General features: G+C 53.5%; 55 protein-coding genes (2 of these 55 cut by a window edge). 25 read left to right on the plus strand and 30 right to left on the minus strand.

The features are described from left to right. A protein-coding gene (locus ACKPCT_RS07605) for a CDP-alcohol phosphatidyltransferase family protein (protein WP_175527891.1) crosses the window boundary here: on the minus strand, window positions 1–440 show its 5' portion. 439 nt of this gene lie to the left of the window's left edge; the window shows 440 of its 879 coding nt (coding positions 1–440); it begins with the start codon at window positions 438–440; the stop codon falls past the left edge of the window. A gap of 89 nt (window positions 441–529) precedes the next feature. Next, a complete protein-coding gene (locus tag ACKPCT_RS07610) occupies window positions 530–1,231 on the minus strand; it encodes a phosphatidylserine decarboxylase (RefSeq protein ID WP_090068736.1) in 702 nt (233 codons plus the stop codon). Between ACKPCT_RS07610 and ACKPCT_RS07615 the strand changes: the two genes are divergently transcribed. Continuing rightward, window positions 1,221–1,436 (plus strand): hypothetical protein, encoded by a 216-nt coding sequence (locus ACKPCT_RS07615; RefSeq protein WP_319568853.1) that lies wholly within the window; start codon window positions 1,221–1,223, stop codon window positions 1,434–1,436. The genes ACKPCT_RS07610 and ACKPCT_RS07615 overlap by 11 nt on opposite strands. A 24-nt stretch (window positions 1,437–1,460) precedes the next feature. Here the strand turns inward: ACKPCT_RS07615 and ACKPCT_RS07620 are convergent, their stop codons facing one another. The 5 genes from ACKPCT_RS07620 to rpiA all read right to left on the minus strand — a co-directional run bounded on the left by ACKPCT_RS07620 (window position 1,461) and on the right by rpiA (window position 5,698). After that, a complete protein-coding gene (locus ACKPCT_RS07620; RefSeq protein ID WP_139229189.1) occupies window positions 1,461–2,108 on the minus strand; it encodes a gamma-glutamylcyclotransferase family protein in 648 nt (215 codons plus the stop codon). A 63-nt stretch (window positions 2,109–2,171) separates the two neighbouring features. Next, a complete protein-coding gene (locus tag ACKPCT_RS07625) occupies window positions 2,172–2,747 on the minus strand; it encodes a GNAT family N-acetyltransferase (protein WP_319568854.1) in 576 nt (191 codons plus the stop codon). Between the two features lies 1 nt (window position 2,748). After that, a complete protein-coding gene (gene gor / locus ACKPCT_RS07630; RefSeq protein WP_319568855.1) occupies window positions 2,749–4,122 on the minus strand; it encodes a glutathione-disulfide reductase in 1,374 nt (457 codons plus the stop codon). A 281-nt stretch (window positions 4,123–4,403) separates the two neighbouring features. Next, on the minus strand, window positions 4,404–4,952 hold the full coding sequence (locus tag ACKPCT_RS07635) for a DUF2059 domain-containing protein (RefSeq protein WP_090068725.1): 549 nt from the start codon (window positions 4,950–4,952) through the stop codon (window positions 4,404–4,406). A gap of 47 nt (window positions 4,953–4,999) precedes the next feature. Then, window positions 5,000–5,698 carry a ribose-5-phosphate isomerase RpiA gene (gene rpiA / locus ACKPCT_RS07640; protein ID WP_407062694.1) on the minus strand — a complete coding sequence of 233 codons (699 nt, stop codon included), beginning with the start codon at window positions 5,696–5,698 and terminating at the stop codon, window positions 5,000–5,002. Between the two features lie 321 nt (window positions 5,699–6,019). Here rpiA and gph point away from each other — a divergent pair, with 321 nt between their 5' ends. Then, window positions 6,020–6,697, plus strand: a complete 678-nt coding sequence (gene gph, locus ACKPCT_RS07645; protein WP_319568856.1) for a phosphoglycolate phosphatase — start codon at window positions 6,020–6,022, stop codon at window positions 6,695–6,697. 29 nt (window positions 6,698–6,726) lie between these two features. On the opposite strand, the gene ACKPCT_RS07650 is transcribed toward gph, so the two are convergent. From ACKPCT_RS07650 to ACKPCT_RS07660, 3 genes are all read right to left on the minus strand, one after another. Then, window positions 6,727–7,377, minus strand: a complete 651-nt coding sequence (locus ACKPCT_RS07650) for a GntR family transcriptional regulator (protein WP_090068719.1) — start codon at window positions 7,375–7,377, stop codon at window positions 6,727–6,729. Between the two features lie 274 nt (window positions 7,378–7,651). Further along, complete coding sequence (gene fumC / locus ACKPCT_RS07655; RefSeq protein ID WP_319568857.1) at window positions 7,652–9,043, minus strand: class II fumarate hydratase; 1,392 nt, start codon at window positions 9,041–9,043, stop codon at window positions 7,652–7,654. A gap of 248 nt (window positions 9,044–9,291) precedes the next feature. Next, window positions 9,292–9,666, minus strand: a complete 375-nt coding sequence (locus tag ACKPCT_RS07660) for a DsrE family protein (RefSeq protein WP_090068715.1) — start codon at window positions 9,664–9,666, stop codon at window positions 9,292–9,294. 360 nt (window positions 9,667–10,026) lie between these two features. Here ACKPCT_RS07660 and ACKPCT_RS07665 point away from each other — a divergent pair, with 360 nt between their 5' ends. The 3 genes from ACKPCT_RS07665 to ACKPCT_RS07675 all read left to right on the plus strand — a co-directional run bounded on the left by ACKPCT_RS07665 (window position 10,027) and on the right by ACKPCT_RS07675 (window position 13,151). After that, window positions 10,027–11,640, plus strand: coding sequence for a fumarate hydratase (locus ACKPCT_RS07665; protein ID WP_090068713.1), 1,614 nt, complete (start codon window positions 10,027–10,029; stop codon window positions 11,638–11,640). A 117-nt stretch (window positions 11,641–11,757) separates the two neighbouring features. After that, entirely contained in the window at window positions 11,758–12,183 is a 426-nt protein-coding gene (gene nudI, locus ACKPCT_RS07670) for a nucleoside triphosphatase NudI (RefSeq protein ID WP_319568858.1), read from the plus strand. Between the two features lie 368 nt (window positions 12,184–12,551). Then, window positions 12,552–13,151, plus strand: coding sequence for a L,D-transpeptidase (locus ACKPCT_RS07675; protein ID WP_090068710.1), 600 nt, complete (start codon window positions 12,552–12,554; stop codon window positions 13,149–13,151). A 125-nt stretch (window positions 13,152–13,276) separates the two neighbouring features. Here ACKPCT_RS07675 and ACKPCT_RS07680 read toward each other — a convergent pair whose 3' ends face one another. Continuing rightward, a complete protein-coding gene (locus tag ACKPCT_RS07680; RefSeq protein ID WP_090068985.1) occupies window positions 13,277–13,633 on the minus strand; it encodes a gamma-butyrobetaine hydroxylase-like domain-containing protein in 357 nt (118 codons plus the stop codon). Between the two features lie 214 nt (window positions 13,634–13,847). On the opposite strand from ACKPCT_RS07680, the gene moaA reads away from it, so the two are divergent. Both moaA and ACKPCT_RS07690 read left to right on the plus strand, forming a co-directional pair. Continuing rightward, window positions 13,848–14,876: a GTP 3',8-cyclase MoaA gene (gene moaA, locus ACKPCT_RS07685; RefSeq protein ID WP_319568859.1), complete on the plus strand. Its 1,029-nt coding sequence runs from the start codon at window positions 13,848–13,850 to the stop codon at window positions 14,874–14,876. Between the two features lie 60 nt (window positions 14,877–14,936). Further along, a complete protein-coding gene (locus ACKPCT_RS07690) occupies window positions 14,937–15,944 on the plus strand; it encodes a DMT family transporter (protein WP_175527890.1) in 1,008 nt (335 codons plus the stop codon). Between the two features lie 136 nt (window positions 15,945–16,080). Here ACKPCT_RS07690 and apbC read toward each other — a convergent pair whose 3' ends face one another. Then, a complete protein-coding gene (gene apbC / locus ACKPCT_RS07695) occupies window positions 16,081–17,211 on the minus strand; it encodes an iron-sulfur cluster carrier protein ApbC (RefSeq protein ID WP_319568860.1) in 1,131 nt (376 codons plus the stop codon). A gap of 289 nt (window positions 17,212–17,500) precedes the next feature. Here apbC and mobA point away from each other — a divergent pair, with 289 nt between their 5' ends. From mobA to ACKPCT_RS07735, 8 genes are all read left to right on the plus strand, one after another. Further along, window positions 17,501–18,127, plus strand: a complete 627-nt coding sequence (gene mobA / locus ACKPCT_RS07700) for a molybdenum cofactor guanylyltransferase MobA (RefSeq protein WP_319568861.1) — start codon at window positions 17,501–17,503, stop codon at window positions 18,125–18,127. Window positions 18,128–18,186: 59 nt separating this feature from the next. After that, entirely contained in the window at window positions 18,187–18,711 is a 525-nt protein-coding gene (gene mobB, locus ACKPCT_RS07705; RefSeq protein WP_319568862.1) for a molybdopterin-guanine dinucleotide biosynthesis protein B, read from the plus strand. Between the two features lie 268 nt (window positions 18,712–18,979). Continuing rightward, on the plus strand, window positions 18,980–19,756 hold the full coding sequence (locus ACKPCT_RS07710; RefSeq protein ID WP_090068700.1) for a transporter substrate-binding domain-containing protein: 777 nt from the start codon (window positions 18,980–18,982) through the stop codon (window positions 19,754–19,756). 457 nt (window positions 19,757–20,213) lie between these two features. After that, entirely contained in the window at window positions 20,214–21,011 is a 798-nt protein-coding gene (locus ACKPCT_RS07715; protein ID WP_319568863.1) for an ABC transporter substrate-binding protein, read from the plus strand. Between the two features lie 67 nt (window positions 21,012–21,078). Beyond that, window positions 21,079–21,783 carry an ABC transporter permease gene (locus tag ACKPCT_RS07720; protein ID WP_210186631.1) on the plus strand — a complete coding sequence of 235 codons (705 nt, stop codon included), beginning with the start codon at window positions 21,079–21,081 and terminating at the stop codon, window positions 21,781–21,783. Next, window positions 21,783–22,640 (plus strand): ABC transporter permease, encoded by an 858-nt coding sequence (locus tag ACKPCT_RS07725; RefSeq protein ID WP_407062693.1) that lies wholly within the window; start codon window positions 21,783–21,785, stop codon window positions 22,638–22,640. Before ACKPCT_RS07720 ends, ACKPCT_RS07725 begins: the two co-directional genes overlap by 1 nt. A gap of 231 nt (window positions 22,641–22,871) precedes the next feature. Continuing rightward, window positions 22,872–24,944, plus strand: a complete 2,073-nt coding sequence (glyS, locus tag ACKPCT_RS07730; protein ID WP_319568864.1) for a glycine--tRNA ligase subunit beta — start codon at window positions 22,872–22,874, stop codon at window positions 24,942–24,944. A gap of 90 nt (window positions 24,945–25,034) precedes the next feature. Then, complete coding sequence (locus ACKPCT_RS07735) at window positions 25,035–25,907, plus strand: NAD(P)-dependent oxidoreductase (RefSeq protein ID WP_319568865.1); 873 nt, start codon at window positions 25,035–25,037, stop codon at window positions 25,905–25,907. A 135-nt stretch (window positions 25,908–26,042) separates the two neighbouring features. Here the strand turns inward: ACKPCT_RS07735 and ACKPCT_RS07740 are convergent, their stop codons facing one another. Then, a complete protein-coding gene (locus tag ACKPCT_RS07740; RefSeq protein WP_090068688.1) occupies window positions 26,043–26,522 on the minus strand; it encodes an Lrp/AsnC family transcriptional regulator in 480 nt (159 codons plus the stop codon). 208 nt (window positions 26,523–26,730) lie between these two features. After that, the gene (locus tag ACKPCT_RS07745) at window positions 26,731–27,357 is read right to left on the minus strand and encodes a uracil-DNA glycosylase family protein (RefSeq protein ID WP_319568866.1); all 627 of its coding nucleotides are present in this window, start codon (window positions 27,355–27,357) and stop codon (window positions 26,731–26,733) included. A gap of 218 nt (window positions 27,358–27,575) precedes the next feature. Between ACKPCT_RS07745 and ACKPCT_RS07750 the strand changes: the two genes are divergently transcribed. Next, window positions 27,576–29,105, plus strand: coding sequence for a sensor histidine kinase (locus tag ACKPCT_RS07750; RefSeq protein ID WP_090068686.1), 1,530 nt, complete (start codon window positions 27,576–27,578; stop codon window positions 29,103–29,105). A gap of 12 nt (window positions 29,106–29,117) precedes the next feature. Here the strand turns inward: ACKPCT_RS07750 and ACKPCT_RS07755 are convergent, their stop codons facing one another. Further along, complete coding sequence (locus ACKPCT_RS07755; protein ID WP_319568867.1) at window positions 29,118–29,972, minus strand: EamA family transporter; 855 nt, start codon at window positions 29,970–29,972, stop codon at window positions 29,118–29,120. A gap of 296 nt (window positions 29,973–30,268) precedes the next feature. Then, window positions 30,269–31,282 (minus strand): nicotinate-nucleotide--dimethylbenzimidazole phosphoribosyltransferase, encoded by a 1,014-nt coding sequence (gene cobT / locus ACKPCT_RS07760; protein ID WP_319568868.1) that lies wholly within the window; start codon window positions 31,280–31,282, stop codon window positions 30,269–30,271. A gap of 258 nt (window positions 31,283–31,540) precedes the next feature. Here cobT and cobS point away from each other — a divergent pair, with 258 nt between their 5' ends. Beyond that, window positions 31,541–32,404 carry an adenosylcobinamide-GDP ribazoletransferase gene (gene cobS / locus ACKPCT_RS07765; protein WP_090068680.1) on the plus strand — a complete coding sequence of 288 codons (864 nt, stop codon included), beginning with the start codon at window positions 31,541–31,543 and terminating at the stop codon, window positions 32,402–32,404. Between the two features lie 93 nt (window positions 32,405–32,497). Continuing rightward, window positions 32,498–33,184 carry a retropepsin-like aspartic protease family protein gene (locus tag ACKPCT_RS07770; protein WP_319568869.1) on the plus strand — a complete coding sequence of 229 codons (687 nt, stop codon included), beginning with the start codon at window positions 32,498–32,500 and terminating at the stop codon, window positions 33,182–33,184. A gap of 23 nt (window positions 33,185–33,207) precedes the next feature. Here the strand turns inward: ACKPCT_RS07770 and dusA are convergent, their stop codons facing one another. The 4 genes from dusA to betI all read right to left on the minus strand — a co-directional run bounded on the left by dusA (window position 33,208) and on the right by betI (window position 38,163). Next, on the minus strand, window positions 33,208–34,197 hold the full coding sequence (gene dusA / locus ACKPCT_RS07775) for a tRNA dihydrouridine(20/20a) synthase DusA (protein ID WP_319568870.1): 990 nt from the start codon (window positions 34,195–34,197) through the stop codon (window positions 33,208–33,210). 197 nt (window positions 34,198–34,394) lie between these two features. After that, window positions 34,395–36,050 carry a choline dehydrogenase gene (betA, locus tag ACKPCT_RS07780; RefSeq protein ID WP_319568871.1) on the minus strand — a complete coding sequence of 552 codons (1,656 nt, stop codon included), beginning with the start codon at window positions 36,048–36,050 and terminating at the stop codon, window positions 34,395–34,397. Beyond that, on the minus strand, window positions 36,050–37,504 hold the full coding sequence (gene betB / locus ACKPCT_RS07785; RefSeq protein WP_319569400.1) for a betaine-aldehyde dehydrogenase: 1,455 nt from the start codon (window positions 37,502–37,504) through the stop codon (window positions 36,050–36,052). The genes betA and betB overlap by 1 nt, the downstream gene beginning before the upstream one ends. A gap of 11 nt (window positions 37,505–37,515) precedes the next feature. Next, window positions 37,516–38,163, minus strand: a complete 648-nt coding sequence (gene betI, locus ACKPCT_RS07790) for a transcriptional regulator BetI (RefSeq protein WP_090068670.1) — start codon at window positions 38,161–38,163, stop codon at window positions 37,516–37,518. A 111-nt stretch (window positions 38,164–38,274) separates the two neighbouring features. Here betI and choX point away from each other — a divergent pair, with 111 nt between their 5' ends. From choX to ACKPCT_RS07810, 4 genes are all read left to right on the plus strand, one after another. Further along, the gene (choX, locus tag ACKPCT_RS07795; protein WP_319568872.1) at window positions 38,275–39,195 is read left to right on the plus strand and encodes a choline ABC transporter substrate-binding protein; all 921 of its coding nucleotides are present in this window, start codon (window positions 38,275–38,277) and stop codon (window positions 39,193–39,195) included. Window positions 39,196–39,288: 93 nt separating this feature from the next. Then, window positions 39,289–40,125, plus strand: a complete 837-nt coding sequence (choW, locus tag ACKPCT_RS07800; protein ID WP_090068666.1) for a choline ABC transporter permease subunit — start codon at window positions 39,289–39,291, stop codon at window positions 40,123–40,125. Then, on the plus strand, window positions 40,122–41,159 hold the full coding sequence (gene choV, locus ACKPCT_RS07805; RefSeq protein WP_090068663.1) for a choline ABC transporter ATP-binding protein: 1,038 nt from the start codon (window positions 40,122–40,124) through the stop codon (window positions 41,157–41,159). The genes choW and choV overlap by 4 nt, the downstream gene beginning before the upstream one ends. 22 nt (window positions 41,160–41,181) lie before the next feature. Next, a complete protein-coding gene (locus ACKPCT_RS07810) occupies window positions 41,182–42,060 on the plus strand; it encodes an alpha/beta hydrolase (protein WP_319568873.1) in 879 nt (292 codons plus the stop codon). A gap of 19 nt (window positions 42,061–42,079) precedes the next feature. Here the strand turns inward: ACKPCT_RS07810 and ACKPCT_RS07815 are convergent, their stop codons facing one another. Further along, a complete protein-coding gene (locus tag ACKPCT_RS07815) occupies window positions 42,080–43,045 on the minus strand; it encodes a GlxA family transcriptional regulator (protein WP_319568874.1) in 966 nt (321 codons plus the stop codon). Window positions 43,046–43,544: 499 nt separating this feature from the next. Between ACKPCT_RS07815 and ACKPCT_RS07820 the strand changes: the two genes are divergently transcribed. Further along, on the plus strand, window positions 43,545–45,134 hold the full coding sequence (locus tag ACKPCT_RS07820; RefSeq protein WP_319568875.1) for an ABC transporter substrate-binding protein: 1,590 nt from the start codon (window positions 43,545–43,547) through the stop codon (window positions 45,132–45,134). A 76-nt stretch (window positions 45,135–45,210) separates the two neighbouring features. Here the strand turns inward: ACKPCT_RS07820 and ACKPCT_RS07825 are convergent, their stop codons facing one another. The 3 genes from ACKPCT_RS07825 to ACKPCT_RS07835 are packed head-to-tail and all read right to left on the minus strand — an operon-like array spanning window position 45,211 to window position 48,680. Further along, window positions 45,211–46,680: a cobyric acid synthase gene (locus ACKPCT_RS07825; RefSeq protein ID WP_319568876.1), complete on the minus strand. Its 1,470-nt coding sequence runs from the start codon at window positions 46,678–46,680 to the stop codon at window positions 45,211–45,213. Between the two features lie 42 nt (window positions 46,681–46,722). Next, on the minus strand, window positions 46,723–47,550 hold the full coding sequence (locus tag ACKPCT_RS07830; protein WP_319568877.1) for a precorrin-6A/cobalt-precorrin-6A reductase: 828 nt from the start codon (window positions 47,548–47,550) through the stop codon (window positions 46,723–46,725). Further along, window positions 47,547–48,680, minus strand: coding sequence for a cobalt-precorrin-5B (C(1))-methyltransferase (locus tag ACKPCT_RS07835; RefSeq protein WP_319568878.1), 1,134 nt, complete (start codon window positions 48,678–48,680; stop codon window positions 47,547–47,549). The genes ACKPCT_RS07830 and ACKPCT_RS07835 overlap by 4 nt, the downstream gene beginning before the upstream one ends. Window positions 48,681–48,745: 65 nt before the next feature. On the opposite strand from ACKPCT_RS07835, the gene cobA reads away from it, so the two are divergent. Further along, window positions 48,746–49,603, plus strand: coding sequence for a uroporphyrinogen-III C-methyltransferase (gene cobA / locus ACKPCT_RS07840; protein ID WP_319568879.1), 858 nt, complete (start codon window positions 48,746–48,748; stop codon window positions 49,601–49,603). A gap of 21 nt (window positions 49,604–49,624) precedes the next feature. Beyond that, entirely contained in the window at window positions 49,625–50,959 is a 1,335-nt protein-coding gene (locus ACKPCT_RS07845) for a cobyrinate a,c-diamide synthase (protein ID WP_319568880.1), read from the plus strand. A gap of 32 nt (window positions 50,960–50,991) precedes the next feature. On the opposite strand, the gene cobM is transcribed toward ACKPCT_RS07845, so the two are convergent. From cobM to ACKPCT_RS07875, 6 genes are all read right to left on the minus strand, one after another. Continuing rightward, window positions 50,992–51,768, minus strand: a complete 777-nt coding sequence (gene cobM, locus ACKPCT_RS07850; RefSeq protein ID WP_319516696.1) for a precorrin-4 C(11)-methyltransferase — start codon at window positions 51,766–51,768, stop codon at window positions 50,992–50,994. Further along, the gene (gene cobJ / locus ACKPCT_RS07855) at window positions 51,765–53,615 is read right to left on the minus strand and encodes a precorrin-3B C(17)-methyltransferase (protein WP_319568881.1); all 1,851 of its coding nucleotides are present in this window, start codon (window positions 53,613–53,615) and stop codon (window positions 51,765–51,767) included. Before cobJ ends, cobM begins: the two co-directional genes overlap by 4 nt. Beyond that, window positions 53,615–54,334, minus strand: a complete 720-nt coding sequence (gene cobI, locus ACKPCT_RS07860) for a precorrin-2 C(20)-methyltransferase (protein WP_319568882.1) — start codon at window positions 54,332–54,334, stop codon at window positions 53,615–53,617. Before cobI ends, cobJ begins: the two co-directional genes overlap by 1 nt. Then, on the minus strand, window positions 54,327–55,589 hold the full coding sequence (gene cbiE, locus ACKPCT_RS07865) for a precorrin-6y C5,15-methyltransferase (decarboxylating) subunit CbiE (RefSeq protein WP_319568883.1): 1,263 nt from the start codon (window positions 55,587–55,589) through the stop codon (window positions 54,327–54,329). The genes cobI and cbiE overlap by 8 nt, the downstream gene beginning before the upstream one ends. A gap of 14 nt (window positions 55,590–55,603) precedes the next feature. Next, window positions 55,604–56,284: a precorrin-8X methylmutase gene (locus ACKPCT_RS07870; protein ID WP_319568884.1), complete on the minus strand. Its 681-nt coding sequence runs from the start codon at window positions 56,282–56,284 to the stop codon at window positions 55,604–55,606. 62 nt (window positions 56,285–56,346) lie between these two features. After that, window positions 56,347–57,336: the 3' portion of a sirohydrochlorin chelatase gene (locus ACKPCT_RS07875; RefSeq protein WP_319568885.1), read on the minus strand. The gene runs 219 nt beyond the window's last position; 990 of the gene's 1,209 nt are visible here — the last part of the coding sequence; the start codon falls outside the window, past its right edge; the stop codon is at window positions 56,347–56,349.

The following is a 57,336-nucleotide window of genomic DNA, read 5'->3' on the forward strand; positions in this document are numbered from 1 at the left end:
TCATCCAGAGCGACGTTGAAACGCGCAAGCCTTAAAACCATGGCTATGGCAAAGAGCAAAGATCCGATCCAGCCGATGGACTGGAAGGCATGAAGGATCCAAACATGCAGGATGAGAGCCGGTGCGACACCGAAATTGACGAAATCTGTCAGAGAATCCAACTCGGCACCGAAGCGGGACTGCCCCTTGAGCATGCGAGCCACGCGCCCATCGATACCATCAAGAAAGGCTGCGGCCGCAATTGACACCAGCGCGGTTTCAAAGCGCCCGTCAATTGCCATGCGAATACCCGTCAGGCCCGCGCATAGCGCCATAAGGGTAACAAGGTTAGGAGCGATCAAGCGAAAAGGAACGGCCTTGAAGCCCTGTTTAGGCCGATTTTCATCCGGATCAAACGCTTGAAACGGATTGTTGATGCCGTGATCTTGATCGTCTGCCATTAGCTTCTCGCGTTATGCCTCTTGTTGTGAGTACCTTGCTCTTTGGCTTGTTGAGCGTCATGCCGTGTTAGAAATTCAGTCTGCGAGCCTTATTGCTCTCTATGGGCGCCGATGCTCTCTTGCACGCCTTCCATATTGGCGAGAATGGTTTCACCGGCAATCATTGTTTGCCCTTCCACAACAATCGGCACGATGTGAGAAGGCAAATAAACATCCACGCGGCTGCCAAAACGGATAAGACCGAAGCGTTCTCCTGTAGGCAGGTTTTCGCCCTCCTCGGACCAGCAAACAATACGACGTGCCACAAGCCCTGCAATCTGGGTCACTCCGACCGGACCATATTCCGTATCAAGAATCAAGCTGTTACGCTCGTTGTCTTCGCTGGCCTTGTCGAGTTCTGCATTGAGAAACTTGCCCGGCTTGTAAGCCACCTTCATGACCTTGCCCTTGATGGGAGCCCGGTTCACATGAACATTGAACACATTCATGAAAACGGAAACACGCATCATCGGCTCGTTGCTCAACCCCAATTCCTTGGGAGGTGTGGCAAGGCCAACTCCGGAAACAATGCCATCTGCCGGGGAAATGACGAGCCCCTTTTTGAGAGGCGTCACACGCGCAGGATCGCGGAAGAAATAGCAGCACCAGAGGGTCAAAAACAGGCCGATCCAGAACAAGGCAGACACGAACCATCCAAGAATGACCGTTGCCACGGCGAAGATCGCAATGAACTTGTGCCCCTCAGGGTGAATGGGAACCACGCTCTTGCGGATGGAATCGATGATCGTCACTGGCTTTTACCTTTCTTTTCCGGCAAATGCCGCTCGGCTGGAAAACTGGCCCAGACCAAAGCAATTGCGTCAAAGGGTGCATATCGTCAAAGAGCTTTCAAAGCCCGATTTAGAAACAGCTTTTAACGTACCTTTCCAGCCACGCCAAGTCACCATACGCTTTCTGTGCAAGTTCAGTGCCTCAAAATCCGGATTACTCGATTAGAGACAGAGCCGCATCCCTTTCCAGTCAGACAATCTGCTCCATGCCGACCATTGGCGCACCACTGATAGACACATAGCGATCAATCATCGCTTCTTCCTCGGGTTGCAATGTTACACTGCGCGGATAGATAGGACGATGGCGGTCTGCAAGAACCGGAATATGCCAGCCCTCGGTTTCTTCAACGAATCTTTTAATACCTGCCTCGCCGAATTTATCGAAAAAGCCTTGCATCACGGCATCGATGTAGGACTGCAAAATCGGGAATTTCGGATCGGATGCATTGGTCAGCGCCGGTTGGCCAACATAGATGTAATAATCGACGAGATCGGTCAGAGCCAGTTCACTCTGCATATCATATGTCTTGATCCGGACGCGGGTATAGTGCGCTTCACGCAGATCCACCTGCGGGAGATGCTCTTTGCGATCAAAGACAAGCAACCCGTCGCAATAGGCGTCCGCACAAGGCGTCACAGATAGGGCCACGGCCCCGTGCAGCCCGAGAGCCTTGCGTTCCGGGCTTGCTTCCCAGACGGACCAGTGGCGCTTATAGCCCTTCAGCCTTACAGCAACGCCGAAGCTTTCAGCATTTCTTGTTTTGTCATTGACGAGAGAGCCATAGCCGAAATAGGCCACCCATTCTTCGGGGTTGTCGAGGACATCTTGCAAAGTCACGATTTTCTTCCAGATTGCGGACAATGAAGCAGGATTGGCGGCTCCCCGGCGGCATAGCGCCAGTCACAGCCTCTGCATCATCCATATTTTCATGAGTCTTCTTTTCAAGACAGGATCATATTTCACGCGCCGTTTTGTTTCAACAAAGCCCTGTTTTTTGTAGAAGGCAAAGGCGCGATGATTTTGGGCGAGGACTTCCAATGTGAGAAAGCGGCGCCCTTGGTCTAGCATCGTGCTGCGCGCCTCATCCATAAGTGCCTGCGCAACCCCTTTACCCTGCCAGACAGGTGACACCCAGAGATCTGAAAGATAGCCCTTGTGGTTATCATAGCCACAAAACCCGAGGACCGCGCCGTCCAACTCTGCGACGATGATTCGCTCCCCGGCCTCCACAGCACCGGAAGCAAAAGAACAGAGGTAGAGCCGGAAGGCTTCTTGCAATGCTATAAACTGATCGTGGGAGAAAGCCTCCAGACACCCCCTTATGGTGCTCTGCCAGGCTTCAAGGCCGCACAGGGTGGCGGCCTCGACATCGTGGGGCAAGATGGGTCTTATCGAAAGCGGCAACGCATCCAGAGCTTGTTCCCCCTGACTTGCGCCTTTCGCTTTCTTATCGTTTCCCATCTCACCGCTGGCCACTTTATTTGCGTAGGCGGCGGGTCGGCTCTTTCATGGTGACCAGCTCTTCCGCAGCTGTCGGATGGACAGCAACGGTTGCATCGAAGTCCGCCTTGGTGGCGCCCATCTTGATGGCAATACCGAGCAATTGGGACATCTCACCAGCATCCGGCCCAAGTATGTGACAGCCAACCACCTTATCACTATCGGCCGCGACAATGACCTTCATGAGCATTTTCTCATCATTGCCAGCAAGAGTGTTTTTCATGGGCCGGAATTTGGCTACATAGACATCCAGATTGCCATAGACCTTCACGGCTTCGGCTTCTGTCAGACCGACCGTGCCAATTTCTGGCTGAGTGAAGACCGCCGTTGCGATATTGTCGTAGTCCGTGGTGGTTGGATTGTCATTAAAGAGGGTCTCGGCCAAAGCGGCACCCTCGCGAATGGCCACCGGCGTGAGATTGACCCGATCGGTCACATCCCCCACTGCGAAGATGTGATCAATGTTGGTCCGGTTATACTCGTCAACCTTGACCGCACCGTTGCTGGCAAGGTCTACGCCGACAGTTTCAAGACCAAGGCCGGTGGTATAAGGCGAACGCCCGATGGCGCAAAGAACCTGATCGGCCTGAAGGGTTCGGCCGGAGGTTGTTGTTACCGTCAGGCCTTCATCATGGCGCTCGACAGAAGCGAGATTGTCATGTGTCAGAATTTGAACGCCGCGATTTTCCATTTCTTCATGCAAGGTCGCGCGGACGTCATCATCAAAGCCGCGCAAGATTTCCTCGCCACGGTAAAGTACAGTTGTCTCGGCGCCGAGACCATTAAAAATACCGGCAAATTCAAGCGCGATATAGCCCGCACCGACAACAACAATCCGCTCGGGCATTTTATCAAGATTGAACACCTCATTGGAGGTGATGAGATTTTCCACGCCAGAAAGATCCATCGGCATATTCGGGCGACCACCTGTTGCAACCAGAATATATTTGGCCGTCACGTGACGTTCTTCACCAGCCAGCCAAATGCGGTGCGGAGCCTGAATTTCGGCACGTGACTGGATGACTTCCACATCATGGCGCTCGAGATTCTTGATATAGAGACCATTGAGGCGCGTGATCTCGGCATCCTTGCGCTCGATGAGCGTTTTCCAGTCGAAGGATGTTTCCCCAACGGTCCAGCCAAAGCCTGCGGCATCTTCAAATTCATGAGCGAATTTGGACGCATAAACCATCAGTTTTTTGGGAACACACCCCCGAATAACGCACGTCCCTCCGACCCGATATTCCTCGGCGACCGCAACCTTCGCACCATAGGTAGCAGCCATACGGGCGGCACGTACGCCACCGGAGCCCGCCCCAATCACAAACAGATCATAATCAAATTCACTCATTTCCATGCCTCATAACAAAATGGCCACCCTGCGCGTTTGGTGCGGATATGGGTGGCAGCTTTTCTCTACCCGGTGCGATATAGTCATCTGGTTTTGAAGATAAGCAGACACGCCAAGATTGAAAGAGTGAATTTGAAAATAATTCGCATTTCACCGCATCAAAAAAATGTTGATCATGCGTGATGCCATCGCCGTCCCCTCACGATGCGAGAGAAAACAAAAAAGGCGCAAACCCAACGGATTTGCACCTTTTGATTTCAAGGGCCGAATTTCCGAACATCCTATTCGGAGAATTTATAGCCTTTCTTGTTCAGTTCTTCCTTGGCAGATTTGACGATAATATTCGTCAGGATTGCCGAAAATTCCTGAACACCGCGTACGGATTCACCGAGAATACGTGGCTGATAGTTCGCAAATTTCTGTCCAGCTGGCGTTTTAAAGAAGGCCAGAACTTCATTCAGTTCGTCTTCTTTCAAATAACGTGTCCATGCAACAGCGATGGACCGCACCAATTGAGGGCGTTGATCTTCATACTGCTTGGAAATCTCGTCGACCGTTGCAATGACGTCCTTTTCAGCAGACGGATTTTCGCGGATCAGCCAACGTTTGGAATTCAGCACGATTTGCTTCAGGGTGTCTTCGAACGGAGGAACTGTACCGGTCTGTTCGACGACGTCGATTGCGGCCTGCATATGGGTATCAACCACCTGTGTTGACTGTTCCGTTGTGCTTTCAGCCTGCGCGTTGGCATCCTGGGCGAAAGCCGAAGCAGACATGCCTGCGCAAATCACAGCAGCAGAGAGCATGGTAGCAAGGGCAGTTTTTTTCATGTTTCAGTCCTTTTGCGAAAATCCTATGATAATCAAATTCGTGTGCTTTAACTAACGGGGTCTATGATCGACACACCGTCTTCGCCAGCAACAACTGCTTTAGAGGCTATACCAACGAACAATCCGGTTTCTACCACACCCGGGATCGCACGCAATGCCGTGTCCAGTCCCTCTACATCGGAAATACGGCCAAATGTTGCATCAATAATGAAATGCTGACCATCTGTGACGAAATTCGTGCCGTCTGCGGCTTTCCGCTGGGTCAGTGAGCCCTGCATGCCAAACCGCTTACAGACATCTTCCAGCGCAATCATGGTAGAACCAAGCCCGAATGGCATGACTTCGATAGGCAGCGGAAAGACGCCAAGCGCATCGACAATCTTGGTTTTGTCGGCGATGACGATCATGTTTTTGGAAGCCGAAGCAACGATCTTCTCACGCAGGAGAGCTCCGCCGCCGCCTTTGATGAGGCGCATCTTCGGGTCGATTTCATCGGCGCCATCAACCGTAAGATCTAGCTGCGGGGTTTCTTCCAGCGTGGTGAGTGGTACGCCGTTTTTCTTGCACAATTCAGCGGTGCGTTCAGATGTGGGCACTCCGATGATTTTCATACCGGCAGCCACTTTCTCCCCCAAAAGCTCAACAAAGTGAAGAGCGGTCGAGCCGGTACCGATACCAAGCTTCATGCCATCTTCAACAAATTCCAATGCAGCAGCCGCTGCCTGTCTTTTCAGCTGTTCACTCATGATTTTACTGTCTTATCTCTAAGGTAATCGGGCCCACTGCCATAAATCTCCCAAACAGCGGCTTGGCTCCACCCGGGGTAGTTGAGCAAGTGGCCCTGCCCAATGAATATTTTACCCTGCCCCGCTCATATCATGCCGCCAGCATCACGCCAAGTGCCCCAAAGGGGCTTGCAGCTATGTCATGGAAGGGATTTGAAGTCTATTCTAGTCTCGCTCGCATTTTTTGACTATTTGATTCGATCCGACAGATCCAATATGTCACTTGAAATTAAGGCGGAATATCCGGCCGCCGACGTCAACCTGTTGTACGAAAGATAGATAATGACTGATAGCCGTTTTTCCTGCGTTTTGTTTGATCTCGATGGGACACTTGTCGACACGGCTCCTGATCTCACGGGAGCCCTCAATCATGTTCTTTCCCAGCATAATCTGGCGCCCTTCTCTGTTCAAAAGGTAAGGAACACCGTTGGTTTTGGCGCAAGGATTACCATCGAACGCAGCTTTGCCCATTATGGAAAGACGCTCTCAGAGGACGCTCTGGATTTGGCGCATGCACAGTTCCTTGCCCATTACAGCGAGAATATCTGCAAGAACAGCACCCTTTTTCCCGGCGTTGACACTGTGCTGGAAGACTTCAAGAGCAATGGCATACGCATGAGCGTGTGCACCAACAAAACCGAAAATCTGTCTTTGGATCTGCTGGAACAGATCGGAGTTTCCCACTATTTCAGTTCCATTTGTGGCTCTGACACCGTGCCCAACAAGAAACCGCATCCCGATCACATTTTTTCTGCCATCAACCGCGCTGGAGGCATTACCGAGGAATCCATCCTGATTGGTGATAGCATGGCAGATGTGGAAGCAGCGCGCGCGGCAGGAATCCCTGTCATAGTCATGCGCTATGGCTACACGGCAATCCCGTCAGACGAGCTGGGAGCAGATCTGGTGCTGGACGCCTTTTCCCAAATCCCGCAGGCTTTGCGGGACTTGTCTCATTAAGAGCGTCTGGTTGACCGGATCGCCTTCTCCTACTCCCGCATAGCCGCAACCGTGGCAATGATCTGTCCCTTCACATTGTTTATGTGATCGGACAACAATCGGCCAGCAAGATAGGTGTCTTTCATGTGGGCAGCATCTATCATAGCTTGGTGCTGTTGATGCGCCCGCTCCTGAGCATCCTTTGAGAGCGTTAGCTGAAGGCGTACATATCGATCAGCATTGTCATGCACGCGCTTAAGAAGCTTGAGCGTGGTGGGCTTGTTGGCGGCCCTGTAAAGGGAACTGTGAAACTGCCAATTGAGCGGCCCCCACTCCTTGACAGGCGCATGACGCATGGCATCAAGTGCCTCTTGCGCCTCGGCAAAGTCTTCCTGGGTGATCGCGGGGATCGAATGCTCGAACAGCCACACTTCAAGCATGGTTCTGATCTCAAACAATTCCTCAATCTCGGAAGGTTCAAGCCGCGTCACCTCAGCTCCCTTGTGGGAGACAAGCGTTATCAACCCTTCGGCTTCAAGCAGCCTGAGTGCTTCACGCACAGGAATACGGCTGACACCCAATTCATGCGCCACAGCTTCCTGTCGGACCTGAGCACCTTCTTTGATGTCGCCATTGAGAATGCGATTTCTAAGTTCGTCAGCCACAATGCTGGTTGTGGTTCGTCTTTCTATTCGAGCCATTTGGCTGGTTCCAAATCGAGGTTACGGCGCATTTTCATGGATTGGCCGTTTTCTGAATAGGTCTCTTTTCAAAACGCTATCATGAGAGTTTCGATCTGGTCGAGCAAAAATGACATAAAATATCCAATTAGGGCCAAGCCCGGCCAACTCCTCCCGATAAAAGCAGTCGGTTCGGCGACCGACTGCACAAATATCGGGAGTTTGATTGATTTTTCAGCATATTGCAGAGGAAACGGAGACGAGTTTCCACATGCCTTTAGGGCTCTGCACGCACTTATTGTGGTGCGATCATCTTTTCAGGACGCACCCATTTGTCATAATCGTCTTCTGAAACAAAGCCCAGATTCACAGCCTCCTCCTTGAGGGTCGTGCCATTCTTATGCGCCGTTTTGGCGATCTTGGTGGCGTTATCATAGCCGATATGGGGGGCAAGTGCGGTTACAAGCATCAAGGACCGCTGCATTAAAGCGCCGATCTGGTCTTCATTCGCAGTGATCCCGACCACACATTTGTCAGTGAAACTATGGGCCGCGTCGGCAAGCAACCGGATCGACTGGATTGTGTTGTAGGCGATGATCGGTTTGAAAACGTTTAGCTCAAAATGCCCCTGCGAGCCAGCCATTGCGACGGCGGCGTTGTTCCCCATCACCTGAGTACAAACCATGGTCATAGCCTCACACTGGGTCGGGTTGACTTTGCCTGGCATGATGGATGACCCCGGCTCATTTTCCGGCAGGGAAATCTCGCCCAGACCTGACCTTGGACCAGAACCAAGCAGTCGAATATCACTCGCAATCTTGAACAGGCTGGCAGCGAGCGTGTTCAGCATGGCGTGAGCTTCCACCATGGCGTCATGGGTGGCCAATGCTTCAAACTTGTTTGGTGCGGTGACAAAGGGAAGCCCGGTAAAATTAGCGACTTCTTCTGCAAACTTCTCCGCAAAACCAATTTTGGCATTCAGCCCAGTGCCAACGGCTGTGCCCCCTTGGGCGAGAGCGTGAAGCGCTGGCAAGGCGCTGGAAACACGGCGAATGCCATTTTCCACCATCGCCGAATAGCCGGAGAATTCCTGCCCGAGCGTAAGGGGCGTTGCGTCTTGCAAATGGGTTCGCCCAATTTTGATAATGTCCTTGAAGGCATCGGATTTCTCGGCCAATGCTGCGTGGAGCTTTTCCAGAGCCGGTATCAGGCTGTTGCTGATTTCCTCAGCGGTCGCAATATGCATCGCCGTGGGGAACGTATCGTTGGATGATTGGCTTCGGTTGCAGTGGTCGTTGGGATGTACAGGCGTTTTCGAGCCCAGTTCTCCACCCAGAATTTCAATGGCGCGGTTGGAGATCACTTCATTGGCATTCATGTTGGATTGAGTGCCCGAGCCTGTTTGCCATACGGACAGCGGGAAGTGATCGTTCAATTTGCCCTCGGCCACTTCTTCAGCGGCACTGATGATGGCGCTCCCTATTTTGGGTTCCATGTTGTCGAGTGCGAGATTGGCTCGAGCTGCCGAAAGCTTGATAATACCAAGAGCGCGCACGATGGGCGCTGGCATGGTTTCTTCGCCGATCGGAAAGTTGATCAGGGAACGCGCGGTTTGCGCTCCATAATATTTATCTGAAGGGACTTCGAGTGGGCCAAATGAATCGGTTTCCACGCGCACATTGCTCATAATTCTCTCCCGTCCTTAATATTGGACATGATTGTAAAATGGCTTCAAGAAGTGAGGCCAGTTGGTTGTCTTTCGACCCATTCAGGCGGTCCAGTCAAAAGAGTGCGGTCCCTGTCCTACATTTGTGGTTGGTGAGCGTAACGTCAAGTGTCTGAACTCCCAATTACGGTGCTGACTAAACAGATAAAGGCCATCTCAAGGGAGATGGCCTTCTTTAAAAGACAGTCAAAATTATTGCGATGGTTGCATCAAGTGAGCTGCAGGCTTCCCTTTGCACCCATCAGCATGGGAACCACTTCTTCTGCCGTTATTACCTGCATGCGTTCGTCGATCTCATCCTCGGATACGCCGTTGTGAACCATACAGGCCTTGCAGACCAGAATTTGCCCACCCTCTTTGAGAAACGCTTCCTGCAGGGGCTGTGCTGGCTGGAACGGCGCACCGATATCGATGCCTTCAAGAGCCCCCTTCTTGGCCAGATGCACGGCATCCACCATCAGCATGATGGTAGCGCTATGACCTTGAGCAAGGGCCTGCACGCCCATGGTATAAGCCACCGTGATTTTGTTGGGGTCGTCTGCGTTATTGAAGAGCGTGCTGACGTAATCTGTTTGCTTGGCCATTCTCTTTCCTCACTGATTAAATTGGAAATGATCATAAAATGCGATTTGGACCGGTTGGGAATCCGCGTCATGGAAATCTAGTATATTATTTATTTCTTATATTCGAATTTTTCAAGAAAACAATTTGCCACAGGTCGGACACGGTCTTGTGTGGAAAGATCTGCACAAAATTTGACGCAGGATTTGCCATAAGAAGGACTTGAAATTTGCCCTCAAGCCCTGCACTCATTGATTTGCGGAATTTCCTTTGCATCAGGGTGACACCGATCAAAGACAGCTCTCCCAATTGATGCAATCAGATCTCCATATTTTGGAAGCGGGTGGGCCACCCGTTATCGGAACTGCAAACAAGGACCGAAAATGAGCACTAAAGCATATAAGCTCTTTCCTATGGGAAAGGATGAAACCACTTATCGCAAACTGACCTCCGACTATGTTTCGGTTGAGTCTTTCAAGGGCAAGGACGTCCTTGTGGTCCAAGAAGAAGGCATCCGCCTTCTAAGCGAAACGGCATTCATCGATATCGCCCATCTGCTACGCCCGGATCACCTGGCACAATTGCAGAAGATTCTGGAAGATGACGAAGCAACCCAGAATGACAAATTCGTTGCGCTTGACCTGCTCAAGAATGCCTGCATTTCTTCCGCGGGCGTTTTGCCAATGTGTCAGGACACCGGTACAGGCATCGTTGTCGGCAAGAAAGGCAAGAATGTCTGGGTGGAAGGCGATGAAGAAGGCGCACTGAGCCAGGGCGTGTTCGACGCCTACGACAAGAAGAACCTGCGCTACAGCCAGCTTGCACCGCTGACCATGTTCGAAGAAAAGAACACGGCCAACAACCTGCCAGCACAGATCGACATCTTCTCTGAAGGGGAAGACGCCTACAAATTCCTGTTCATGGCGAAAGGTGGCGGCTCGGCCAACAAGACCTTCCTGTATCAGGGAACCCCTTCCCTGCTGACCAAAGATCGTCTGCTTGCCTTCCTTGAAGAAAAGATCAAGACGCTCGGCACGGCTGCCTGCCCGCCATACCATCTGGCCATCACCATCGGCGGCCTGTCTGCAGAGCTGAACCTGAAAACCACCAAGCTCGCTTCTGCTCACTATTATGATGAGCTTCCGACCGAAGGATCCGAGATGGCAAACGCCTTCCGCGATCTGGAAATGGAAGAAGAAATCCTGAAGCTCGCACGCGGCACCGGCATCGGCGCACAGTTTGGCGGCAAATATTTCTGCCATGACGTGCGTGTCATCCGCTTGCCTCGCCATGGTGCATCCCTGCCGATTTCCATCGGCGTTTCCTGCTCGGCTGACCGCCAGTGCAAAGGCAAGATCACCAAAGACGGCATCTTCATCGAAGAGCTGGAAACCAATCCGGCACAGTATCTGCCAGAAGTTGATGAGGAAGCTTTGGGTGGCGAAGTCGTCAAGGTTGACCTCAACCAGCCAATGGCAGAGCAGTTGGCTGTTCTGACCAAATATCCGGTCAAGACCCGCCTCAGCCTGAGTGGGCCGCTCATTGTCGCCCGAGACCTTGCTCATGCCAAGATCCGCGCACGCCTTGAAGCTGGCGAGCCGATGCCTGAATATCTGAAAAACCATCCGGTTTATTATGCAGGCCCGGCCAAGACCCCGTCCAACTATGCCTCCGGTTCCTTCGGCCCAACCACGGCTGGCCGTATGGACAGCTTCGTTGATCAATTCCAGTCCTTCGGCGGCTCGATGATCATGTTGGCAAAAGGCAACCGTTCCAAGGCTGTCACCAACGCATGTAAAGAACATGGTGGCTTCTATCTTGGTTCCATTGGCGGACCGGCTGCACGCTTGGCTAAGGACTGCATCAAGAAAGTTGAATGCATCGAATATCCTGAACTCGGCATGGAAGCTGTCTGGCGCATTGAAGTGGAAGACTTCCCGGCCTTCATCGTGGTCGATGACAAGGGCAATGACTTCTTTGCAGAGCTCGATCTGTAAGTAGAGCTGTCGTTACCCTGTCAGTTGACACTATCAAATCACGCGGGTCCGGCCTATCATGGTCGGGCCCGTTCCTTTTTCCTCTTCCCAGTGACATTTAGTGAAAGGATTTTCGCCATGCGCAAGAGAACCATTCTATGCCCACTCATCGAAAATGATGGCGCCTATTTGCTCTGTAAGATGCCGTCTCATCGCGGAGTCTTTCCGGGCCAATGGGCTCTTTCGGGAGGAGGATTGGAAGAGGGAGAAACAATCGAGGAAGGCCTGCGCCGGGAGATTCGCGAAGAACTGGGCGAGGCTCTCACAATAGACAGCGTCAAACCATGGACCTTCCGCGATGATACGCGCGTAAAAACCTATCCTGACGGCTCAACCGAAGAGATCTACATGATCTATCTGATATTTGATTGCCACGCGACCAACCGGGATGTCGCATTCAATGAAGAATTTGAAGCCATCGCCTGGGTAACGCCCGAGGAGTTATCAAGTTATGACTTGAACGAGGCCACCCAGATAACTCTAAAGGCTAAAGGTTTGATTTGATCCCTTGAATCACAGCGAGCGGATACGGGGGCTTTCCACGACGAATCAATCAATTTTCTACTTCTGATATACGCCATTACCCCGCTCTTCGTTTGATACACTAAAGGGAAATGACTATCGCAAGAAAGAACACCTTTTGGCACCGGAGACCTCTTGAACTGTTGCAAAAGCACCACAAGAAGGGCGTGCTTTTAAAAAATAAACAAAATTGTGATAGCAACAAATTCAAAAAGTCTTGCGTGGTCACTTCATATTTAGAAAATAGCCGTAACGCTTTCTTGGCAACAATTTCGTTTGGCTTTGCTCAGCCGGGGCAGTTTAATTGGCTGTTGACGCGAAGCTTGGCATTTTAAATTCGGGACAAAATAATGAGAAAACTGATCACTCTTGGTGCTAGTCTTCTGTTCGGCCTCGCTGTAGCCGTCACAAGTGCTAACGCTTCCAAATATTTCGACATGGAATCGCAGACTTGGAAAGACGTCAATGGCTATGCCCATGGCGGCAAGTCTCCCATCAAGCGCAAGACCGTCAAATATTCAGGCCCTTTTGCCAAATCGGCTGAAGGAACCATTGTCATCAATACCAAAGAACGTCGCCTCTATTATATCATGGGCAACGGCAAAGCCATGAAATACGGAATCGGCGTTGGTCGCCCGGGCTTCCAGTGGACTGGTACCCACCGCGTGAGCCGCAAGGCTGAGTGGCCAGGCTGGACCCCTCCACCTGCAATGCGCAAGCGTGTTCCGAACCTGCCAGCTCACATGAAAGGCGGCCCGAACAACCCTCTGGGTGCGCGCGCCATGTATATCGGCTCCACGATTTACCGTATTCACGGGTCTAACGAACCATGGAGCATCGGGCAGGCCGTTTCGTCTGGCTGCATCCGACTTGCCAACGAAGATGTGATTGACCTTTATGAGCGCGTTAAAGTCGGCGCCAAGGTGCATGTCATTCAGGCAAACCAGTAATACAGGCAATAATGCCTTTTGGTTGAAACATTTCAAAGCCGGTCCTTTAAAGGGCCGGCTTTTTGTTTAGGGTACTTGTTGTTTGTTATGCAGCATTCCTAGAGGCAAGAGATACTCCTCTTTTGCTAGCCGCGATCAAGCCCTTGTGCTTCAAGCGCTTGCAGATACTCGGCCCAGATCGCGTCCATCGCTTCTCCTGATTCCTTGAAGTAATCCCAAGTGAAATAGCCAGAATCATGCAAATCGGTAAAAAACAGCCGCACAGCATAATTTCCAACAGGTTCAACCTTCATGATTTCAACATCGCGCTTGCCGCCAATGGTCTTTTTCTGCGAAGGGTGATGGCCCTGCACTTCAGCGCTTGGCGAAGTAACCCGCAGGAATTCAGCCGAAAACTCGTAGGCACTTTCGTCATCGAAAGCCACTATCAGGCTTTTTTTGTCCTTCTTCAGGCGGATTTCCGTAGGCCAGGCCTTTGTCATGGTGGCGTTCCTTTTATTTCGTTCAATCAGAGCATGCGCAATAAGCCAGTGCGGGGCAAGACCGGGCCTGTCCATCGTCACTTGTTTGTGAAACGCGCTTTGAAGATTGGCAATTGATGGTTTCTGCGATTGACTTGTAAGGGCGGGTTGTATCAACATCCGGTTTTCTCAATTCATGATGAGACAAGTCATAATTAAATGCAAGGAAGAGCCAATGCGCTTTAGTGACGCTGAAGGACAGACAGGAGCCCCGTTGATCGACCCCTTTGGCCGGACAATTACCTATCTGCGCCTGTCCGTTACGGACCGTTGCGATTTTCGATGCGTCTATTGCATGGCCGAGAATATGCATTTTCTGCCCAAGGCCGAAATCCTGACATTGGAAGAGCTGGATCGGCTCAGCACCGTTTTCATAGACCATGGCGTCAAGCGGCTGCGGCTCACAGGCGGCGAACCTCTTGTGCGCAAGGGCATCATGACGCTTGTCTCGTCCCTGTCGCGTCATCTGGAAACTGGCGCGCTTGAGGAATTGACCCTGACCACCAACGCCTCTCAGCTTTCCCGTTTTGCCAAGGATCTGGCGGCCGCTGGCGTTCGCAGGATCAATGTATCCCTTGATAGTCTTAGAGAAGACCGCTTTCGCGCCATCACCCGCTGGGGTCGATTTCAGCAAGTCATGGACGGCATTGACGCCGCTCTGGCGGAAGGGATCAAGATCAAGCTCAATGTCGTCGCCCTAAAAGGGGTCAATGATGATGAATTTGACGACATGATCCACTTTTGCCATGAGCGCAATATGGACATCACCTTTATAGAAACCATGCCGATGGGCGAAATTGATCAGGATAGAACCGATCAATATCTGCCGCTTTCCAAAGTTAAACAGGATCTTTCGCAGCGCTGGACCCTATCGCCCTCGCCGCACAAAACCGGAGGACCGGCAAGCTATGTGACTGTTGGCGAGACCGGAGGCCGCATTGGCTTTATCACCCCGCTGAGCCATAATTTCTGCGAGAGCTGCAACCGCGTGAGGATCACCTGCACGGGCACCCTCTTCATGTGTCTTGGTCAGGACGATGCCGCCGACCTGTGCGCTCCGTTGAGGGCTTCTGAAAGCAATGCGGGGATTATCAACGCAATCCATCATGCCATTGAGCGAAAGCCAAAGGGCCATGATTTTGTTATTGACAGACTTAACAATCGCCCCTCTATTGGCAGGCACATGTCAGTAACCGGCGGCTAGAAGCTTCAAGGGCTCTCTTCAGCGCCCTTCATGCCGGTTTTCATCACGAAAGTCTCACACATGGCAATTGGTCAGAAAAGTGGTGCTGTCAGCAGCACCAAAGGGGCACCTCAGCGCGACGATAGGGGCAACCTCTATGGCATCCTCGTCATGCAGGTTTCGGTCTTTTGCTTCGGCACAAACGATACCTTCAACAAGCTTGTGGGCGACAGCTTGACGACCGGTCAAATGCTCTTTTTCAGGGGTATTTTCGCCACCATTCTTGTGCTGATTTTCTGCGCTTTCCTGCGCCAGTTGCGCTATATGCATCAATTCGCAGATCCGATTTTGCTGCTACGCGGCGTGTGTGAGACATTCTCGGCAATCGGCTGCCTTGTGGCGCTCAAATATATGCCTCTAGCCAATGTCTATGCCGTTTTGCAGGCTATTCCCCTTGCCACCACAGCAGCCGCAGCGCTGTTTCTTGGAGAAACGGTTGGCATTCGGCGCTGGCTTGCCGTGTTGGTTGGCTTTATTGGCGTACTGGCCATCGTACGCCCGGGTCTTGAGAGTTTTAACGCCTTCTCGCTCTTTGCCGTTGGCGCGGTGCTGTTTGCCGCCACCCGAGATCTCATCACTCGCCAGATCAAGCCGCATATCTCGCTCTGGATTGTGACCTTCACAACCATGCTCGTATCCACGATCGGCGGCGGTATCCTGGCGCTCATTCAGTTTTACGTCGGGGGTGATGCCGGTTGGCTGCCGCCAAATCCTGAAAATCTGTTCTATCTGTTCATGGCCGCAGCCTTTCTCACGCTTGGCCAATATTATGTTTCCATCGCCATGCAGAATGGGGAGGTGTCTGTTGTTTCCTCCTTCCGCTATGTCTCCATGCCGATTGCACTGATTTATGGCTATCTCATTTGGGGCGACATTCCCGATATGCTCACATGGTTCGGCATCATTCTTATTCTGGGGTCGGGCATCTATACGATTCAACGCGAACGGCAGGTATCGCGCATGCGGCGAAACCAAGAAAAAGACGAGGCGAAAGATCACCTCGTCGCTACGCGGACAGAATTTGAATAGGGGCTTTGGAGCTTCTGGCGGAGCGGCTTGTAACGGGGCCATCACGCAGCACGAAGACCACTCTTTCCAACCACGGCAGATTTGAAGCCGCGCATCATCTCACGTTATGAAACAACGCGCGGGCTTGCTATTCGACTTATTCGACGACAATGGCTGGTGCAGGCTTGGATGCTCCGGCCAGCCCCTTCATCATGTCGTTGGCTATGGAAAGATAGATCGCAGTATGATCGCTTTCGGGTTCGGAGACGATCACCGGATCGCCAGCGTCGGAACGCTCGCGAATATCCATGTGCAACGGGATCTCTCCAAGGAACGGAACGCCGATTTCCCTGGCGGTTGAACGAGCGCCACCATGGCCGAAGATGTCATGACGCGAACCGCAGGTCGGACAAGCAAAATAGCTCATATTCTCCACGATCCCGAGAATGGGAATATTCACCTTCTGAAACATGGCAATTCCCTTGCGGGCATCGATGAGGGCCAGATCCTGCGGAGTGGAAACGATGACGGAACCACTTAGCGGCACCTGCTGGGCCATGGTCAGCTGAATGTCACCAGTTCCAGGAGGCATGTCAACGACGAGCACATCGAGCTCTCCTTCCATGTCCCAATTCACATCGCGGATCATCTGAGTAAGGGCCGAGACGGCCATCGGCCCGCGCCAAACCATTGGGGTGTCCGGATCAACCAGAAGTCCGATAGACATGGCCATCAGGCCGTAAGCCTTGATCGGATACATACGGCGCGAATTTGGAACAGCCGTTGGCTTTTCAGATATTTTCAGAAGCCGCGGAATGGACGGCCCATAAATGTCGGCATCCAGAATGCCGACCTTCAGGCCATTGGCCTGTAGCGCCAAAGCAAGATTGACTGCCGTTGTGGATTTGCCAACTCCGCCCTTTGCCGAGGAAACGGCAATGATCTGTTTCACGCCAGCGATATCAATTTTACCCCCCCCTTGTGGTGGCTTTTTGGGCGTTGGGCGTTGGGGAGCAGCCGTTGCGTTTCCCTGCCCTGCGCCCGGAGCACGTTCGGCGGTCAACACCACCATGGCTTTCTTGACACCATCCAGCGAAGCGACTACGGCCTCAGCCCGTTCACGCAACGGCTCAAAGCTATCAGCCTGCTCGGCTGGCACCGAGATAGAGAACATCACGGCCCCGTCCTTGATGATGATATCAGACACCATGCCCGCCGACACGATATCCTGCGCATTCGGCGCCGGTTTCAATTGTTTCAGTATTTCAAGGATTTTGTCTTCGGTCACCGATTGATCACTCTTGTTTTTCCAAAACACAACACATTATCTCGTCTGGTTTGAAATTGTCAGTTCCCCATTGCTGGAACGGTTTGGACCATCCGTCAAGGGCGATAACCGACAACTGCGCGAATAAGTCGCCTGAAAAGCTCATATTTTTAGGCATACGGTTTTATGAGCGCACAAGCGCACCCTCTTTGGTTCGCATTCATGAGGATTTGACTTCTCTTCGCAGTTGCAAATCATGTAGACTTCTTACCGCTATTGATGCTTCAGATTCCATGAAACGCTTGAAACAATGAAGACTCAACACCAGTCAACTGTGGCCGTTATTCTTGCCGGCGGTCAATCGCAGCGCATGCAAGGGGCCAACAAAGCCCTTTTGTCCCTCAATGGCAAATCACTCATTCAAAACACAGTTGATCGCCTTACAGGACAAGCGGATCACATTCTCATCAGCGCTCCGAAAGGGTCCGCCGCATTTCCTCGTGGGTATGAGGTCGTTTCTGACCCTGTCGAAGGATTTGTCGGACCTTTGGCCGGAATTCTTGCGGCCATGCGATGGGCACAGACAGAAGGCGCAGGAGATCTTGTATTGAGCGTTGCCGTGGATACGCCCTTTTTCCCCGACGAACTACTCACCCGTTTCCTCACTCTTCTGCCCGAACAAGGAACAAGACCGGTGATTGCCCGCACAGATAACGGACTGCACCCCACATTCGGCCTGTGGCCTGTCTCTAGCGCCGATGCACTGGAGACATTTCTCTTGGCAGGAAATAGGAAAATGAGACTATGGGCAGAGCAACAACATTGCGTCTATTGTGATTTTGCCCCGCTGCCAATCGGCTCCCACATGATAGACCCATTCTTCAACATCAATCATCCAGACGATTTGAAACATGCAGAGACAATAAGGAGCGCATAGACGCGCTTTTCTCTTCATTTCAGGTCGCTTCGGACATTCTTTTCAAGGACACTGCCCAGATGGACACTCATGGTCACAAGATTTTCGGCGTTACCGGCTGGAAAAATTCAGGCAAAACCACGCTCGCTATCGCTCTCATCAAGACCCTGACTGAACGAGGGTTCAAGATTTCATCGGTCAAGCATGCCCATCACAAATGTGACATCGACAAGGAAGGCACGGACAGTTTCCGTCATCGAGAAGCTGGGTCAGGCGAAGTCGCTCTCGTCGCAGCAGGCACCCGCTGGGCAATCATGCATGAATGCAAGGATGAGCAGGAGCCTCTCTTGAGCGACGTTCTGGCCCGCCTTGAACCTTGTGATCTCGTGTTGGTTGAGGGCTATAAAACAGAGCCTTTTCCCAAAATTGAAGTAAGGCGTACCGAGTCGATGAAGACCGACCCGATTGCGCCGGAAGATCATTTCATCACCGCTGTTGCGAGCGACACGCCCCAGACTCTTGGCGCGCCAGAGGGCTTGCCTCTGTTTGCTCTTGATGATGTCGAGGGCATTGCTGATTTTATTATCAACATGATGGACCTATAGCTCCGTTGTCTAAGTGACATTTTGCATCAAAACCGGCAATCCGACACCATATTCGCCTGCCAATTGGCATTTCGCCGAAATTCCTTTCTGGATACCCGCGCAACAGAAATTTTTAATTGTTCTCGCAGCCTGATTGGACGAAGACTACGCCCATGCGAGACTGGCATTCCATGGCCTTTCAATTTGGGCGGGGGAGCCTTGAAGCCCTTAAGGTCAATCCGTTCGACCGTCTCGCCGATTTTTTCGACTTCGAAATGGGACAATCAACATGAAACTCACTGCAAAGTTTGCAATTGCCGCCGCGGCTGCCATGATGGCCTGTGGCGCCGCCTCAGCTGCTGAAAAGGTCCGCATCGGTATTGATGGCGCCTACCCTCCATTCAACCAGCTTTCATCTGCTGGCGAATTGTCCGGCTTTGACGTTGATATCTCCAACGCCCTTTGTGCCGAGATGAAAGCTGATTGCGAATTTGTCATTCAGGATTGGGACGGCATGATTCCCGCTCTCATCTCCGGAAAAATCGACGCTGTTGTCGCGTCCATGTCTATCACACCGGACCGCCTGAAGAAGGTCGATTTCTCCAAGAAATACTACAACACCCCTCCGGGAATTGCAGTTCTGAAAGACAGCGGTCTTGAAGGCAAGGATGTTGGCGAACTGGAAGGTCTCACCATTGGTGCGCAAGTATCCACGACCCATGCTGACTATGCCGAGCAGAAAATTCCGGATATCGATCTGAAACTCTACCCCACGCCAGATGAGTATAAGATGGAGCTGCAATCTGGTCGTGTCGATGCTGTAATCGATGACAGTGTCGTGCTTTCCGATTGGGTCAAATCCGAAGATGGCGACTGCTGCAAAATCCTGATGCAGTTGACGCCGGATCCGAAGATCAACGGCGAAGGCGCCGGTATTGCCGTCAAGAAGGGCAACACGGATCTGGCCGACAAATTCACGGATGCCATCGCTGCAATTCGCAAAAATGGAAAATACAAAGAAATCAATGATAAATACTTTGATTTCGACGTGTATGGTGGCGAATAAGCCAATATCGCATTTGCCGGGAGCCTACTTCTCCCGGCAAATTGCTGCCTTACTCCTACAGACTATCAAACTGACGGCCATACTGCTGCCTGATCCTTTTTTCCCCGCTCTGTAATTGCCCATTTTTTATACTATCCCGCAACTTACGCTTTATAGCCATCCGTGCAGAACCATTTCTGTTTGAAGAATAACCAGACCTATACAACACATCGTTTCGTAAAAGATCGCGCAAACGCACCAATATTCCGGAGACGTCTAATATTTGGGCAAAATTTGGTTATCAAACCGTTTTCCCCGGATTGCCTGTTGTCAAATCCAGCAAAATAATGGGAATATGCGCCCCAAGCGGCAAGTCACCGCCCAATCCAGAGAGGCCTATATATAGGCTCGATATTGTATGACCCATCGGGAATGCCGACGGTCTTATCTTTATACAATATGCAAGAGGGAAAATATTATGCGTCTATTGAACAAAATTGCTATTGCAGCGACCGCATTCATGATGGTTGCTGGTGGCGCGCAGGCTGCAGACAAGGTTCTCATCGGTACCGAAGGTGCCTATCCTCCGTTCAACGAACTGACCGCTGATGGCAAGCTGATCGGCTTCGACATCGACATGGCCAATGCGCTTTGCGATGAAATGAAGGTTGATTGCGAATTCGTCGTACAGGATTGGGATGGCATGATCCCTGCTCTGATCGCTGGTAAATTCGATGCGGTGATCGCTTCCATGTCCATCACCCCGGATCGCCTGAAAAAGGTCGACTTCTCCGAAAAATACTACAACACCCCGGGTGCACTGGCTGTGCCTAAAGATTCCGAGCTGGCTGCAATCGATCCTGCCGATCTGCCTGCGGCTGCTGAAGAACTCAAGGGTTTGGTGATCGGTGCACAGTCTTCCACGACGCACTCCAACTTTGCAGAACAGAAACTGCCAGACACCGAGCTGAAGCTTTACCCGACGTCTGATGAATATAAACTCGATCTGGAAGCTGGCCGCCTCGACGGTGTGACCGACGACGTTGTCGTGCTGGACGAATGGGTAAAATCCGAAGATGGCGCTTGCTGCAAGATCCTCGGCACCTTCCCTGCCATTCCGGAAATCTATGGTCAGGGCGCAGGCATTGCCGTTCGCAAGGGCGAAACCGACCTTGCAGACAAGTTTTCCGCTGCCATCAAGGCGATCCGCGCCAATGGCAAATACAAGGAAATCAACGACAAATATTTCGATTTCGACGTGTATGGCGGCGAATAATCGATACGGTTAAAATCAAGCCCGGCAGCAATCCTGCCGGGCTCTTCATTTAAGCTGGCAGCAAATTATGGATTATCTGACACTCCTATCCTACGGAGACACAGGTTGGGGCGATGAGATTGCGCATGGCGTACTCTATACAGTATCCCTTGGCGTGTGCACCTTGCCTCTAGGCCTGTTTATGGGCTTTTTTCTCGCGTTGGGCATCAATTCCAAGGAACCCAGCATTCAGAGAGCGGCGAAGATCTTCACGATTATCTTTCGCGCCCTACCGGAACTTCTGACGTTGTTTATCGTCTATTATGGTGGTCAGATTCTCTTAAACCTGCTGTTCCAAAAAGTGCTGGGCACCAGCATTGAGGTCAATTCCTTCATCGCCGGTATCATTGCGCTGGCCTTTGTCTTCTCTTCCTATGCCAGTGAGGTTTTTCTTTCCGCCTTCAAAGGCATTCCGCAAGGTCAGTATGAAGGTGCTTTCGCTTTGGGCCTGCCCTGGTTCAAGACCATGCGTCTTGTCATTGTGCCGCAGCTCATCAAGCTGGCTCTGCCCGGGCTTTCCAACCTCTGGCTGGTTTTGCTCAAAGATACGTCTCTTGTCTCCGTCATCGGCCTTACCGACACCATGTATGCCACTGGGCTCGCAGCGCGCAACACAAAGGAAGCCTTCCTGTTTTTCGCACTCGCCTGCGTCATGTATCTGGTTTTGACCTTCATCTCCTCTATGGTACTTCAGTCCATCGAAAAACGCGGTCGTCGTGGGGAGTTGAGCTGATGACCATGCAAACAAACTATGTAGCAGATGCCATTCTGGATGCCCGCCCACGGCCAGATAGCATCAAGAACAAATTCTTTACTGGTAGCAAGATCACCGGGTATTTTCTGCTCGGTATCTGGATCGTCTTTTTCGTTAGCATCATCTGGTTTTTATATGACAGTTATGATGCTGACTATATGGCGCGCTATGCCCCCAAATATCTCTACGGCTTCTTGACCACAATTGAACTGGTAGCCCTTTCTGTTGTCTTTGGCGGATTGCTGTCGTTGCCGGTGGCCTTCGGACGCATGTCGAAGGTTAAGCTCTTCAACCGAATTGCCTTTGGCTACATCTATTTCTTCCGCGGCACACCGCTGCTGGCGCAGCTGTTCCTGCTCTATTACGGCTTTGGACAGTTCCGCCATTTCTGGCAGGATATGCATCTGTGGTGGCTCTTCCGCGATAGCTGGTCGATCGCCCTTTTGTCATTTACGCTGAATACGGCGGCCTATCAGGCGGAAATCCTGCGTGGCGCCATCATGAATGTACCCAAAGGCCAAATCGAAGGGGCGCAGAGCCTTGGTTTGCCAAAGTTTGTCACCTTCTTCAAAATCGTGCTGCCTCAGGCGCTGATCGTCGCACTACGGCCTTACGGCAACGAATTCATCCTGATGATCAAAGGCTCCGCTGTGGTTTCCATCATCTCGGTATACGATCTGATGGGCGAAACCCGCCGCGCCTTCTCCCAAACCTACGATTTTCAGGCCTATATTTATGCGGCGATTTTCTATCTCGTTTGCGTCGAGATCATTCGTCGGCTCTGGGATGTCATTGAAAAACGCCTGACGCGTCATTTGCGGCGTGACAACAGCTGATAGACGCGCACTCATCCAAGGCCCGCTCGATTTAGCGGGCCTTTTCCTTTTTGGGCAAATCGCCAATGTTTGCCCTATTACACCCCATATAAGGCTCTTTGAAGCTGGCTACCTTGTGCGCTTTGCCCCACTGTTTAGCGAAACAGTCATTTTATCAGTGACAAAGCCGCCCCGTCTTGCTAGTCAAAATCCCAAAGACCTTACCCATTATCGATGTAAATAGAGAAGACTATGCCAGACCTTCTGCTTGAGCTTTTTTCCGAAGAAATCCCGGCCCGCATGCAGCGCCGGGCTGCTGAAGATTTGAAAAAACTAATCACCGGGGGTCTGGTGGATGCCGGTTTGACCTATGAGGGTGCCCGCGAATTTGCAACCCCTCGCCGCCTTGCTTTGTCCATCACAGGGCTCACGGCCTCCTCTCCTGATATTTCAGAAGAGCGCAAGGGCCCACGTGTGGGGGCTCCAGAAAAAGCCCTTCAAGGCTTTCTGCGCGGTGCGGGCCTTTCTTCGATTGAAGAAGCCACGGTTCAGACCGATCCGAAAAAAGGCGACTTCTATGTAGCCATCATCAATAAGCCGGGCCGCAAGGCTGAAGACATTATCGCCGAACTCGTTCCAGATGTCGTGCGAAAATTCCCTTGGCCGAAAAGTCAAAAATGGGGTCAGGCTGGCGAAGGTGCCCTGCGCTGGGTTCGCCCACTGCATTCCATTCTGTGCACGCTTTCGGTTGAAGGCGAAGGCTCTGAAGTGGTTCCCTTCACTGTCGAAGGCATTGAAAGCTCTGACAAGACGCAAGGTCATCGCTTCCACGGTAAAGATGCGTTTGCGGTCAAACGCTTTGAAGACTATGTGGCTGGCCTCAAAGAGCGCAAGGTCGTGCTTGATCTTGATGAACGCAAAGAGATCATCCTCAACGACGCCAAAACCCTCGCTTTTGCGCAAGGATTGGAGCTGGTTGAAGATATGGGGCTGCTTGAAGAAGTCGGCGGCCTCGTGGAATGGCCGGTCGTTTTGATGGGCGAGTTCGAACAGGCGTTCCTCGACATGCCGGACGAAGTCATCCAGACCTCGATCCGCGAGCATCAGAAGTGCTTTGTTCTGAAAGATGCCAAAACCGGCAAGCTGGCCAACAAGTTCGTTCTGGTTTCCAACTTGATTGCTCCGGATGATGGCAAGACCATCGTTGCCGGCAACCAGAAAGTCGTGCGCGCGCGCTTGTCCGACGCCAAGTTCTTCTGGGAAACCGACCTCAAGACCGGCCTAGAAACCCGCCTCTATAAACTCGACTCCATGGTGTTCCATGAAAAGCTAGGCACTCAGAGCGAACGCGTCGAGCGTCTTATTGCTCTGTCCGAAGCACTGGCTCCGACCGTTGGCGCCGACAAGGCTCTGGCTGCACGGGCTGCCAAGCTGGCCAAGGCAGACCTTGTTACCGACATGGTGTTCGAATTCACCGAGCTGCAAGGGCTTATGGGCCGCTATTATGCGCTGGCTCTGAATGAGGACCCCAAGGTCGCTGATGCGATCGAAATGCACTACAAGCCGCAGGGTCCGAGTGATGTTGTCCCGACAGAACCTGTTTCTATCTCCGTTGCCCTGGCTGACAAACTGGATCTGCTGACCGGCTTCTGGGCTATCGATGAAAAGCCGACCGGATCGAAAGACCCGTTTGCTCTGCGTCGTGCTGCACTGGGTGTCATCCGCATTTTGGTGGATAATGACATTCGCCTGCCACTGCAGGCCATCTTTGCCACGGCACGCCCGGGCTTTGAACAGGGCGATGATCTATTGTCTTTCTTTGCCGATCGCCTCAGCGTGTATCTGAGAGACAAAGGCGCACGTCATGATCTGCTCGACGCCGTGTTTGCTCTTGGTGGTCAGGATGACATCGTCATGATCGCCAAACGCGTTGAAGCGCTGGGTTCGTTCCTCGCCAGCGATGATGGTGCCAACTTGCTGGCGGGGTATCGCCGTGCAGCGAACATCTTGCGGGCTGAAGAAAAGAAATCAGGCACAAGCTTTGAAGGCGTTATCGAGGGGGCTCATCTGCATGAGCCGGAAGAAGTCGCCCTCGCCTCAGCCATTGAAAAGGCTAGGATTGCTGCCGCAGACGCTGTAGAGGCAGAAGACTTTGCAGGCGCCATGTCAGCCCTCGCCACCTTGCGGGCACCAGTGGACGCCTTCTTTGAGAAGGTGCTCGTCAACGACGAACGCGCCGAGGTTCGCGAGAACCGCCTCAAAATGCTGACGCAGATCCGCGCAACAACGCGTACTGTCGCCGATTTTTCAAAAATCGCTGGCTAACAAATGTTTTTCGAACAGGGCGGCTCATCAGGCCGCCCTTTTTCTTTTTATGACTAGCATGTTCCGCTCTAACGATATGAGGATTTTGATATGGCCAAAGTTACTTTTCTCGGTCTTGGTGTCATGGGCTATCCAATGGCTGCTCACCTTATGCATAAGGGTGGTCATGATGTCACTGTCTATAACCGCACAGCTGCTAAAGCCGAAAAATGGGTCGCAGAGCATGGTGGTTCAATGGCAACGACACCAGCGGCGGCCGCCGAAGGCGCCGACTTCGTGTTCTGCTGTGTCGGCAATGATGATGATTTGCGCGAAGTGACCATCGGCGAAGACGGAGCCCTTTCCACCATGAAGGAAGGCGCCATCTTTGTTGACAACACCACCGCCAGCGCCAAAGTGGCGCGCGAGCTCTATGAAGTTGCCAAAGCGCAGAATGTTGGATTCATTGACGCTCCGGTTTCCGGCGGACAGGCTGGCGCAGAGAATGGCGTGCTCACTGTCATGTGTGGCGGTGATGAGGATATCTTTGCCAAGGCGAGACCGGTTATCGAATCCTTTGCCAAGATGGTCGGTCTGATGGGCCCATCGGGAGCGGGCCAGCTAACCAAGATGGTCAACCAGATCTGCATTGCGGGCCTTGTGCAAGCCCTTTCGGAAGGCGTTCACTTCGCCAAGGAAGCCGGGCTTGATGTGGAAGCTGTCGTTGACGTTATCTCAAAAGGCGCTGCCGGGTCATGGCAGATGGAAAACCGCGCTTCCACCATGGCGAAAGGCGAGTTCGAGTTCGGCTTTGCCGTTGACTGGATGCGCAAGGATCTGGCCATTGTTCTGGACGAAGCACGCAGCAATGGGGCGCACCTGCCTGTAACGGCCGCAGTTGATCAGTTCTATGGACAGGTCCAAAGCCTTGGTGGCAATCGCTGGGACACCTCTTCCCTCATTGCTCTTCTGGACCGCAAATGATCGTAGGATGGGCGACGGAAACGTCGCCTGTTTTCTGTTCTTAAAAGACATAGAAAAGCCCGCGGCGCCCTAAAGGCTCGCGGGTTTTTTGACTCTCGCTGAACGGCAATATGAAAAAGCTACACGGCTGACTCGCTAGCGCGATTCCTTATCGGGCAGATAATTGAGTGGCAAAGCGGTCGTGTATTTTATCTGCTCCATGGCGAATGTGGTCGAGATGTCGCCCACTTCGATGCGCGCAATAAGTTTTTTGTAAAAAGCGTCATAGGCGTCAATATCGGGCACAACGACGCGCAGCAGATAGTCCACCTGCCCAGCCATGCGATAGAATTCAACGACTTCGGGGAAATCCCTGATCACATCTGCGAAGCGCTTGAGCCAATCGGAAGAATGCTCATTGGTGGTTACCGCAACAAAAGCGGTGACCCTCGTGTTGACCTTGTCGGGGTCCAGTAGCACGACGCGACCGGTGATAACCCCTTCTTCTTCCATTTTCTGAATGCGCCGCCAGCATGGCGTCGTGGACAGGCCCACCCGACGTCCGATTTCAGCGACAGGCATAGTGGCGTCTTCCTGCAGGATTTGCAGAATGCGCCGATCCAAACGATCCAGCATGGCTTTCTCCGATCCCTTAAGGAGCGATATATACCCGATCTTCAGACTGGGCTTATGGCGTCGAGACAATGTCCTGGACAAAGATTTTCTCATAATCGCCCCATTAACAAAATGATATCGAAAGAAAATTCTCAAATCAATGTCAATATGTGAGAAATGCCCCTCATCCTTTTGTAGAGCCAATGTTTTGCAGAAAATTTTTCTGCAGCTACCCAGCTAATATCTTGCGCACTTCTTCTTTCAGAAATGGCAAAATGTCTCTTTCAAACCAAGGGTTCTTCTTCAACCAGGCTGTATTCCTCCAAGAGGGATGCGGCAGCGGCAGAATTCGGGGAGCGGCCGTTTCATTCCAGACGGCCTTGGCTTGCTCCACGGTTTGTGTAAGCGTTTTGGCGCGTCTTTTGCCCAGGTGATAGCGCTGCGCATATTGGCCAATCACCAGAATCACCTCCAATTGCGGCATGCCTGCAAAGATCTCGTCGTGCCATGCCTTCACACATTCCTTGCGCGGCGGCAAATCTCCGCCCTTTGCGTCATAGCCGGGAAAGCAAAACCCCATCGGAACAATGGCAATCCTGCGTTGATCGTAAAAACAAGCTCGATCAATCCCCATCCAGTCGCGCAGACGATCTCCCGAAGGATCGTTAAACGGGACGCCGGTCTCGTGCACCTTCATGCCCGGAGCCTGCCCCGCGATGCAAATGCGCGCCGTTGAAGACAGGCGCACCACCGGCCGTGGTTCATGGGGCATTGCAGCGCCGTTTGGGGCATCGCGGCAAATCCGACAGTTCTCAATTTTGTCTGTTAGCCTGTTGAGCTTGGCAGCCTGCTCCACGCGCCTACTCCTTATTGATTGGCACTGCAATAAATAAGACTTATTTGATCTAAATATTCAAATATATTCAACGCCTTCTCTTTTCCTGCCACAACGAATAGCCCACATCTTTTCACCATTTCATTCTTTATTTACCATCTTCTTCAGGCGGATTTTAATACAAATGGGAAATGATGTTTTCAGGAGCATTTTAATAAAAATGAAAAAGGGCGTCACGCATGACCGGTGTTTATAGCACTGATCGGTCAAAGAAGAATTCCCAGCAGGCCAACAGCGCCCGTGCTGCGAAGAGGCGTGCCGTTTTGCGCACCGTCCACGATGTGCGTGAGCAACTCAACAACAAAGACGGATATCGCCCGAGCTTTCGCCATGAGCTGATGCTGATGTATGCGGAAAACCGCATCTCTGCGGCTTATGCCATGCCGGTTCTATTTCTGATATCTGCGGCCATTTCCACGCTCTGGACGACGCCGATCAATGCCCTTTTGTGGGTGGTCGCTGCATTGATCATTCATCTCGTTACGACCCTCTATGTCAAAAGCTTCAAGAAACATTCCGAAAATGATATCGAGCTGAATGACTGGCAAAGGCGCTTCTTGTTCATGGAAGCTCTTGCTGGCATCGTCTGGGCCGCGATCCTGTTGTTGCCGACAACCAAAGACGTTGGATATCTGGAAGAGTATCAGTTTGCGGTGATGCTCGTCGTTATTGCTGTTACGACGATGCTCAGCTTTCCCATTCCGTCTGCGGTTTGGGCCGGCTCGCTGCCAATTGCTCTGGTCATCAATCATTCAATCCTGATGCATTCAAAAGAGACAGATCCAACCTTGTCCCTTATGTCCATCGGGGCGATTGTCTTCTTCATTCTGCTTTCCAAGCGCCTCTATAGTTCCACGCTGGCCATGCTCAATTTTAGGCTTGAGAAGGATTATCTTATAACCGAGCTGGAACAAGCCAAGGCCATCTCGGATGAGTCCCGTCGTCAGGCAGAAGAGGCCAATACGGCAAAAAGCCGTTTTCTTGCCACCATGAGCCATGAGCTTCGCACGCCGCTGAACGCCATTCTCGGATTTTCCGAGATGATGAAAACGGAAGTTTTCGGCCCGCTGCCAAATGACAAATATCGTGAATATTCCAACGATATTCACGCGTCCGGATCTCATCTGTTGAATCTGATCAACGAGATTCTGGATCTCTCGCGCATTGAAGCAGGACGCTATCGCCTTAATGAAGAAGCGGTGACTCTGGCCTATATCGCAGAAGATTGCGAAAATCTCTTGCGGATCCGCGCCAAGGCCAAAGATATATCCATTACACTTGATGCCGACCAGACGCTGCCCAAGCTTTGGGCCGACGAACGCGCAATCCGCCAGATTATTCTCAATCTGCTCACAAACGCGGTGAAATTTACGCCCAACGGCGGCAGCATTACCCTTACGGTAAAGGGTGTTGAAGATGGCGGTCAGATGGTTTCGGTCAAGGATACCGGCATGGGCATTCCCGAGCACGAAATCGAAACGGTACTCAGTGCCTTTGGTCAGGGAACGGCCGCCATTCAAAGCGCAGAAGAAGGCTCAGGTCTGGGACTTTCGATCGTTCAGGCACTGGTCACCATGCATGACGGCAAGTTCGATCTGAAATCCGAGCTGCGTAAGGGCACCACTGTTACGGCAAGCTTCCCGCCAAGCCGCGTGATGGACATGATCCAACCCTCCAAAAACCGTATTCGTCTCAAGAGAGCTGGATAGTCGTTTCTCCCCTTAGGCACTCGCCAGAATCGATACCCCCAGAAGGATCATGCAGGACCAAATAAGGCGATCTTTCAAATTGCCCTCGCCAAGGAGCAGGCTTCCCAATAGTACCGACAGGACAACGCTGACCTCCCGTATTGGAGCGATGTAAATGACGGGCGTAAATGTCATAGCAACAAGCGCGAGAATATAGGCCAAGGGATTGAAAATCGCGATGACCAGCAGGCCAGCTTTATGCTCCTGCCAGATCTTTTTGACGGCCCCTGCGCGCTTTGCTGCGACGGGCGCCAGAAGAATGGACCGCCCGAGACTTGAGCTATAGTCGAGCAGCAACGGCGGCAAAGCGAGCACGGACACTGCATAGGCATCCCAGACTGTGTAGCTACCGATCAGCACCCCAGCTCCAACCCCAAACATCAAGGACGACGCTTGTGCCATCGACTTAATCTTTAAGCCACCAGCCAACATCAACACACCGAAGATGATGACCAGCGCGCCCAATGCGCCCTGTATTGTTGCCTGCTCGCCAAGAATGACAACAGCAAAGATCGTTGAGAGCATGGGGCCTGTGGCGCGGGCCGTGGGATAGACGACAGAAAGATCTCCTGTTCGATATCCTTTTTGCAGCAGAAGGAAATAGCCCAGATGCAAAATGCAGCTACCGATGATGAAGCTGATATTGAACGTATTGAAGGCTGGCATTTGCAGAAAGAAATACACCGCCAACGGGCTATAGATAACCACCGTTATAGCGGAGAACGTCCACACCAGTTCTGGTCCGGCATTGATGCGTTTAACGAAGAAATTCCAGGTGGCATGGCAAAAAGCGGCAGCCAAGACAAGCATGAATCCAAGAAGGGACATGAGAAAAACCTTTCAAGACTAAAATGGGCGCACGTCTAGCGTGCCCTTTCCATCCCCCCTAGTCTTTTGATCTTTCAGGTGTCTGCCCACTTGGGCTCTTAGCAGCGCTCGGTCCAGACCTGCCAAAGGCAGCGGAACCCTAGCTGAACATGGATAGGCTAAAAAGGAAGTTAGCAGTCCCTCTCGTTTTTGTAAATCTGGCGACGCGGCTTTCGACTTGACTGTGGCTAGATACAACAAAGCCGACACGCGGCCGGCTTTGTATTGGTTTGAAAAGTCCTAGCTGAACCTTAGGATTAAAGGCCGATATCTGCAAATGTTGCCATGCCGTTATGAGCCTGACAGGCTGCCTTGACGACACCTGCAGCCATTGCAGCGCCGGTGCCTTCACCAAGACGCATGCCCAGATCGAGCAAAGCTGTTTTACCCATGGCATCAAGAGCGCGACGATGGGCACCTTCAGCAGAACAATGGGAGAAGATGCAATGATCCAGCGTGCGCGGGTCAAGCTTGTGAAGCACGGCCACAGCCGCAGTGGTGTTGAAGCCATCGACAATTACTGGGACATTGTTGATGCGGGCAGCAAGAACGGCACCGGCCATAGCTGCAAACTCACGACCACCGAGGCGTGCAAGCACTTCGAGAGGCTTGTCGAGATGATCCTTGTGGGTTTCCAGAGCCTTGTTGACGAGATCCACTTTCAGCTGGATGCCCTTGTCGTCAACCCCTGAGCCACGACCACACCAGTCTTCAGCGGAACCACCAAACAGAGCCGTAAACAGGGCGGCTGAAATGGTCGTATTGCCAATGCCCATTTCGCCAAGGCACAACAAGTCCGTACCGCCTGCAATCGCTTCCATACCATATGCCATGGTTGCGACGCAGTCTTTCTCTGACATGGCCGGTTCGACAGTGATGTCGCCAGTTGGATGCTCAATGGCGAGGTCGAAAACCTTGAGGCCAAGATCATAGGCCGTGCAGAGCTGGTTGATTGCAGCGCCACCCTGGCTGAAATTGTCGACCATCAGCTGGTTCAGCTCATTCGGGAATGCAGAAACGCCGTGTTTCGCGATGCCATGCTGACAGGCAAAAACGCCAACGAGCGGACGGAGAATCTGCGGCTTTTCGCGATTCTGCCAGACAGCAACCCATTCAGCCAGTTCTTCAAGCTTGCCAAGAGAGCCAGCTGGCTTGGTCAGAGACGCTTCTCTCTCACGAACTTTGGCGCGCAGCTCTTCATCTGGCTCCGGCATCTTGTCCAGCAATGCCAAGATGTCATCAAAAGGGAGAGCGGAGGAAGTAGGAATCATTTTATTCTACCTTTTAGATTGTTTTGAACACCGGTCGCGGTGGTGGTAGGCGACGGCCGATAAAGCTGAGTATCCGAATCCAGCCACTTAGGGCTCACAAGTCACAGTGTTATCTTGCGTTTAGCATAGTCTTGCGAAAAGCGCTTGCCTCTCCTTGCCGAATTTGCTCATTTCGGATCATTCTTGCCACGAGATATACTGAGCGGTCAGTCACTGAGCAATACGCAATTGTCACGAAAGGTCCTAAGGGAGGATCAAATGCCGGAAATGTCCACGCCAAATGGAAAGCCTTCTCTTCTTATGAGCGTTATTCGATATATTCAGGGTTGGTGGCAGGATATTCTGGATTGTTTTGCCTTTTTCACCCGCCTCCCGGTTCCCGGATTTTTGGGTAAGCCCAGCGAAGGGATGCCCTCGATGCACCGCACAGCGCGGGCTATGCCTCTCATTGGCTTGTTCCTGGCCTTTTTCGCCCTGATTCCAGCGACACTTTTTGATGCCTTGGCATGGACGGCGCCGCTCCCCTCTTTTCTGCTTGCCTGCATGACCATTCTCTCCATGTCGATCGTAACTGGCGGATTGCACGAGGACGGGCTAGCTGATGTAGCGGACGGCTTCTGGGGCGGGCATACCATTGCGCGCAAGCTAGAAATCATGAAGGACAGCCGGCTCGGTAGCTATGGCGCCACCGCCCTTTGCATGTCACTCTTGATGCGCATTAGCATCGTCTATTATCTCTTTGAAAATTATGGTGTAACTCGAGGAGGCCTTGCCTATCTTGCGGCTGGTGTCGTCTCTCGCGTGCCGCTTATGCATGTATGGCACACGTTGCCAGCGGCTCGCATGAACGGGCTTTCTGCGGGTCTGGGAGCCCCTTCCACGCGCACTTATGCCATCTCTATCGCCATGGGTGCGCTAGCGACGGGTCTATTGATTGTGCCTAATTTCGGGTTGGCCTCAGGCATTTCTGCCTTCGTCATGATTGTTCTGGCAAGCCTGATGATGGTCAAGCTGGCAAATCACCATATCAAGGGTCAGACCGGCGATGTATTGGGAGCTTCACAGCAGGTGGGCGAGATCTTCTTCGGCATTGGCCTTCTGCTGTTTGCCTCCATCGGGTGACGACAGATCACGCCCACATTTGCCCTCCCCATGGATTTAACATGATCCAATCCCTATATGGCAGGGTACAGAGAGTTACCGGGGAGATATTTTATGTTCTATGCGCTGATGGGTATTGTCGTCACAGCAGTGGCCATACTGATGTATAATCATCAGTCCGGCGAGCTATTTGGCTATCCGATCGAAGCCATAGGCAGCGTTGCTGTGCTTTCGACATTGCTGCTGTTTCTGCTATCGGGACGCGGCTCCCGACGCAGCGCGCCTCCATTGAAATCCCTTAAGTATCTTGTCTTGTGGGCCGCTTTGGGCCTCTTGCTGGTGCTTGGTTACAGTTTCAAGGACGATGCTCGCATGCTGGTCAGCCGCGTAACGGGCGAATTGGTGCCCGGCTCGGCAATGGTTTCGAGCGATGGCAGCGTATCTTTCCGGCGCTCTGCCGGTGGTCATTTTCAGGTGAGTGCGGATGTCAATGGCTCCTCTCTTTCGATGCTTGTTGATAGCGGGGCCAGCGCCGTAGTCTTGACCAGAGACGATGCAGAAGCGATAGGGATCGATACGGCGCGCCTCAGTTATATCGCCCCTGTCAGCACGGCAAACGGGCGCACCTTCACGGCCCCCATTGTTCTGGATAGCATTTCGGTCGGAGGTCTTCAGGCCAACAATGTCCGCGCCATGGTGGCGCAAGACGGGGCCTTGCGCGAAAGCCTTCTGGGCATGAGCTATCTGGATCGTTTGGGCAGTTGGTCTGTCAGCGGAGATCGCCTGACGATATCGCGCTGATATTGTTCTGCCGCATTACACCATCACCGCAAGGCCTTGAGCGCTTCAAGCACGAGGTCTGATGTTGCACCGGGTTTGACCGATTCCACGGTCAAAATCTGGCGCCAACGTTTGGCGCCCGGGCGGCTTTGAAACAAACCAATCATATGCCGCGTCACCTGACTTGCGCGTCCACCCCGCGCGATATGCGCATCGATATAGGGGATCATACCTTCAGCCGCCGCGAACGGGTCGACCGGCTCCCCTTCCCCGAACAGATCACAATCCACTCGCGCCAGCAGAGCGGGGCTTTGATAAGCAGCCCGACCAAGCATCACACCATCGACATGCTGGAAATGCTCCGCACAGTCTTCCAGTGTCTTGATACCGCCATTGATCGCGATATGCACATTGGAAAGCCGCTGTTTAAGACGATAGACACGATCATAATTCAGGGGCGGAATATCCCGATTTTCCTTCGGGCTCAGTCCCTGCAACCAGGCTTTACGTGCATGCACTGTTAGTCCATCGCAGCCCGCTTCAAGCAACTTGTCGACCAAAATATCGAGCGCTTCTTCTTCATTTTGGTCGTCAATCCCGATGCGGCATTTAACGGTGATGGGCACATCCGTCACCTTCTTCATCGCCTCAACACAGCGAGCAACAAGATCCGGCTCAGCCATCAGGCAAGCCCCAAACATGCCGGACTGCACGCGATCTGACGGACACCCCACATTGAGGTTGATTTCATCATAGCCAAAGTCGGCGCAAATTCGTGTTGCCTCGGCCAATTGCTCAGGATCCGAGCCCCCGAGCTGCTGCGCCACAGGATGCTCCGCGTCATCAAACCCGATCAGATGCGCCCTGTCGCCATGAATAACAGCAGGCGCAGTTACCATTTCAGTGTAAAGCAAAGCCTTCTTTGAAAGCAGCCGATGGAAATACCGACAATGCCGATCCGTCCACTCCATCATGGGCGCAACAGAGAAGATTTGGCCTTTGACTTCGAAATGGTCTTGCTGCTTTTCGGTCATTTCCGCTTTATTCCATCGGATTTATTGTTGAGGGCTTTGGTGTCGGGATCGTTTCTCACAAACTTAAACCGAATGCAAATGCTGAATTGCGTGTGAGGAGGACTGAATTTGCGCTCTAGATTGAAAAAAGGCCGACAGCAGCTTGTGCGCGTCGGCCTTACTTATTCGCTTAGGACTATCCTTGGCAGACCAATGCCCTATCGCTGGCTGGTTTGCCAATCTGGGTGAATCCATGGCTCAGCCTCATCACGGGGCAGCATTTTGCCAAGAATGTGATCGGCAGCCTTTTCTCCAACGAGGATAGAAGGCCCATTGAGGTTGCCGTTGTTAATCTGTGGGAAGATGGAGCTGTCAGCCACGCGCAGCCCTTCGACACCGATCACCTTGAGGTCAGGATCAACCACGGCCATGGGATCATCTTTTGCGCCCATCTTGCACGTGCCGCACGGATGGAAGGCGCTCTCGACATTGGCGCGTATAAACTCGTTGAGGTCCTCTTCGCTCGTCACATGAGAGCCTGGCTGGATTTCCTTGCCCCGATAAGGCGCAAAGGCTTCTTGCCCAAACAATTCACGGGTCAATTCGATGCAGATGCGGAAGTCGCGCCAGTCATCCTCATGGGACATATAGTTGAAGAGGATACGTGGATCTTCTTTCGGATCGGCGGATTTAAGCGTTACCTCGCCACGCGATTTGGAGCGCATCGGGCCAACATGAGCCTGGAAGCCATGGCCTTCGGCTGCCACTTGCCCATCATAGCGCACGGCGATTGGCAGGAAGTGGAACTGGATATCCGGATATTTGACTCCAGCAGCAGAGCGCACAAAGGCACCACTTTCAAACTGGTTGGATGCGCCAAGGCCGGTGCGGGTGAAGAGCCATTGCGCTCCCACAAGACCCTTGCCGAAGAGGTTCCAGTATTTGTACAGGGTGATCGGCTTGGTGCATGCCTGCTGGATATAGAGTTCCAGATGGTCCTGCAGGTTTTTGCCAACGCCGGGGCGATCAGCAATCACGTCGATTCCGTGGCTCTTCAGTTCTTCCGCTGGGCCAATGCCCGAAAGCATGAGCAGCTTGGGGGAATTGATGGAGGATGCAGCGACGATCACTTCGCTGTTGGCCGTGATGACCTCCGTCTTGCCTTTGCGCAGTACCTCTACGCCCTTGGCGCGCCCGTCTTCGATCACAATCTTCTGGGCGAACGCTTTGACCAATTCGCAGCGGCCCGTCTTCATGGCCGGTTTGAGATAGGCCTTGACACATGACCAGCGGTCACCCTTCCAGATGGTGGCTTCCAGTGGGCCGAAGCCTTCCTGCTTTTCGCCGTTGTAATCGGCGGTCATTTCGTAGCCGGCTTCTTTGCCAGCCTGCTCAAAGGCCTTGATCAGCACATTGTCACGCGGACCACGGGTTACATGCAGTGGCCCGCTCTTGCCGCGCCATTCAGGATCTCCCCCATGGCCGCCCGAATGCCAGTTTTCCATGCGTTTAAAATAGGGAAGCACATCGGCATAGGACCAACCGGTGGCGCCATTTTCATCCCAATGATCATAGTCGCAAGCGTGCCCGCGCACATAGACCATACCATTGATGGAAGACGTGCCACCAATAATCTTGCCGCGCGGCGTAACGAGGCTGCGCCCGCCAAGATAGGGTTCTGGCTCGCTGGCGAATCCCCAATCATAGATCGGCATATTCATGGGATAGGACAAGGCGGCAGGCATCTGGATGAAAGGCCCGATATCGGTACCTCCCTGTTCTATAACGATGACAGATTTTCCTGCTTCCACCAGACGATAAGCGGTTGCGCTGCCGGCAGAACCGGACCCGATAATTACATAATCAGCTTGCATTAAAACGGCGCCTCCGTGTCGCCCATACACACGTAAACAGACTTAATCTGGCTATAATGCTCGACGGCAGTCTTGGAATTCTCGCGGCCAACGCCGGACATTTTCATGCCGCCGAAGGGTGCTTCCACTGGTGTAAGATTGTAGGTGTTGATGTAGCAGGTACCGGCTTCAAACTGCGCGGCCACGCGATGGGCCCGGCTTAGATCTTTGGTAAAGACCCCGGCGGCCAAGCCGAAGGCGGTATCATTGGCCCGCAGGATGGCTTCTTCTTCGCTCTCGAAGGAGAGAACCGACATGACGGGGCCGAAAATCTCTTCGCGGGCGATGGTCATGTCGTCCATCACGTCGGCAAAAACGGTCAGCTCCATATAGTAGCCGTCACCAGAGATGGTGTTACCGCCAGCGACGAGGCGCGCGCCTTCTTCTATGCCTTTCTTGATGTAGCCCTCTACGATGGAGCGCTGTTTTTCGGAAATCATGGGGCCGATTGTGGTGGCCTCATTCATCGGATCTCCAATGACGGCCCCTTTCATCCGCTCGGTCAGGCGCGCAAGGAAGGCATCCTTGATGCCACTTTGCACGAAAACACGCGTGCCATTCGAGCAAATTTGTCCGGTGGAATAGAAGTTGCCATTGATGGCAGCGGACACAGAATTTTCCAAATCTGCATCGTCAAAGATGATGATCGGAGATTTGCCGCCCAATTCCATGGTTGCGTGTTTGAGCGTAGATGCTGCGCTTGCATAAACCTCTTGCCCGGTTGGCACCGAACCGGTGAGCGACACCTTGGCAATGCGCGGATCTTCAACAAGCGCGGCCCCGACTTCGCCATAGCCCTGAATAACATTGAAAAGGCCCGCCGGCGCTCCGGCTTCCTTCAGGATTTCTGCCAACTTCAGCGCTGTCAGCGTGGTTTCCTCGGAGGGTTTGAAGATCATGGCATTCCCGCACGCCAGGGCTGGAGCGGCCTTCCATGAGGCGATCTGAATAGGATAGTTCCAGGCTCCGAGCCCGACGCAAACCCCAAGCGGTTCCCTGCGGGTGTAGACAAAGTCGTCCCCGGCAACCGGGATATATTCGCCTGTCAGGGTTCCGGCCAGTCCGCCGAAATATTCCAGAGCATCTGCACCGGAGGCCGCATCGGCAATCAGGGTTTCGGATAGCGGCTTGCCGGTATCGTGGGTTTCAATTTCGGAAAGCTCCTGATTGCGCTCCCACATGATATGGGCAGCGCGGGTAAGCACCCTGCCCCGTTCGGTGCCAGAAAGAGCGGCCCATTGTTTCTGCGCTGCGGTGGCTGAGGCGATAGCCTGATCGATGATGGAAGGAGTCGCAGCATAGACACGCGCGATCTCTTCACCCGTTGCCGGATAGATGACCGGAATGGGCACTCCGGTATCATCTTCAACATATTGCCCATTCACAAAATGGCTTGCGGGTGGTTGAAAAACCATGCTCATGCAAATTACTCCTGCGGTTTGGCAATTGGATCCATCGGGCTTGGGTCAGCCTCTTCGATGGATAAATCTTCATTTTCGTGGATTTCGGTACATTCAGCAGCCAGGGCCCTGAGCACATGCTCACCGGCCTCATGTCCCATATTGTCCGTGCCATCGAGGGCATAGCGAAGGTAGAGACCGTCTATGAGGCCAGCGATTCGGCGAGCAACATCAGGGGCGCGCTCTCCAACAAGGGAGCGTAAATCATAGACAAGGTTGCTGTGCAGACGGCGCTGGTAGACATAAAGCAACCTGCGCGCCTCGGCTGATTTGAGGGCCAATGTGTAAAAATTGAGCCATGCGGCAATGGTTTCACGGCGGAAATTCTTATGCTCAAAGCTGGCATAGGCAATTGCCTTCAACCTTTCTTCAGGTGTTCCGGCCTTGCGTAATTCTTCACGCACTTCCATGCCATACCGCATGAGAATATCGCGCATGGCCGCAAGAAACAGGCTGTCCTTGTCCTTGAAATAGTGAAAGGCCAAGCCTGACGAGACACCAGCACTCTTGGCTATCTGACTGGTTGTTACATTCAGTGACCCGACGGCAGCGATTTCGCGGATTGTCGCGGCGATCAGCTCTGCGCGTCTTTCATGTTCTGCTTTTCTAACCAAAATGAGAAATCCTGATTGAGGGTTGCAAAAATCATTTACCCTGTTATTTATTGACTAGTCAATCAATAACTTTTTATTCCTACACCTAGCGATTTGAAAGCGAGAGACGTTATGAAACTGGCAACCGCCGCCTCCATCCTTGCCCTGTCCACCACTGCTGCCTTTGCTGATTGTTCGACAGTGACATTCTCGGACGTCGGCTGGACAGATATCACCGCGACGACCGCAGCCACTTCAACAGTGCTGAAAACTATTGGCTATAAAACAGAAACCCGTGTGCTATCCGTGCCGGTTACCTACATCTCTTTGGAAGAAGGCAAAGTGGATGTGTTTCTGGGCAACTGGATGCCGACAATGGAAGCCGACATCAAACCCTATCGGGAAAAGGGAAGCGTTGAGACCGTGCGCGCCAATCTGGAAGGCGCCAAATATACGCTGGCCACCAACGCTGCAGGCGCAAAACTTGGTATCAATAACTTTGCTGCCATTGCAGAGCATGCCGATGCGCTGAAAAGCGTTATCTATGGCATCGAGCCAGGCAATGACGGCAACCGTCTGATTATGGACATGATTGAAAAGGATGCCTTCGGTCTTGGCGATTTCTCCGTGAGGGAAAGCTCAGAACAAGGCATGCTCAGCCAGGTGGAGCGTCTTTCCAAGCGCGACAAGCCGATCGTGTTTCTAGGCTGGGAACCTCATCCCATGAACGCCAACTTTGACCTGACTTACCTTAGCGGTGGCGACGACTATTTCGGCCCGAATTATGGCGGCGCAACGGTCTATACCAACGTCCGTGCAGGTTATGTCAAGGAATGCCCGAATGTTGGCAAGCTGCTGAATAATCTCGAATTCTCCCTCAAGATGGAAAATGAGATCATGGGCTCCATTCTCAACGACGGCAAAAAGGCCGAAGATGCGGCAGCTGAATGGCTCAAGGCCAACCCGGCCGTGCTTGATGGCTGGCTTGATGGTGTCAAAACCACGGAAGGTGAGGACGCTTTGCCTGCGGCAAAAACGGCCCTTGGTCTTTGACCGACTCTTATCATGGACCTCGCCACTGGCGAGGTCTTTCCTTTGGTGTGGCAGCCCCATGCCCAAACAAGAAGAAAATAAGGAACATTTACTGTGGATTGGCTCTATTCCCACAAGATCCCCGTCGGGGATTGGGCGAGTGCAATATTCGAATGGATTCGCACCCATCTGGAGGGTGCTCTGGATACCCTCAGTATCATTTTGGAAAGCGCAATTGACGGCATCCTCTGGATGCTGCACACCCCCCACCCTCTCATTGTCATCGCGCTCTTTGTTCTCATCACATGGTTCCTGCAAAGCAACTGGAAAATCTGTCTTTTTGTCGGACTAGGTTTCCTTTTCATTCTCAATCAGGGCTATTGGCGCGAAACCACAGAGAGCCTGACGCTGGTTCTCTCTTCTTGCGCCGTATGCATGATCATCGGGGTCCCGATTGGTATAGCGGCAGCACACAGGCCCAAAAGCTACGCCCTGATGCGTCCCATTCTGGACCTGATGCAAACCCTGCCGACTTTTGTTTATCTTATTCCTGCGATTGTCTTTTTCGGAATTGGCATGGTGCCCGGCCTCATTGCGACTGTGGTCTTTGTCCTCCCCGCTCCTATCCGGCTCACGCATCTGGGCATTTCATCCACTCCCGAGCGGCTTATCGAGGCTGTCCGCGCGTTTGGCGGTACAGATCGCGATGTGCTTTTCAAGGCTGAACTGCCCTATGCCATGCCGCAGATCATGGCGGGTCTCAACCAGACAATCATGCTGGCACTTTCCATGGTCGTCATCGCCGCGCTGGTTGGTGCCGATGGTCTTGGCGTTCCCGTCGTACGGGCTCTCAATCAGGTCAACACCAGCCTCGGATTTGAAAGTGGTTTCGTCATCGTTGTCGTTGCCATTATTCTTGATCGTATTCTGAACAGGAAGAGTGAACAGTGACCGCAGCCATCAAATTTGAAAATGTGTCAATTGTTTTTGGTGACAAACCGGAAACAGCCCTGCCCCTGATGGATCAGGGATTGGATCGTGCCACAATTCAGGAAGAAACCGATCAGGTGATGGGAGTGCACAATTGCTCTTTCGAGGTCAAGGAAGGCGAAATCTTCGTCCTGATGGGCCTGTCTGGGTCGGGCAAATCCACCCTTTTGCGCGCCGTCAACGGGCTGAACCCTGTGGTACGCGGAGCGGTACAGGTCAATACCGGTGATCGCATGATCGACATCACCGAAGCCAACAACAAGGAATTGCGCTACATCCGCAGCCAGCGCGTAGCGATGGTGTTTCAGCAATTCGGTCTGTTGCCTTGGCGGAGCGTGGCCGAGAATGTTGGCCTCGGGCTGGAGCTTTCCGGTATGCCCAAGAAGAAGCGCCGCGACGTGGTATTGGAGCAGCTGGCCATGGTGGGGCTCGCGGATTGGGCCGATAACAAGGTCGGAGAACTTTCCGGCGGCATGCAGCAGAGAGTCGGCCTTGCCCGCGCCTTTGCGACGGATGCCCCAATCCTGTTGATGGACGAGCCCTTCTCTGCTCTCGATCCGCTCATCCGTACCAAGCTGCAGGACGAGTTGCTTGATTTGCAGGAAAAGCTAAGGCGCACCATTCTGTTTGTCAGTCATGATCTTGATGAAGCCTTCAAACTGGGCAACCGCATCGCGATCATGGAGGGTGGTCATGTCAGCCAGATCGGCACACCGCAGCGTATCTTTTCCAAACCGGCGGATGATTATGTCTCTGACTTCGTTGCCCATATGAACCCACTTGGTGTTCTGCGCGCCATTGACGCCATGAACAAACCAAAGTCTGACAGTTACGAAGAAACGGTCGCCGCAGAAACGCTTCTTGCTGATATGCTCGATATTCTGGCCGAGAATGACAAGCCGCTTGGCGTGACCAAAGCAGGTGAAATCGTGGGCGAGCTTTCAGCGCGCAAAGTGTTGAAATTCCTGTCGGGCCATCTTGGTGAAGACAGCTAAAAGCTAAAAGGATATTGCAAGCGTGGACTATTCAACTCTCCTTGATGAAGACGTCCTCGCTTTCATCAAGGAGACGCTTTCCTTTTATCCCGATGATCTGGCACCGGATGATTGGCCCACCCAAAGAGCGGTTTACGACCGCATGGCGGATCAATTTCGCGCAGCTCGACCAAAGGGCCTGCCGGTTTGCGATGATACCATCGCTGGCGTTCCTGTCCGCTATTACGGGCAGCCGAGCGAGACCATGATCCTCTATGCCCATGGAGGAGGATTCGTTTTGGGAGGCTTGGAAAGCCACGATGACGTCTGCGCCGAAATGGCTGTTGCTAGCGGCGTTCAGGTTGTTTCCATCGACTATCGATTGGCACCAGAGCATCCACATCCGGCAGATTTTGAAGACATGCAGGCTGTGGCAAAGGATTTGACACAGCAGCATTCCATTGTGCTTTGCGGCGATAGTGCTGGCGCAACCCTTTGCGCCAGTGTTGCTGGCGTTTGGCACTCCCCAAGACTGCTTGGGCAAGTGCTTATTTATCCCTATCTGGGATACCCCATGAATGGTGGAAGTTTTGACGCTCATGCCAATGCGCCGTTGCTTTCTCTTAGCGACCTCATCGGTTTCGCTGATGTACGCGGAGTAAAGCAAGAGACCGCCCGCGCGATTCCGCATTTTGGTACTCTGGCCAAGCTTCCGCCGACCTTCCTCTTCCCTGCTGAATGCGATCCGCTGCATGATGACGCCCTCCTTTATCATAAAGAGGCGCAATCTGCCGGGGCTGATATACAGATAAAGACCCATAGTGGCCTGGTGCATGGCTGGCTGCGGGCTCGACATAAGAGCAATAGGGCGTCATTGGCATTTGATGATATCCTCAAAGCACTCAAAAGCCTCGTTGGCTGAGGCGCGCTTTCTCACGCGTTCAGGAAACCTGCTGGCGAATGGATTGACCGTAAATCCGCTTGAAAGCCTTGCTCAAAGAGGCGCTGTCGGCATAGCCGCACCGCAAGGCGATCTCATGCAGGCCCAGTTCTGTCCCTTCCGCCAGTTCCCGTGCTCGAGCCAGCCGCATATTCTGATAATAACGCCCCGGTGACATATCCATTTCGCTCTGGAACAAGCGATTGAGGCTACGGGGAGAGACATAGGCACGCTCGGAAAGCTCGCGCAGGGACAATGGCCGTTCCAGCGTTTCAGCCATGATATTGATCACATCGTAAATCTTGTTGCTCCCCTTGCCGGAAATCGACGGGCTATTGAGCTGTTCCTTGATGAAACTGCTGCTGTCCTGCATGAACATGGAAGAGGCCATTACGGCCTTATCGGCCCCAAAGCGCTCTGCGATAAGGTCCAGCATCAGATCCAGACCGCTGGACGCAGCTCCGCAGCTCCAGTAGCGCCCTTCCCTGAGATAACCTTGGCTTGTCAAATGCACCTGCGGGTATTCTTCAGCAAAGTCGGCCTGGATCTGCCAATGGGTGGCCACGGTCTGGTCATCCAACAGCCCGGTCCCTGCCAGAACCCACGCACCGGCATCCGCCGCAATCACCGTTTCGCTCTGGCGCACAAGCTGCCCCAGAATGCGCAAATTGTCGGCAGTCACATGTTGCCTGAAGCTGTTGCTGGCCAGAATGACCAGAATATCCGTGCTTTCAAGATCTGCAATTGAAGCTGTTGGTTTAATCTCAAGCCCTGAGGATGTCCACACCGAACCATCGTCGATACTGAGTATCTGCCATTGGATTCCTTCGCCATATTGCTCTTCAACAACCCGCAAGGGTTCGAGCAAGCAAGACAAGACAAAATTGGAAAATCCATCAAAGAGAAGAAAGCTGACATTCATGATGCTATTGGCCATTTTGGACGTATATTCGGCAATATAGGACAATTATTCGCTGTCTGGCTACTCTATTCTGCCACCCGAAACACCCAAAACCTGCCCTATGGTTTTTAGCAAGAAAACCAACTGTGCGGGTGACTGGAAGATCCGACCACAAGCTCTGTTTCTTCGGAGTTTTAAATGTTTCCAATCTGTTAGGTCGGGTCGCTTGCAAGTGCACTGCAGGCTTGGGCGCACTCTCGCGCTCGTGATCCAGTTTATAAAACTAGCATGCTGAAGCGCAGCGCGGGGCGTCTAATCCGCGTAATAAAAATTAGGACCGGCAGGCATCTGTAGCCCACCGGAAGAGACACCCAGCACCGCAGCTTTATGCCTTGGCGGTGCAGGAACATATAAACATTGCCTTTTGAAGCCATCCCATCGCGTTGGCAAGTAGAGGCAAAGACAATCTATGTTTCGGCTCGATCGATCCAATCCATTCCGCCTCATCGGGGCCCCGCGAGCCGCCTCTAATTGCGGATGACATCAATAGTAAGACGGAAAAGCAATGAGAAAGCATTTTGAATTTCTTGCCAATCAAACCATTTCTGGCGGCATGTCCCGCCGCGAATTCATGGGGCGCACAGCAGCGCTCGGTCTGGGGGCGGTTGCTGCCAATTCACTGCTAGGGTCTGTCGCGCAGGCAGCTGGTCCGATTAAAGGCGGCACTGCGAAATTCGGCATTGGCGGCGGCCAGAGCACAGACTCGCTCGATCCGGCGCTATCACTCAACCAGATGACCTTCATGGTTCAGCGGACATGGGCAGAAACGCTGCTCGACGTCAATCCGGATGGTACTCTGGATATGCGTCTGGCCGAATCCTACGATTCTTCAGATGATGCCAAAACATGGTCCTTCAGGATCCGCAAGGATGTGACCTTCCATAACGGCAAGACCGTGACCCCTGAAGACGTCAAGCAGACGCTTCTGCGTCACTCCGACAAGGATTCCAAATCCGGTGCGCTCGGTGTCATGCGCAACATTTCCGGCGTGAAGGTAGATGGAGACAGTGTTGTCGTCGAACTGACCAACGCCAACGCCGACCTGCCCTATCTAATGTCGGACTTCCATTTGATGATCCAGCCCAATGGTGGTCGTGACGATCCGGCAGCAGCTATCGGCACCAATGCATATAAACTGGTCGAAGCCGAGCCGGGTGTTCGCTTTGCCTTTGAGCGGAACCCTGACTATTGGGATTCCAGTCGGGGTCATTTCGATGCCATTGAAATGATGGTCATTAATGATGACACTGCCAGAAATGCGGCGCTTCAGTCCGGCCAGCTGCATATCGTCAATAAAATTTCGCCCAAGGTTGCCGGTCTTTTGAGCCGTGCCCCGGGCCTCTCTATTGAGCGTGTTGCAGGTCGTGGGCATTACGTCTTCGTCATGATGTGTGACCGTGAACCATTCCACACGAAGGAACTGCGCAACGCCCTCAAATATGCCATTGACCGCAAGGACATGGTCGACAAGATCCTGCGCGGCTATGGTACCGTCGGCAATGACTTCCCTATCAACTCGGCTTATCCCTTCTTTGATGAAAGCATCCCGCAGCGCGAATATGATCCGGAGAAAGCGGCCAGCCTTTACAAGGCATCCGGTCACGATGGCAGCCCTATCGTTTTGCGCGTATCCGACAGCGCCTTCCCCGGCGCGGTGGATGCAGCCCAGCTCTATATGGAAAGCGCCAAAGCGGCGGGTATCCCGCTGGAGATCAAGCGCGAGCCGTCTGATGGCTACTGGTCCAACGTCTGGAACAAGCAGCCCTTCTGCGCGTCCTATTGGGAAGGACGCACGGTGCAGGATCAGATGTATTCAACTGCTTATGTATCTTCTGCCGACTGGAACGACACCCATTTCTACAATGATCACTTCGATGAGCTGCTCATTCAGGCCAAGGGCGAACTGGACCAGAGCAAACGCAAGAAGCTCTATAGCGAAATGGCTTATCTGGTACGCGATGAAGGCGGCCTGATCTGCCCGATGTTCAATGACTTCATCGAAGGCGTTTCTGACAAAATCGGCGGCTGGGAAAAGAACGGCGTCTTCCAGCTGATGAACGGCCTCGCTCCGGTCAAATGCTGGATGGCAAGCTAAGCCTTTCTTTTAGTGCCGAAACAATAAAAGGCCCGGCGGATGCGTCGGGCCTTTTTCCTGTTCGATTCTTGAGCATCTAGAGGCCTGCGGCAGCGACCTTGATCAGCCCTTCGACATCCATATGCTCGGCAAAATGATCTGCAAGCGCATCCAGCGTCTTCTCGACACCAAGCTGATAACTCTTGCCTGAAGCCGCATGGCCGAAGGATTTGAGGAAAGCCGCGCGGAACTGATCATCATTGAATAACCCGTGAATATAGCTGCCCATGACCCGGCCATCTGGTGAGGTTGCGCCCTCTTCCTTGCCCTCTATCGTAAAAATCGGGCGGGCGCGGTCTGGTCCTTCGCTGCGACCGACATGGATCTCGTACCCATGCATGGGCGAGCCACTCTCCAAATACGAACCGGTGACTTGTACGGTGCGTTTCTCTCCAGCCATGACCGTATCAATATCGAGCAGCCCCAGCCCTTCACAGACGGCCCCCTTTTCGGTCTCCACGCCTTCAGGGTCCATGATGCGTTTACCCAACATCTGATAGCCGCCGCATAGTCCGAGCACAGACCCGCCCCGGCGCACAATGGCCTTGATGTCGACATCCCAGCCTTCGCTTTTCATGGTCTCCAGATCGCCAATCGTGGATTTCGACCCGGGCAAGATCACCAGATCACTATCAAGCGGAATCGTCTCGCCACGACGAACCATTGTGAGTGAAACACCGGCTTCGGATTTCAAGGCATCCAGATCATCAAAATTGGCAATGCGAGGCAGAACCGGAACGGCAATTTTCAGCGCCGTTCCACTATGCGCGGAAGCGACGTCGCGCCCGAGATCTTCGCTATCCTCGGCGGGCAGACGTACAGCGTCATCGAACCAGGGCAGAATGCCAAAGCCGGGCCAGCCGGTATGGTTGGTTATGATTTCCAACCCTGAGGTAAAGAGTGAAGCGTCGCCACGGAACTTATTGATAACGTAGCCCTTTACCAGTTCTTTATCCGATGGTGTCAGCAGGTGCTGTGTGCCCACCAGCGATGCAATGACGCCGCCACGATCAATGTCGCCAATCAAGATGACAGGTAACCGAGCGGCCTCGGCAAAGCCCATATTGGCAATGTCGCCTTTGCGCAGATTTACCTCGGAAGCGCTGCCAGCGCCCTCGACAACGACGAAATCGGCTCTATCGCTGATGATCTGATAGGACTGCATCACAGATTCCAGAAGCGAGTGCTTGCTCTGGCTATAGTTTCGTGCCTGCATCTGGCCGACCACCTTGCCCTGCACGACGACCTGACTGCCCACATTGCTCTGGGGTTTGAGCAACACCGGATTCATATGCACACTTGGCTCCAGCCCACAAGCCAAGGCCTGAAGCGCCTGCGCCCGTCCAATTTCTCCCCCTTCGGGAGTGACGGCCGCATTGTTGGACATATTCTGAGGTTTGAAAGGTGCGACCTTATAGCCCTGCCGTTTAAGATAGCGACAAAAACCGGCGACCAACATGGACTTGCCGACGTTGGACCCGGTTCCCTGAAACATGATGGCTGGCATGGGGCTTTCCTGTTTGTCTTTTCTTGTCTTGGCTGCCAGATGTTATTCTGGATCTGATTGTGATTGTGATTGTGTTGCTCCATCTTGTGGCGCATCGGGCGCGCTGTTGATCCATTTGAGAATTGGATCTAGCTCGCTGAATTCTGGGCTTTCGGGCAAATGGGGGCGCTTGATCATGATGACGGGAATATGCAACTCCCGTGCGGCAAGAATCTTGTGCGATGCCTTGCCAGCGCCCGAGTTCTTCGTCACCAGATAGTCGATATCATAGTCGAGAAAGAGCGACATTTCCTCTTCCATGGACCGCCCCGGCATTCCTTGAATGAAGGTGGCGGAATGGAACATCTGCTCTTCGGCTTCGGCGATACTGCGGATCACGAAATTGCAATCTTTACGGCTTGCAAAGGGAGCGATGGATTGGCGGCCGACCGAGAGAAAAGCCGTTACACCGGAGGGCAACGCGGCTGCAGCCTCGGTGAGCGTTTTCACGACAGTCCATTCATCCTCGCCGGTTTCGGCCCATTCATGACGCACGAAACGGGCAAGAGGCACACCAGCACTCTTTGAGGCTTCCACCGCATTGCGTGAAATGGCCGTGGCATAGGGGTGGGTCGCATCAATCAAGAGATCGATACCATGATCCTGCATGTAGCTATGCAAGCCTTTTGGACCACCAAAGCCCCCCATGCGAAACTGGAAATGGTCGCTGTCAAATCCCATCCGACTGCGTAGAACTTCCTCGGCCTTGCTGCCGAGCACCCCAGCAAGGGAATAGGTGACATCATGCTCTGTCGACTTGATCACGGTTTCAAGCAGTTCCCTTGCTTCGGCTGTACCACCGAGAAGAAGAATATGGCGCTGTTTGGTCATGGAGCGTGCTCCAGCTGGTCGTAGGTGAGAATCTCGGACTGCGTCAAAAGTGTACCATCCCTCGCAATTACGACAATATCGAGAGCGATTTCACTCGGCCCCAGAATTTTGAATGCGGCGCGTTGCGCCAAATTTGCCACGTGCGGCACAATGGCGACACCGGCAGCCTCGCAAAGCTGCAACACAGCCAGCGCCGTATTGGCCTGCCGAACCTCCTCGACAAGCTCAGGAAAAGCACCAAGGGACGCCACCTCAGCCGCCATCCAGTCGAAGTCTACCTGACTGCGCCCTGAGTGCAAATCCATATGCCCCTGTGCCAGCTTGGTGAGCTTGGCAAAACCGCCCCCTATCGTAACGCGCGCTACGGGATTGCGCCTTAGATATTTGAGCATGCCACCGACGAAATCCCCCATATCAAGCATGGCGAATTCGGGAAGTTCATAAAGGGTGCGCACGGTTTTTTCTGATGTGGAACCCGTACAACCCGCCACATGCCCCTGCCCTTCAGCCCGAGCAACATCAATGCCACGGTGGATGGAATGGATCCATGCGGAGCAGGAAAAGGGAACGACGACACCGGTGGTTCCCAGAATGGAAATGCCACCGACAATTCCGAGCCTTGGGTTCCATGTATGCTTAGCCAGCTTTTCGCCATTGCGCACCGAAATGGTGATGTCCACATCCGGTGCAAAGCCATGCTCTTTTGCAAGCTCTTGGACTACTTCACGCATCAATTGGCGCGGCACTGGATTGATGGCCGGTTCCCCCACTGGGATCGGCAGGCCCGGGCGCGTTACCATCCCTACGCCCGAGCCTGCAAAGAAGCGAACACCGGAACCGGCAGGACCAAACCGCACAGATGCAAGAATGAGCGCACCGTGTGTCACATCCGGATCATCCCCTGCATCCTTGATAATTCCAGCTTCGGCAAATTCCGCTTCCAACCGCTCACAATCGAGCGCGAATGAAGGGGTTTGCCCCTTGGGAAGCGTAATCGATACAGGATCGGGAAAGCGCGAGGAAACCAGCGCAGAAAGGGCTGCTTTGGTTGCCGCCGTTGCGCAGGCACCAGTTGTCCAACCGCGCCTTAAAATTTCCTCTTTCGGTGCTTTTTCCGTGTCATCTGTCATGTACTTAGGTATATAGTGGAGCCAATCGGGACGCCATATCTAAAAGAGCCAGAGCCTAGAAATACATGTTGAATTCCCCCGCCCAAGACTCCTATAGCCAAATACTGTTTGATGGATTGCCCGAATTCGAGCCTGGCTGGGTTTGGCTCGTTGGTGGAGGCCCCGGAGATCGCGGCCTTTTGACCCTTCATGCGGTCAATGCATTGCGTCAGGCTGATGCGATTGTCTATGACGCACTGGTAGACAAGGCCCTTCTCTCCTTTGCCCGACCAGACATTATCGTCGAGTTCGCAGGCAAGCGTGGTGGGCGTCCCTCTTCCAAGCAGAAAGATATCAATCTGCGTCTTATTGAACTGGCCAAGGAAGGCAAGCGCGTTTTACGTTTCAAAGGTGGCGATCCCTTCATTTTCGGGCGCGGCGGCGAAGAAGCCTTGCAGCTTGTAGAGGCTGGGGTTCCTTTCCGTGTGGTTCCGGGGATTACGGCGGGGATCGGCGGGCTCTGTTATGCAGGGATTCCGGCCACCCATAGAGATGTCAATCAGTCAGTGACCTTCCTTACCGGTCACGACCACACCGGAGAAATGCCCACGGCCCTTGATTGGGATGGCATAGCCAAGGGCTCTCAGGTGATTGTCATGTATATGGCCATGAAGCATCTGCATGGCATTACGAAAAAACTGATGGATGCGGGACGCGACCCTGAAGAAGGGGCTGCGGTTATCTGCAATGCCTCCACCCCACGGCAGGAGGTGTTGACCTCGACCCTTACCCATATCGCAGATGACGCCCACAATTCCAACATGGAGCCACCGGCCATCGTTGTGATCGGCAATGTGGTCAAACTGCGTGACGGGTTGGATTGGCTCGGCTTTGCCAATGGTGGCAAGATACTTGTCTCCGATCCCCTTGGCATCAAGTCCTGATTGGTCCCCTACATGAGCACCATGCCACTTCTGCCCACGGGGCTTATTCTCGCAGCAAGTAGCTCGAACGCAGGCAAGACCACGCTATCGCTTGGCTTACAACGTCTCCTGAGCCGTAGAGGCCTCCACGTCACTCCCGCCAAGTGCGGGCCGGACTATATCGATCCGGCTTTTCATGCTGTGGCATCCGGGCAGTCATCCATCAATCTGGACCCTTGGGCCATGACCCGCGAGGATCTGCAAGCGCGAGCCCTGCGGCAGAGCAGTCTTGGCGATCTACTCTTTGTAGAAGGCGTAATGGGATTGTTTGATGGCGCGGCCAAAGGGCAAGGCTCCACAGCAGCGTTGGCGCATGCTCTCGGACTACCGGTCATTCTCGTTCTGGACGTCAAGGGTCAGGCACAGACAGCGGCCGCGATTGCCAAAGGTCTGTGTGAGTTTGACCCTGCGCTAACGATTGGCGGTATCCTGCTCAATCGCGTCGGCTCCAAAGCTCATGAACATCTATTGCGCGAAGCATTTGAGCCTCTTGATCTGCCAATCGTTGGTGCCGTGCGCGGCTCGGATCAGTTGCAATTGCCCTCCCGTCATCTGGGCCTTGTGCAAGCGGGTGAACATGACGGTCTTGACGAGATGATCGACCGGATTGCTGACCATATGTCAGAGGACGTTGATCTTGATCTTATCCTGGAGATTGCCAACAAGCATACGGCAAAAGAACCTGCGCCGACGGGCATTGCCGCTCCCCTTCAGTCTCTCCCCCCTCTAGGACAGCATATAGCCATCGCGCGGGATGAGGCTTTCAGCTTTATCTATCCGCATCTTTTGCAAGACTGGTCTAATCAGGGCGCCGACCTATCCTTCTTCTCCCCCCTTGCCGATGAAGCCCCCCATCAAGATGCGGATGCCATCTATCTTCCAGGCGGATATCCGGAGCTTCATCTGGACAGGCTGGCTTGTGCCGCAACCTTCAGGCAGGCTATACGCTCTGCGGCTGAGCGCAATGTTCTGATCTTTGGAGAATGCGGGGGCTATATGACGCTGGGGCGGTCCATTATATCGGCTGATGGGGTTGAAACCCCCATGCTGGATCTGTTGCCCATCACCACCAGTTTCGCCGAGACAAAACTATCGCTTGGTTATCGCCAGCTGTCGCATCAATCCGCTCTGCCTTGGGCTTCCCAACTGGCTGCCCATGAGTTTCATTATGCGACCATTACCCTGATGGGTGAAGCAGACCCGCTCTTTGAAGCACGGACGGCAGCCGACAGGGCTCTTGCTCCAATGGGGCAACGGGTTGGATCCGTACATGGCTCCTTTGCCCATATCATCGCCCCATTGAAAAATCAGGTTTGAAGGGTAAGGCCTTTAGCCCCTCACCCATTCGCTTAGCCTTTCTTGCTGGCCTTTTTCGGCAGGCGCAGGATATGCTCAAACTCAGCGTCATACAGCTTGGACTCTTCGAAATTCTGCGCGCCCAAAGCAGGACCGACAAGAATGAGCGCCGTGCGGGTGAGTTTGGACTCGCGAATTTTCTGGCGCAAGGTTCCAAGCGTCGCATGGATGAAAGTCTGGTCTGGCCACCCTACGCGATAGGCGATCACTGCGGGGCAATCTTCGCCATAATGCGGCGTTAGCTCCCGCTCGATATGGGCAGCATTGCGCACCGACAGATGAATGGCCATGGTTGCACCGGATTGACCGAGTATCGCGAGGCTTTCCCGCTCCGGCATGGAGGAGGATTTCATCGACGTCCGCGTCAGGATAATGCTCTGGGCAATACCAGGAATGGTCAGTTCCGTCCCCAGAGCTGCGGCAGCGGCAGCAAAGGCAGGAACGCCGGGCACCACTTCATAAGGGATTTCCAGCGCATTAAGGCGCCGCATCTGTTCGGCAATCGCCCCATAGATGGAGGGGTCACCCGAATGGACGCGCGCCACATCCTTGCCCTCGGCATGGGCCTGTTTAATATCCTCGATGATTTCATCGAGATTCATGGCTGCAGTGTCTTTGACGAGAGCCCCTTCAGGCGCCTCGGCCACAGTGGCTTCCGGCACCAGAGAGCCAGCAAAGAGGCAGACAGGGCAGCGTTGGATAAGCTTTAGCCCACGCACGGTGATAAGGTCCGGCGCACCGGGGCCAGCTCCGATAAAATAGACAGTCATTCCCTGTTCTCTCCATCAATTCTTTTTGCATATCCGCGCGGGGTGTAAGCCATCCAGCCATTATCCCCTACGGAGCGATCACCAGAGCGCCACTGGCGCGATTGGGACGAGCCCACAAGAACGACCGTCAACATATCGACTTCTTCGATGTCCAGCGTCGCAAGGGTGCGCATCTTTAGCTCTTCATCCGGTCGGCCCAGATTGGACGCGAGCAGAACGGGCGTTTCTTCCGGGCGTTTGGTTAGCAGCATTTCCTTGGCACGCAACAATTGGGTTCTGCGCTTTTTGGAAACGGGATTGTAGAAAGCAACCACGAAGTCTCCTTCTGCAGCTGCTTTGACGCGCTGCTCAATGGTCTCCCAAGGCGTCAGCAAGTCTGAAAGCGAGATGGTGCAGAAGTCATGGCCAAGCAACGCACCAAAGCGTGCCGAGGCGGCCTGCAAGGCAGAAATGCCCGGCACATGGGTGAGCGCCACCTGTTTGGCAGCATCCGACACGCCGCCATTGTCGGCATCACGGTCTAGCAGCTCCATAACCAGAGCGCCCATGGCGTAGATACCGCCATCACCAGAACAGATCAGAGCTACATCATGGCCCTTGCCTGCTTCTTCCAGCGCATAGCGGCAGCGGTCTTTCTCGCTCCCCATGGGGAAGTCACATCTGCGTTCGTCATCGGCCATCGGGCCGAGCAGATCAAGATAGAATTTATAGCCGACGAGCTTTTCAGCACTGGCAATGAGGCTGGTCGCCTCGGGTGTACGCCAATAGGGCGTACCCGGACCAATGCCGATCACGGCCAGTGAGCCGCGCTTCTTACCGGGCATCTCAGCTATGAAAGGCTCGGCGGCAAGGCCGATGGCGCAGGTGGCTTTATCCGATTTTACTTTGGCAACCAGAAGCGAGCCTTCAGACCCTGCGGCGGCAAGGGCTGCTCCTTCTGCAACGCCATGACACCCAACCTCGGCAAAAACCACATCGGAAGGATTTTTTAAACGCTCTTTCTCGGCTTCCAGCTCTTCGGCTGCGAAGAAACGGGCCGGCACAGAAAAGTGTGCGGCGGCCTGATGGATTGCGTCTTCATCCATTTTGACATCGATGGATGCCAGCAGGCCTATCGCTTCTGGCGCAAGGCTGTTGCTTGCCAGCACACTTTCGATATGGGTGATCAAATCAGCGGCAGCTATGCCCCGTTCGCAGCCCACCCCAACGACGAGTTTTTGCGGGCTATAGGTCAGGCTTGTTTCCGTGCTTGCTTCCGGCACGGGGGCAAAGCTCGCTCCAAGGCTGATGGCAGCGCTATCGGCACGGGCAATGTCGCTATTGTCCAGCCAATCCAGATCGGATGAAACGGAGACAGCTTCGCCATCGACGATCCGCGCCATAACGGCGGCTGCCTTTTTGGCATGTTGCAGTTTCCAGCCCTTTGGTGGATTGTCGAGCGCCAAGCGGTAACGGCAATCACCAGCAGTGGTGACGGCAGCATGGGCGCTCAGCGCTTCGGCGAGCAAATGCGCCAGATCGTTGGCGCCATGATGTCCGCCCAGCAGTGGCACGACCGACTTGCCATCGCGAGCAACGGCCAGCACCGGAGGTTCATCAAACTTGCTATCGAGAAGTGGCGCAAGGGCGCGAATGACAATACCGCTGGCATAAAGCGCAACGATCGCCCGGCCTTGAGAAAACACCCCCTTGAGATGGGCCAGACTATCAGCAAAGGAGACATCGAAGCCTTCTATCTCGCCCTTGCCATGCAGCTCCACCGGATGACCGGCATTCTTGAGTGCAGTCTTGATGGAGACGGCCAGTTCACCTGCTGCCGCACTTGGGCAGACAATGGTAATAGGCATTAGTTTTTCCATGCTTCGTCCCCGTCATAAATAAGAATCATTGAGAAATAAGGCGCTGTGGCGTCCTCAAGCTCGGCAAGCGGGATGGCCTTCTCATTGGCCAGCGTTGCCCGCTCGACATAACCGGCGCGCTTCATGAGATCGAGTTTCTCCAACAGGGAGCGCAGGCGCGGCAAATGGCGCCCCACCTTCATGATGGCAAAGGAGCCTCCAAGTTTCAGACGGGCTTCCAGCTCCTCGTCCGACATCGGGCCAGCAAGCACCGTCAGCACGTCATTGCGGCTGACAAGCGGCTGCTTCAGCCGGCAGGCACAAGCGACAATGGAGGTAACGCCGGGAATGATGTCGGTTTCGAAATCGCCAGCCAACCGGTCGTAAAGATACATGAATGTGCCGTAGAAGAAGGGATCGCCTTCGCACAGGAACACCACGTCATTGCCTGCTTCCAACTGGGCGCGAACCTCGACAGCCCCAACGTCATAGGCGTCCTGAGCGGCTTTACGCTCTGGCCGCATGGGCACCGCTATGGAAATCTCTTTCGTGCCTTCCGCGATATGTGCCTTGGCGATATCGCGGGCAAAGCTGTCGCCCCCTTCTGGTGCCGGATAGGCAATCGTGGTGGCATTGCTGATAAGCCGGGCGGCCTTGAGAGTGATCAGATCAGGGTCTCCCGGACCAACCCCCACGCCGTAAAGGGTGCCTTTATACTTGCTAGTCATTGATTGTGTTTCTCGTCTTGGTCTCTAAGGGCTTGATGAAAGCCCATTGTGTCACTGGCATGGATGGTTTCCAGCCGAAATAGGGGCCTACAGGCGTCGCCCTTGATATGGAAAGTCTTGTCAGCTCGCCGCCATGCTTTTCGAACATCTCAAGAAGCAGACGCTCTGAGCCGAGGGTAACCGCATGGGCCACAAGGCGTCCGCCGGGCTTCAAGGCTTCAAGGCAATAGGCAACGACCTCTTGAGACAAGCCACCGCCGATAAAAACAGCATCGGGGGCGTCCTGTCCTTCAAGGCCTGCGGGGGCTGTGTCGGCAATGAGCTTGAAGCCTGGAACGCCCAAGCTGTCGGCATTGTGCCGAGCAAGGGTCCGGCGTTTTTCCTGTGGCTCTATGCCGATGGCACGGCATGTGCGATGGCTACGCAGCCATTCAATCGCAACCGAGCCACAGCCGGTGCCTATATCCCACAACAGCGCGCCGGGATGGGGCATAAGCTTGGCAAGCGCACTGGCGCGGATATCCCGCTTGGTCATCTTGCCATCATGCTCGAAGGCCTCATCGGGCAAACCGGGCTGGATGGGGTACCAGCTTTGCAAATGATCCGGTAGCGCGATAGCGAGCACGTTGAGATCGGCGAAGCGTTCGTCTCCGACGGCCAACTCCTTGGCGGAAGCAGAAACAACGCGTTCTGCAGCACCGCCCAAATGTTCCAGAATGGTCAACTCGGCATCCTCGATATCGCGCGCGCAAAGCTGGTTGGCAACCTCATTAGGAGACGCCCCATCTCGTGACAAAACAAGCAGGCGTGCCGCCGGACAATAATGTGGCAAGAGCGTTTCGATGCCGCGCCCGTGAATGGTCAGCTTTTCCGTTTTATCCAGCGGCCAGCCCAGTCGACTGGCTGCGAGGCTGAAAGATCCAGGGAACGGCAGCACGCGCATGTCATTTCGCTGGAAATGACGTGACAATGTTCCGCCAATGCCGAAATACATCGGATCGCCGCTGGCCAGCACGACGGCAGGCGTGCCTATAAGGCTTTCCAATTCCTCAAAGGCGCCAGAGAATGGCGTTGGCCAGCCTCTCTTGTCAGCGCCGTCGGCCAGATCATCGGGTATCATGGCCAAATGCCGTGCGCCGCCATAGATGGTTTTCGCTTCGGCGATAAGCGACCATGCCAGATCACCAAGGCCATCAAGCCCATCTTCGCCGATGCCGATTACGCTCAGCCATGGTGCTTTTTGCTGTTGGTTCATCAATCCGCTCGCTCCTACATCGGTTTGTCACTCTGACCAAGCGCAGCAATGGCCAGAGCATTGACGGCCGCGCTCGCCATGGGCGTTCCGCCCCGGCGGCCGAGCATTGCGATATAGTCAAGCTCAAGCTCTGCGGCTTCATCGACCAAGGCCTGTTTGGATTCCGCAGCACCAACAAAGCCAACGGGAAAGCCGAGCACCAGAGCTGGCTTCCCTGCCCCTTGCCGCACCATTTCCAAAAGCCGGAAAAGCGCGGTGGGAGCATTACCGATAGCGACGATTGACCCTTCCAGATGAGGCCGCCACAGCTCCATGGCTGCGGCTGTTCTGGTGGTTTTCATTTCATTGGCAATGTCTGAAACTTGCGGATCATTCAAAGTGACCAGAACGCGGTTCTTTGACAGCGCAGCCCCTTGAGCGAAAAAGCGCGGAGAGATGCCTCCGGCAACCATTTGCGTATCCACCAGAATGGTCGTGCCCCGCGTGAGAGCCGCAAGGCCCGTGTCCGCCGCGTTTGGCGAAAAGCGCAAGTCAGCGACGAGATCCGTCATGCCGACAGAATGCATCAGCCGAACAGCAACCGGTTCAAGCGATGGAGGCAAGGTGGCCAGCGCGTCGCCAGCTTCTTGCCTGATGATGGAGAAGGAGCTGGCATAGATTGCTGCCGGATCCTTCTCATAGTGATGTGACGTCATCTTGATACATCCACCCCTTCTCCGGGCAAGCGATGGCTTAGGCCACCGCTCCCGAGAAAGGTTCAGTCCTTCTTGTACATGCTCTTGGGACCAAGCGGATGATCGGCCTGCGGATAGGGGTGGTGATGATGGTCGTGCCCATCGCCATGAGAGTGGTCATGCCCGTGGTCATGACTATGTCCATGGTGATGATCATGATCGTGCGCGTGATCGTGACTGTGATCATGATGGTGAGAGTGACCATGATCATGGCCGTGACCTTGGGAGTGAGCGTGGTCGTGGCCATGATCATGGTGGGAATGCTCCGACGAAGGGTGATGCTTGAGACATTCGTTGGTGCATTTATTATCTTCGCAATATTCGCAGTCTTTGGTGTCCACCCCTTCAACATGATGGTGGTGGCTTTCCTGCTGCAGGCCGACTTCAGCCTCGAACCCCAGAACCTGCGCACGATATTTGCACAGCTGACAGTTCATGTTGTTGGTGCCTTCCAGAATTTCCTGAACGCGATCCTCGAAGGTTTCGATCACATAGTCCTGATCATTCAGATAAGCCGCCTTGACAAACTGGATCTCCGGATGACGTGCAGCGACTTCATCTGTGAAATTGTAGATGCGGCGCACGAGGATGCCGGTGAAGAGGAAATAAGGGAACACGATAATGCGCTTGTAGCCAAGCTTGGCGGCATGCTCGAGGCCCGGTTCGACCAGCGGGAATGTCACGCCAGAATAGCAAACCTCGCCCCAGCCAAAGCCCATGCCTTCCCAAAGCATCCGCATCAGCTTGTTGACGTTTGAGTTGGCATCAGGATCGGAGGCTCCACGGCCTACAACCATCAACAATGTGTCGGTCAAAGGCACTTCGCCATGCTCGACATTGGCTGCGTCCACCGCTTCCTGTACGCGCGCGCCGGCGGCCTTGATCATCTTGATATCGAGGCCAAGCTCGCGCCCATATTCAATGGTCACGCCAGGCTTCTTGGCCTGATAGGCATTGAGCACAGACGGAATATCATTCTTGGCGTGGCCCGCAGCAAATAACATACCCGGCAC

Source organism: Cohaesibacter marisflavi (genome assembly GCF_963665895.2).
Taxonomy (GTDB): domain Bacteria; phylum Pseudomonadota; class Alphaproteobacteria; order Rhizobiales; family Cohaesibacteraceae; genus Cohaesibacter; species Cohaesibacter marisflavi.

What these genes read in the sequence shown, in the direction of transcription:
- glyS (WP_319568864.1), top strand. Translation starts at nt 22,872, where the DNA reads ATGCCAGACCTTCTGCTTGAGCTTTTTTCCGAAGAAATCCCGGCCCGC.
- mobA (WP_319568861.1), top strand. Translation starts at nt 17,501, where the DNA reads ATGAAGACTCAACACCAGTCAACTGTGGCCGTTATTCTTGCCGGCGGT.
- ACKPCT_RS07755 (WP_319568867.1), bottom strand. Translation starts at nt 29,972, where the DNA reads ATGTCCCTTCTTGGATTCATGCTTGTCTTGGCTGCCGCTTTTTGCCAT.
- ACKPCT_RS07845 (WP_319568880.1), top strand. Translation starts at nt 49,625, where the DNA reads ATGCCACTTCTGCCCACGGGGCTTATTCTCGCAGCAAGTAGCTCGAAC.
- betB (WP_319569400.1), bottom strand. Translation starts at nt 37,504, where the DNA reads ATGGTTTTTCAACCACCCGCAAGCCATTTTGTGAATGGGCAATATGTT.
- moaA (WP_319568859.1), top strand. Translation starts at nt 13,848, where the DNA reads ATGCGCTTTAGTGACGCTGAAGGACAGACAGGAGCCCCGTTGATCGAC.
- ACKPCT_RS07690 (WP_175527890.1), top strand. Translation starts at nt 14,937, where the DNA reads ATGGCAATTGGTCAGAAAAGTGGTGCTGTCAGCAGCACCAAAGGGGCA.
- ACKPCT_RS07710 (WP_090068700.1), top strand. Translation starts at nt 18,980, where the DNA reads ATGAAACTCACTGCAAAGTTTGCAATTGCCGCCGCGGCTGCCATGATG.
- nudI (WP_319568858.1), top strand. Translation starts at nt 11,758, where the DNA reads ATGCGCAAGAGAACCATTCTATGCCCACTCATCGAAAATGATGGCGCC.
- cobA (WP_319568879.1), top strand. Translation starts at nt 48,746, where the DNA reads ATGTTGAATTCCCCCGCCCAAGACTCCTATAGCCAAATACTGTTTGAT.
- ACKPCT_RS07665 (WP_090068713.1), top strand. Translation starts at nt 10,027, where the DNA reads ATGAGCACTAAAGCATATAAGCTCTTTCCTATGGGAAAGGATGAAACC.
- ACKPCT_RS07820 (WP_319568875.1), top strand. Translation starts at nt 43,545, where the DNA reads ATGAGAAAGCATTTTGAATTTCTTGCCAATCAAACCATTTCTGGCGGC.
- ACKPCT_RS07615 (WP_319568853.1), top strand. Translation starts at nt 1,221, where the DNA reads ATGATCGTCACTGGCTTTTACCTTTCTTTTCCGGCAAATGCCGCTCGG.
- ACKPCT_RS07735 (WP_319568865.1), top strand. Translation starts at nt 25,035, where the DNA reads ATGGCCAAAGTTACTTTTCTCGGTCTTGGTGTCATGGGCTATCCAATG.
- ACKPCT_RS07675 (WP_090068710.1), top strand. Translation starts at nt 12,552, where the DNA reads ATGAGAAAACTGATCACTCTTGGTGCTAGTCTTCTGTTCGGCCTCGCT.
- ACKPCT_RS07635 (WP_090068725.1), bottom strand. Translation starts at nt 4,952, where the DNA reads ATGAAAAAAACTGCCCTTGCTACCATGCTCTCTGCTGCTGTGATTTGC.
- gph (WP_319568856.1), top strand. Translation starts at nt 6,020, where the DNA reads ATGACTGATAGCCGTTTTTCCTGCGTTTTGTTTGATCTCGATGGGACA.
- choX (WP_319568872.1), top strand. Translation starts at nt 38,275, where the DNA reads ATGAAACTGGCAACCGCCGCCTCCATCCTTGCCCTGTCCACCACTGCT.
- cbiE (WP_319568883.1), bottom strand. Translation starts at nt 55,589, where the DNA reads ATGAACCAACAGCAAAAAGCACCATGGCTGAGCGTAATCGGCATCGGC.
- ACKPCT_RS07835 (WP_319568878.1), bottom strand. Translation starts at nt 48,680, where the DNA reads ATGACAGATGACACGGAAAAAGCACCGAAAGAGGAAATTTTAAGGCGC.
- cobS (WP_090068680.1), top strand. Translation starts at nt 31,541, where the DNA reads ATGCCGGAAATGTCCACGCCAAATGGAAAGCCTTCTCTTCTTATGAGC.
- ACKPCT_RS07740 (WP_090068688.1), bottom strand. Translation starts at nt 26,522, where the DNA reads ATGCTGGATCGTTTGGATCGGCGCATTCTGCAAATCCTGCAGGAAGAC.
- ACKPCT_RS07725 (WP_407062693.1), top strand. Translation starts at nt 21,783, where the DNA reads ATGACCATGCAAACAAACTATGTAGCAGATGCCATTCTGGATGCCCGC.
- ACKPCT_RS07715 (WP_319568863.1), top strand. Translation starts at nt 20,214, where the DNA reads ATGCGTCTATTGAACAAAATTGCTATTGCAGCGACCGCATTCATGATG.
- cobT (WP_319568868.1), bottom strand. Translation starts at nt 31,282, where the DNA reads ATGATTCCTACTTCCTCCGCTCTCCCTTTTGATGACATCTTGGCATTG.
- cobM (WP_319516696.1), bottom strand. Translation starts at nt 51,768, where the DNA reads ATGACTGTCTATTTTATCGGAGCTGGCCCCGGTGCGCCGGACCTTATC.
- betA (WP_319568871.1), bottom strand. Translation starts at nt 36,050, where the DNA reads ATGCAAGCTGATTATGTAATTATCGGGTCCGGTTCTGCCGGCAGCGCA.
- dusA (WP_319568870.1), bottom strand. Translation starts at nt 34,197, where the DNA reads ATGACCGAAAAGCAGCAAGACCATTTCGAAGTCAAAGGCCAAATCTTC.
- ACKPCT_RS07825 (WP_319568876.1), bottom strand. Translation starts at nt 46,680, where the DNA reads ATGCCAGCCATCATGTTTCAGGGAACCGGGTCCAACGTCGGCAAGTCC.
- mobB (WP_319568862.1), top strand. Translation starts at nt 18,187, where the DNA reads ATGGACACTCATGGTCACAAGATTTTCGGCGTTACCGGCTGGAAAAAT.
- ACKPCT_RS07870 (WP_319568884.1), bottom strand. Translation starts at nt 56,284, where the DNA reads ATGACGTCACATCACTATGAGAAGGATCCGGCAGCAATCTATGCCAGC.
- cobI (WP_319568882.1), bottom strand. Translation starts at nt 54,334, where the DNA reads ATGACTAGCAAGTATAAAGGCACCCTTTACGGCGTGGGGGTTGGTCCG.
- ACKPCT_RS07750 (WP_090068686.1), top strand. Translation starts at nt 27,576, where the DNA reads ATGACCGGTGTTTATAGCACTGATCGGTCAAAGAAGAATTCCCAGCAG.
- gor (WP_319568855.1), bottom strand. Translation starts at nt 4,122, where the DNA reads ATGAGTGAATTTGATTATGATCTGTTTGTGATTGGGGCGGGCTCCGGT.
- fumC (WP_319568857.1), bottom strand. Translation starts at nt 9,043, where the DNA reads ATGAGCAATGTGCGCGTGGAAACCGATTCATTTGGCCCACTCGAAGTC.
- cobJ (WP_319568881.1), bottom strand. Translation starts at nt 53,615, where the DNA reads ATGCCTATTACCATTGTCTGCCCAAGTGCGGCAGCAGGTGAACTGGCC.
- ACKPCT_RS07660 (WP_090068715.1), bottom strand. Translation starts at nt 9,666, where the DNA reads ATGGCCAAGCAAACAGATTACGTCAGCACGCTCTTCAATAACGCAGAC.
- ACKPCT_RS07680 (WP_090068985.1), bottom strand. Translation starts at nt 13,633, where the DNA reads ATGACAAAGGCCTGGCCTACGGAAATCCGCCTGAAGAAGGACAAAAAA.
- ACKPCT_RS07770 (WP_319568869.1), top strand. Translation starts at nt 32,498, where the DNA reads ATGTTCTATGCGCTGATGGGTATTGTCGTCACAGCAGTGGCCATACTG.
- ACKPCT_RS07830 (WP_319568877.1), bottom strand. Translation starts at nt 47,550, where the DNA reads ATGACCAAACAGCGCCATATTCTTCTTCTCGGTGGTACAGCCGAAGCA.
- ACKPCT_RS07650 (WP_090068719.1), bottom strand. Translation starts at nt 7,377, where the DNA reads ATGGCTCGAATAGAAAGACGAACCACAACCAGCATTGTGGCTGACGAA.
- ACKPCT_RS07720 (WP_210186631.1), top strand. Translation starts at nt 21,079, where the DNA reads ATGGATTATCTGACACTCCTATCCTACGGAGACACAGGTTGGGGCGAT.
- rpiA (WP_407062694.1), bottom strand. Translation starts at nt 5,698, where the DNA reads ATGAGTGAACAGCTGAAAAGACAGGCAGCGGCTGCTGCATTGGAATTT.